Origin of the sequence: Streptomyces sp. NBC_01190 (assembly GCF_045039895.1) — a bacterium.
GTDB lineage: Bacteria > Actinomycetota > Actinomycetes > Streptomycetales > Streptomycetaceae > Actinacidiphila.
In genome coordinates this window covers 5,532,852-5,589,093 of record NZ_CP108580.1, presented here as the reverse complement: position 1 = coordinate 5,589,093, position 56,242 = coordinate 5,532,852, and the positions used below count along the sequence as shown (strand labels likewise).

Annotated in this window: 51 protein-coding genes, 2 tRNA genes and 1 riboswitch (2 of these 54 only partly in view); of the genes, 27 read left to right on the top strand and 26 right to left on the bottom strand. The window is 71.3% G+C overall.

All coding sequences use genetic code 11. The annotated features are described in order from the left end of the window. Positions 1–382 carry the beginning of an NADP-dependent malic enzyme gene (locus OG519_RS23600; RefSeq protein ID WP_405587392.1) on the bottom strand. It extends 875 nt beyond the left edge of the window, so 382 of the gene's 1,257 nt are visible here — the first part of the coding sequence; its start codon is at positions 380–382; the stop codon falls past the left edge of the window. A gap of 460 nt (positions 383–842) precedes the next feature. Between OG519_RS23600 and OG519_RS23595 the strand changes: the two genes are divergently transcribed. From OG519_RS23595 to OG519_RS23580, 4 genes are all read left to right on the top strand, one after another. Then, positions 843–1,823: an ABC transporter substrate-binding protein gene (locus OG519_RS23595; protein ID WP_405587389.1), complete on the top strand. Its 981-nt coding sequence runs from the start codon at positions 843–845 to the stop codon at positions 1,821–1,823. A gap of 67 nt (positions 1,824–1,890) precedes the next feature. Further along, entirely contained in the window at positions 1,891–2,874 is a 984-nt protein-coding gene (locus tag OG519_RS23590) for an amino acid ABC transporter permease (RefSeq protein WP_405592939.1), read from the top strand. After that, on the top strand, positions 2,871–3,677 hold the full coding sequence (locus tag OG519_RS23585; protein WP_405587386.1) for an amino acid ABC transporter ATP-binding protein: 807 nt from the start codon (positions 2,871–2,873) through the stop codon (positions 3,675–3,677). The genes OG519_RS23590 and OG519_RS23585 overlap by 4 nt, the downstream gene beginning before the upstream one ends. A gap of 135 nt (positions 3,678–3,812) precedes the next feature. Next, entirely contained in the window at positions 3,813–4,454 is a 642-nt protein-coding gene (locus OG519_RS23580) for a CGNR zinc finger domain-containing protein (RefSeq protein WP_405587384.1), read from the top strand. On the opposite strand, the gene sodX is transcribed toward OG519_RS23580, so the two are convergent. Then, a complete protein-coding gene (gene sodX / locus OG519_RS23575; RefSeq protein ID WP_405587381.1) occupies positions 4,349–4,783 on the bottom strand; it encodes a nickel-type superoxide dismutase maturation protease in 435 nt (144 codons plus the stop codon). The two genes, OG519_RS23580 and sodX, sit on opposite strands and share 106 nt — an antisense overlap. Positions 4,784–4,922: 139 nt before the next feature. On the opposite strand from sodX, the gene sodN reads away from it, so the two are divergent. Together sodN and OG519_RS23565 are read left to right on the top strand one after the other, a co-directional pair. Continuing rightward, positions 4,923–5,318, top strand: a complete 396-nt coding sequence (gene sodN, locus OG519_RS23570) for a superoxide dismutase, Ni (RefSeq protein WP_405587378.1) — start codon at positions 4,923–4,925, stop codon at positions 5,316–5,318. A 289-nt stretch (positions 5,319–5,607) separates the two neighbouring features. Beyond that, the gene (locus OG519_RS23565) at positions 5,608–7,620 is read left to right on the top strand and encodes an N-acetylmuramoyl-L-alanine amidase (RefSeq protein WP_405587375.1); all 2,013 of its coding nucleotides are present in this window, start codon (positions 5,608–5,610) and stop codon (positions 7,618–7,620) included. Between the two features lie 166 nt (positions 7,621–7,786). Here the strand turns inward: OG519_RS23565 and OG519_RS23560 are convergent, their stop codons facing one another. After that, complete coding sequence (locus OG519_RS23560; RefSeq protein ID WP_405587372.1) at positions 7,787–8,707, bottom strand: MurR/RpiR family transcriptional regulator; 921 nt, start codon at positions 8,705–8,707, stop codon at positions 7,787–7,789. A gap of 141 nt (positions 8,708–8,848) precedes the next feature. Here OG519_RS23560 and OG519_RS23555 point away from each other — a divergent pair, with 141 nt between their 5' ends. The 3 genes from OG519_RS23555 (at position 8,849) to OG519_RS23545 (ending at position 11,757) form a co-directional block, all read left to right on the top strand. Continuing rightward, positions 8,849–9,799: a 1-aminocyclopropane-1-carboxylate deaminase/D-cysteine desulfhydrase gene (locus tag OG519_RS23555; RefSeq protein WP_405587369.1), complete on the top strand. Its 951-nt coding sequence runs from the start codon at positions 8,849–8,851 to the stop codon at positions 9,797–9,799. 253 nt (positions 9,800–10,052) lie between these two features. Further along, positions 10,053–10,466, top strand: a complete 414-nt coding sequence (locus OG519_RS23550) for an anti-sigma regulatory factor (protein ID WP_405587368.1) — start codon at positions 10,053–10,055, stop codon at positions 10,464–10,466. A 238-nt stretch (positions 10,467–10,704) separates the two neighbouring features. Next, on the top strand, positions 10,705–11,757 hold the full coding sequence (locus OG519_RS23545) for an RNA polymerase sigma factor SigF (protein WP_405587366.1): 1,053 nt from the start codon (positions 10,705–10,707) through the stop codon (positions 11,755–11,757). A 126-nt stretch (positions 11,758–11,883) separates the two neighbouring features. Here the strand turns inward: OG519_RS23545 and OG519_RS23540 are convergent, their stop codons facing one another. Continuing rightward, entirely contained in the window at positions 11,884–12,366 is a 483-nt protein-coding gene (locus OG519_RS23540) for a hypothetical protein (protein ID WP_405587363.1), read from the bottom strand. A gap of 48 nt (positions 12,367–12,414) precedes the next feature. On the opposite strand from OG519_RS23540, the gene OG519_RS23535 reads away from it, so the two are divergent. Further along, positions 12,415–13,383, top strand: coding sequence for a diacylglycerol/lipid kinase family protein (locus tag OG519_RS23535; RefSeq protein ID WP_405587360.1), 969 nt, complete (start codon positions 12,415–12,417; stop codon positions 13,381–13,383). 319 nt (positions 13,384–13,702) lie between these two features. Beyond that, a complete protein-coding gene (locus tag OG519_RS23530) occupies positions 13,703–13,960 on the top strand; it encodes a WhiB family transcriptional regulator (protein WP_093742218.1) in 258 nt (85 codons plus the stop codon). A 181-nt stretch (positions 13,961–14,141) separates the two neighbouring features. Here the strand turns inward: OG519_RS23530 and OG519_RS23525 are convergent, their stop codons facing one another. Continuing rightward, the gene (locus tag OG519_RS23525) at positions 14,142–15,590 is read right to left on the bottom strand and encodes a sensor histidine kinase (protein WP_405592937.1); all 1,449 of its coding nucleotides are present in this window, start codon (positions 15,588–15,590) and stop codon (positions 14,142–14,144) included. A 476-nt stretch (positions 15,591–16,066) separates the two neighbouring features. After that, the gene (locus OG519_RS23520) at positions 16,067–17,125 is read right to left on the bottom strand and encodes an SIS domain-containing protein (protein WP_405587357.1); all 1,059 of its coding nucleotides are present in this window, start codon (positions 17,123–17,125) and stop codon (positions 16,067–16,069) included. A 152-nt stretch (positions 17,126–17,277) separates the two neighbouring features. On the opposite strand from OG519_RS23520, the gene nagB reads away from it, so the two are divergent. Both nagB and OG519_RS23510 read left to right on the top strand, forming a co-directional pair. Next, positions 17,278–18,063: a glucosamine-6-phosphate deaminase gene (gene nagB, locus OG519_RS23515; RefSeq protein ID WP_405587355.1), complete on the top strand. Its 786-nt coding sequence runs from the start codon at positions 17,278–17,280 to the stop codon at positions 18,061–18,063. A gap of 247 nt (positions 18,064–18,310) precedes the next feature. After that, positions 18,311–19,861: a Rieske 2Fe-2S domain-containing protein gene (locus OG519_RS23510; protein ID WP_405587352.1), complete on the top strand. Its 1,551-nt coding sequence runs from the start codon at positions 18,311–18,313 to the stop codon at positions 19,859–19,861. Positions 19,862–19,910: 49 nt separating this feature from the next. Here the strand turns inward: OG519_RS23510 and OG519_RS23505 are convergent, their stop codons facing one another. Genes OG519_RS23505 through OG519_RS23490 form a run of 4 tightly spaced genes read right to left on the bottom strand, consistent with a single transcriptional unit; the run spans position 19,911 to position 24,641 of the window. After that, positions 19,911–21,434 (bottom strand): glycoside hydrolase family 3 protein, encoded by a 1,524-nt coding sequence (locus OG519_RS23505; protein WP_405587349.1) that lies wholly within the window; start codon positions 21,432–21,434, stop codon positions 19,911–19,913. Further along, the gene (locus OG519_RS23500; protein WP_405587347.1) at positions 21,431–22,303 is read right to left on the bottom strand and encodes a carbohydrate ABC transporter permease; all 873 of its coding nucleotides are present in this window, start codon (positions 22,301–22,303) and stop codon (positions 21,431–21,433) included. The genes OG519_RS23505 and OG519_RS23500 overlap by 4 nt, the downstream gene beginning before the upstream one ends. After that, positions 22,300–23,295 (bottom strand): carbohydrate ABC transporter permease, encoded by a 996-nt coding sequence (locus OG519_RS23495; protein ID WP_405587345.1) that lies wholly within the window; start codon positions 23,293–23,295, stop codon positions 22,300–22,302. The genes OG519_RS23500 and OG519_RS23495 overlap by 4 nt, the downstream gene beginning before the upstream one ends. Before the next feature lie 41 nt (positions 23,296–23,336). Further along, positions 23,337–24,641: an extracellular solute-binding protein gene (locus tag OG519_RS23490; RefSeq protein ID WP_405587342.1), complete on the bottom strand. Its 1,305-nt coding sequence runs from the start codon at positions 24,639–24,641 to the stop codon at positions 23,337–23,339. 320 nt (positions 24,642–24,961) lie between these two features. On the opposite strand from OG519_RS23490, the gene OG519_RS23485 reads away from it, so the two are divergent. From OG519_RS23485 to mctP, 3 genes are all read left to right on the top strand, one after another. Next, entirely contained in the window at positions 24,962–25,732 is a 771-nt protein-coding gene (locus tag OG519_RS23485; RefSeq protein WP_405592935.1) for a GntR family transcriptional regulator, read from the top strand. 203 nt (positions 25,733–25,935) lie between these two features. Further along, on the top strand, positions 25,936–26,193 hold the full coding sequence (locus tag OG519_RS23480) for a DUF3311 domain-containing protein (RefSeq protein WP_405587339.1): 258 nt from the start codon (positions 25,936–25,938) through the stop codon (positions 26,191–26,193). Continuing rightward, a complete protein-coding gene (gene mctP / locus OG519_RS23475; RefSeq protein WP_405587338.1) occupies positions 26,190–27,872 on the top strand; it encodes a monocarboxylate uptake permease MctP in 1,683 nt (560 codons plus the stop codon). Before OG519_RS23480 ends, mctP begins: the two co-directional genes overlap by 4 nt. A gap of 72 nt (positions 27,873–27,944) precedes the next feature. On the opposite strand, the gene OG519_RS23470 is transcribed toward mctP, so the two are convergent. Further along, the gene (locus OG519_RS23470) at positions 27,945–28,919 is read right to left on the bottom strand and encodes a GlxA family transcriptional regulator (RefSeq protein WP_405587335.1); all 975 of its coding nucleotides are present in this window, start codon (positions 28,917–28,919) and stop codon (positions 27,945–27,947) included. Between the two features lie 89 nt (positions 28,920–29,008). Between OG519_RS23470 and OG519_RS23465 the strand changes: the two genes are divergently transcribed. The 3 genes from OG519_RS23465 to OG519_RS23455 all read left to right on the top strand — a co-directional run bounded on the left by OG519_RS23465 (position 29,009) and on the right by OG519_RS23455 (position 33,262). After that, positions 29,009–29,227, top strand: coding sequence for a hypothetical protein (locus OG519_RS23465; RefSeq protein ID WP_405587332.1), 219 nt, complete (start codon positions 29,009–29,011; stop codon positions 29,225–29,227). Positions 29,228–29,292: 65 nt separating this feature from the next. Next, positions 29,293–29,448: riboswitch (cobalamin riboswitch) on the top strand. Between the two features lie 185 nt (positions 29,449–29,633). After that, entirely contained in the window at positions 29,634–32,171 is a 2,538-nt protein-coding gene (locus tag OG519_RS23460; protein WP_405592933.1) for a ribonucleoside-diphosphate reductase subunit alpha, read from the top strand. A gap of 134 nt (positions 32,172–32,305) precedes the next feature. Next, positions 32,306–33,262: a ribonucleotide-diphosphate reductase subunit beta gene (locus tag OG519_RS23455; RefSeq protein ID WP_405592931.1), complete on the top strand. Its 957-nt coding sequence runs from the start codon at positions 32,306–32,308 to the stop codon at positions 33,260–33,262. 63 nt (positions 33,263–33,325) lie between these two features. Here the strand turns inward: OG519_RS23455 and def are convergent, their stop codons facing one another. The 6 genes from def to OG519_RS23425 all read right to left on the bottom strand — a co-directional run bounded on the left by def (position 33,326) and on the right by OG519_RS23425 (position 38,382). Beyond that, complete coding sequence (gene def / locus OG519_RS23450) at positions 33,326–33,949, bottom strand: peptide deformylase (RefSeq protein ID WP_405587329.1); 624 nt, start codon at positions 33,947–33,949, stop codon at positions 33,326–33,328. A gap of 163 nt (positions 33,950–34,112) precedes the next feature. Then, positions 34,113–35,117 carry a tetratricopeptide repeat protein gene (locus OG519_RS23445; protein WP_405587328.1) on the bottom strand — a complete coding sequence of 335 codons (1,005 nt, stop codon included), beginning with the start codon at positions 35,115–35,117 and terminating at the stop codon, positions 34,113–34,115. 334 nt (positions 35,118–35,451) lie between these two features. Further along, positions 35,452–35,880, bottom strand: a complete 429-nt coding sequence (gene rsrA / locus OG519_RS23440) for a mycothiol system anti-sigma-R factor (RefSeq protein WP_405587325.1) — start codon at positions 35,878–35,880, stop codon at positions 35,452–35,454. After that, positions 35,877–36,542: a sigma-70 family RNA polymerase sigma factor gene (locus OG519_RS23435; RefSeq protein WP_405587322.1), complete on the bottom strand. Its 666-nt coding sequence runs from the start codon at positions 36,540–36,542 to the stop codon at positions 35,877–35,879. Before OG519_RS23435 ends, rsrA begins: the two co-directional genes overlap by 4 nt. A gap of 317 nt (positions 36,543–36,859) precedes the next feature. Next, on the bottom strand, positions 36,860–37,567 hold the full coding sequence (locus tag OG519_RS23430) for an alpha/beta family hydrolase (RefSeq protein ID WP_405587319.1): 708 nt from the start codon (positions 37,565–37,567) through the stop codon (positions 36,860–36,862). After that, positions 37,567–38,382 (bottom strand): SOS response-associated peptidase, encoded by an 816-nt coding sequence (locus tag OG519_RS23425; protein WP_405587316.1) that lies wholly within the window; start codon positions 38,380–38,382, stop codon positions 37,567–37,569. Before OG519_RS23425 ends, OG519_RS23430 begins: the two co-directional genes overlap by 1 nt. Positions 38,383–38,500: 118 nt before the next feature. Between OG519_RS23425 and OG519_RS23420 the strand changes: the two genes are divergently transcribed. The 4 genes from OG519_RS23420 (at position 38,501) to OG519_RS23405 (ending at position 42,300) form a co-directional block, all read left to right on the top strand. Next, positions 38,501–39,214, top strand: coding sequence for a M50 family metallopeptidase (locus tag OG519_RS23420; protein ID WP_405587313.1), 714 nt, complete (start codon positions 38,501–38,503; stop codon positions 39,212–39,214). A 178-nt stretch (positions 39,215–39,392) separates the two neighbouring features. Continuing rightward, positions 39,393–40,775 (top strand): 3-phosphoshikimate 1-carboxyvinyltransferase, encoded by a 1,383-nt coding sequence (aroA, locus tag OG519_RS23415; RefSeq protein ID WP_405587310.1) that lies wholly within the window; start codon positions 39,393–39,395, stop codon positions 40,773–40,775. 9 nt (positions 40,776–40,784) lie between these two features. After that, a complete protein-coding gene (gene rsgA / locus OG519_RS23410; RefSeq protein WP_405587307.1) occupies positions 40,785–41,786 on the top strand; it encodes a ribosome small subunit-dependent GTPase A in 1,002 nt (333 codons plus the stop codon). 190 nt (positions 41,787–41,976) lie between these two features. Further along, positions 41,977–42,300 carry a DMT family transporter gene (locus OG519_RS23405; protein WP_405587304.1) on the top strand — a complete coding sequence of 108 codons (324 nt, stop codon included), beginning with the start codon at positions 41,977–41,979 and terminating at the stop codon, positions 42,298–42,300. Between the two features lie 126 nt (positions 42,301–42,426). On the opposite strand, the gene OG519_RS23400 is transcribed toward OG519_RS23405, so the two are convergent. Further along, positions 42,427–42,981, bottom strand: a complete 555-nt coding sequence (locus OG519_RS23400; RefSeq protein WP_405592929.1) for a TetR/AcrR family transcriptional regulator — start codon at positions 42,979–42,981, stop codon at positions 42,427–42,429. A 190-nt stretch (positions 42,982–43,171) separates the two neighbouring features. Here OG519_RS23400 and OG519_RS23395 point away from each other — a divergent pair, with 190 nt between their 5' ends. Both OG519_RS23395 and OG519_RS23390 read left to right on the top strand, forming a co-directional pair. Next, entirely contained in the window at positions 43,172–44,011 is an 840-nt protein-coding gene (locus OG519_RS23395; protein ID WP_405587302.1) for an inositol monophosphatase family protein, read from the top strand. A 210-nt stretch (positions 44,012–44,221) separates the two neighbouring features. Further along, complete coding sequence (locus OG519_RS23390) at positions 44,222–44,614, top strand: cyclic nucleotide-binding/CBS domain-containing protein (RefSeq protein WP_405587298.1); 393 nt, start codon at positions 44,222–44,224, stop codon at positions 44,612–44,614. Between the two features lie 123 nt (positions 44,615–44,737). Here the strand turns inward: OG519_RS23390 and OG519_RS23385 are convergent, their stop codons facing one another. Further along, positions 44,738–46,198 carry a catalase gene (locus OG519_RS23385; protein WP_405587295.1) on the bottom strand — a complete coding sequence of 487 codons (1,461 nt, stop codon included), beginning with the start codon at positions 46,196–46,198 and terminating at the stop codon, positions 44,738–44,740. A gap of 133 nt (positions 46,199–46,331) precedes the next feature. Here OG519_RS23385 and OG519_RS23380 point away from each other — a divergent pair, with 133 nt between their 5' ends. After that, entirely contained in the window at positions 46,332–46,742 is a 411-nt protein-coding gene (locus OG519_RS23380) for a Fur family transcriptional regulator (RefSeq protein WP_405587292.1), read from the top strand. On the opposite strand, the gene OG519_RS23375 is transcribed toward OG519_RS23380, so the two are convergent. From OG519_RS23375 to OG519_RS23355, 5 genes are all read right to left on the bottom strand, one after another. After that, entirely contained in the window at positions 46,712–48,151 is a 1,440-nt protein-coding gene (locus OG519_RS23375) for a HEAT repeat domain-containing protein (RefSeq protein WP_405587289.1), read from the bottom strand. The genes OG519_RS23380 and OG519_RS23375 overlap by 31 nt on opposite strands. 173 nt (positions 48,152–48,324) lie before the next feature. Continuing rightward, positions 48,325–48,401, bottom strand: a tRNA-Met gene (locus OG519_RS23370). Between the two features lie 469 nt (positions 48,402–48,870). Further along, positions 48,871–50,745: a tetratricopeptide repeat protein gene (locus OG519_RS23365; RefSeq protein WP_405587286.1), complete on the bottom strand. Its 1,875-nt coding sequence runs from the start codon at positions 50,743–50,745 to the stop codon at positions 48,871–48,873. Positions 50,746–50,913: 168 nt separating this feature from the next. After that, a tRNA-Met gene (locus OG519_RS23360) sits at positions 50,914–50,987 on the bottom strand. A gap of 59 nt (positions 50,988–51,046) precedes the next feature. Beyond that, the gene (locus OG519_RS23355; protein ID WP_405587283.1) at positions 51,047–54,142 is read right to left on the bottom strand and encodes a UPF0182 family protein; all 3,096 of its coding nucleotides are present in this window, start codon (positions 54,140–54,142) and stop codon (positions 51,047–51,049) included. Positions 54,143–54,271: 129 nt separating this feature from the next. On the opposite strand from OG519_RS23355, the gene OG519_RS23350 reads away from it, so the two are divergent. Next, positions 54,272–54,832 (top strand): PPA1309 family protein, encoded by a 561-nt coding sequence (locus OG519_RS23350; RefSeq protein WP_405587281.1) that lies wholly within the window; start codon positions 54,272–54,274, stop codon positions 54,830–54,832. Between the two features lies 1 nt (position 54,833). Here OG519_RS23350 and OG519_RS23345 read toward each other — a convergent pair whose 3' ends face one another. Together OG519_RS23345 and OG519_RS23340 are read right to left on the bottom strand one after the other, a co-directional pair. Continuing rightward, the gene (locus OG519_RS23345; protein ID WP_405587278.1) at positions 54,834–55,910 is read right to left on the bottom strand and encodes a PDZ domain-containing protein; all 1,077 of its coding nucleotides are present in this window, start codon (positions 55,908–55,910) and stop codon (positions 54,834–54,836) included. A gap of 9 nt (positions 55,911–55,919) precedes the next feature. Then, positions 55,920–56,242, bottom strand: partial view of a hypothetical protein gene (locus OG519_RS23340; RefSeq protein WP_405587276.1) — the 3' portion only. Its footprint extends 121 nt past the window's final position; only the last 323 of its 444 coding nucleotides appear in the window; its start codon lies beyond the right edge, outside the window; its stop codon occupies positions 55,920–55,922.

Genomic DNA, 56,242 nt, shown 5'->3' with positions numbered 1-56,242 from the left:
GCTTGAAGAGGATCGCCTTTCCCTCCATCACCGGCAGCGACGCCTCGGGCCCGATGTCGCCGAGGCCGAGCACCGCGGTGCCGTCGGTGACGACCGCGACCACTTGTGACTTCCAGGTGTACTCGTGCACGAGTTCGGGATGCTCGGCGATGGCCGTGCACACCTCGGCGACCCCGGGTGTGTAGGCGAGCGACAGATCGCCGGCGTCGCGGACCGGGACGGTGGAGGCGATCTCCATCTTCCCGCCGAGGTGCAGGGCGAAGACGGGTTCGGCGGAACGTCCGTCAGGACCTTCGACCGAACCTTCGACCGGAGGTACCCCGCTGTCCGTACCGGTGTCCGCATCCGCACCGGTATGCGGATTGACGATCTCCGTAGCCACAGTTGACCCCTTTGTCGAGCTTTGTCGGAATGTTGAGGGTGATGACTCCTCCCGGTCAACGAGAGGAGGTGGGCTCGGTATCCATACCGCCAAAAAGGAGTGTGCATGGCGAATCGGACACCAGACGCGCCGCACGCGCGCCGTGCCCCGGATGAGGGGAGGGAAAAGGCCTGACCGGGCGCTGATCTGACGCTGCCCGGACGCCGACCGGACGCTGCCCGGAAAGCTGTTTCCGCTGAGGCCTGCCCAGCGGATCGGCATGGCCCCATCGCGGTCCGGCCTTGGTGTGCCGACCCGATGAGCGCCAGGGGATCGCCCGTTATCCGATTTTGACACAACGGGCACCCTGCCTGGGGCTGTCCAGATGGCAAGATGCACGGATCACACAGGGTTGCGGTACTCGATGGCGTGTGCCCCCACCGCCCTGGACGAAGAACCCGTCTCGCAGGAGGACACAGCGATGACCGCACCTACCACCAGGCACCCGGCCGCCTTGTCACGTCTCACCGCGGTCGCCGCCATCGCGGTCGCCGGCACGCTGGTGCTCACCGGGTGTGGCGATCAGACGAAGAAAGATGATTCGTCCACTGCCGCCTCCCCGTCCGGCACCGCGGGCACGTCGGCCCCGGCCGGCACCGGCGGCGCGCCGCTCTTCGCCAAGCTGCCGAAGAAGTACCAGGACGCCGGGGTGATCAAGGTCGGCACCGACGCCTCGTACGCCCCGATGGAGCAGACCGAGAACGGCAAGATCGTCGGTATCGACCCCGACCTCGGCGACGCGCTCTCCCAGCAGCTCGGGGTGAAGTTCCAGTTCGGCAACGGAACCTTCGACGGCCTGATCACCTCGCTCTACACCGGCCGGGTCGACATCGTGATGTCCGCGATGAGCGACACCAGGGCCCGGCAGCAGGGCCTGAACGACAGCGGCAAGAAGACCGGCAAGGGCGTCGACTTCGTCGACTACTACACCTCCGGCTCGTCGCTGCTGGTCAAGAAGGGCAACCCGAAGGGCATCAAGACACTCGCGGACGTCTGCGGCCAGACCGTCGCGGTCCAGCGCGGCACCATCTACGAGGACGCGTTCAAGAAGCAGAAGACCGCGTGCGGCTCCAAGGGCCTGAAGGTCCAGTCCTTCGACACCGACTCGGAGGCGCAGACCCGGGTCAAGGCCGGCGGCGCGGTCGCCGACCTCAATGACACGCCGGTGGCCGCGTACATCGCGCAGAAGTCCGGCAACGGCAACGACTTCGAGGTGGCCGGGCCGCCGGCCGACGCGGGACCGTTCGGTATCGCCCTGGACAAGGACAACGCCCAGTTGCGGGACGCGCTGAAGGCGGCGCTCGACGCGATCATCGCCGACGGCAGCTACGCCAAGGTGCTCCAGAAGTGGAACGCCTCCAGCGGCGCCATCCAGCAGGCCGCGATCAACGGCGGCTCGTGACGTGACCGACGCCGAATCCGGGCCGGAGCCGACCGGCACACCGGCCGGTCCGCCGGCCGACACGACCGTGGCGGACAGCGCGCCGGCCGACGCGCCCCACGGCGGGCCGGCCGACCCGCCGACCCCGCCCGTACCGGCCCCGTCGATCCCGCCGGCGGCCAGTCCGTACGAGGCCATCCGCGCCGTCCCGGTCCGCCACTACGGCCGCTGGGTGGCGGCCGTGGTGGTGGTCGCCGTGCTGGTGTGGCTGGTCTACGCCTTCTCGCAGGGCGACGTCATCTGGAACACGGTCGGCAACGAGCTCTTCGCCCACACCGTGCTCACCGGTGTCTGGCACACGGTGCTGATCTCGGTGGTGTCGATGGCGCTCGGGCTGGTGCTCGGGGTGCTCTTCGCGGTCATGCGGCTGTCGAAGAACCCGGTCACCGGCGCCGTCGCCTGGCTCTACATCTGGTTCTTCCGCGGCACCCCGGTGTACGTACAGCTCCTGATGTGGTTCAACCTCTCGTTGATCTTCCCGGTGATCAACCTGATGCCGCTGTACAAGAACAACACCGTCGACCTCATGACGCCCTTCCTCGTCGCGCTGCTCGGCCTCGGTCTCAACGAGGGCGCGTACATGGCGGAGATCGTCCGGGCCGGCATCCAGTCGGTGGACGAGGGGCAGACCGAGGCGGCGCACGCGCTCGGCATGACGGGTGCCAGGACCATGCGCCGGATCGTCCTGCCGCAGGCGATGCGGGTGATCATCCCGCCGACCGGCAACGAGTTCATCAACATGCTCAAGACGTCCTCGCTGGTCTCCGCCGTGCAGTACGCGGAGCTGCTGCGGGCCGCCTCCGACATCGGCAGCTCCACCACCGCGATCATGGAGATGTTCTTCGTCGCGGCGATCTGGTACCTGGTGCTGACCAGCGTCTTCAGCGTCGGCCAGTTCTACCTGGAGCGGCGTTACGCCCGGGGTTCGCTGCGCACCCTGCCGCTGACCCCCTGGCAGAAGGTCACGGCGAACCTCTCCAGCCTGCGCCGACCGAAGGTGGCGGTCCGATGACCAGTCCGACGAGCAGCCCGCTGAGCAGCGCCAGGGACGACGGCCGGCCGATGGTGAAGGCGGAGGGCGTGCACAAGTCCTTCGGGGCCGCGCACATCCTCAAGGGCATCGATCTGGAGGTGGCCCCCCGGGAGGTGTTCTGCCTCATCGGCCCGTCCGGTTCCGGCAAGTCGACCTTCCTGCGGTGCGTCAACCATCTGGAGCAGATCAACGCCGGCCGGCTGTGGGTGGACGGCGAGCTGATCGGCTACCGGCAGCGCGGCGACCGGCTGCACGAGCTGAAGGACCGCGAGGTCGCCGCCAAGCGCCGTGACATCGGCATGGTCTTCCAGCGCTTCAACCTCTTCCCGCACATGACCGCGGTGGAGAACGTGATGGAGGGCCCGGTCCAGGTCAAGCGGGAGAGCAAGGCGGTGGCGCGGGAGCGCGCCACCCGGCTGCTCGACCGGGTCGGCCTGGCCGACAAGGCCGGCAGCTACCCGGCGCAGCTCTCCGGCGGCCAGCAGCAGCGGGTGGCGATCGCCCGGGCGCTGGCCATGGAGCCCAAGCTGATGCTCTTCGACGAGCCGACCTCGGCGCTCGACCCCGAGCTGGTCGGCGAGGTGCTCGACGTGATGCGCGGGCTCGCCGAGGAGGGCATGACCATGATCGTGGTGACCCACGAGATGGGCTTCGCCCGTGAGGTGGGCGACGCGCTGGTCTTCATGGACGACGGTGTGGTGATCGAGTCCGGCCATCCGCGTGATGTGCTGACCAACCCGCGGCACGAGCGCACCAAGTCCTTCCTGTCGAAGGTGCTGTGACCGACCGCGCCGGCATGGGGGGTACGGGCCCGGCCGCGGCCGGGCCCGTACCCCCCGTCCGGCTCTCTCACGTAATACGCTGGCAGCACGGTCGGTCATTACCGAGACCGGACCGCATCCGATAAGGACCCCACGTTGGAACTGGCCTATTACGCGGACTACGCCGTGCGCCTCGTCAACACCGAGGAGCCGCTGCGCGGGACCGACACGCTGACCTCGGTCGACGCGGTACGGGAACTGTTCCAGACCGGCAGTCCGGCCGGCGGCCGGGCGGTGGACGCCGACGTACCGCGGCTGCGCGGGGTGCGGACCCGGCTGCGCGGGATCTTCGAGTCGGCCGACGAGGGGGACGAGGTCCGGGCGGTCGACCTGCTCAACCAACTGCTGCTCGAATACCCGGTCAGCCCGCAGATCTCCGGGCACAACTTCCTCGACGAGGACACCGGCCGGCCCAACTGGCACCTGCACCTCGCCGAGCAGGCGGCGAACGCCGGGGCGAACTTCGCGGCGAGCGCCTGCATGGGCCTGGCCGTACAGCTCACCGCGCTGGGCGTGGACCGGCTCGGCATCTGCGAGGCCACCCCGTGCCGGAACGCCTATGTCGACACATCGACAAACCGGTCACGGCGTTACTGTTCCGACCGCTGCGCCACCCGAGCCAACGTGGCGGCCTACCGGGCCCGCAAGCGCTTGGAGAACGAGCGGTCGGCGCGCAGCGGCCGCACACAGGAGGCCGCCCACGCGGCCCAGGAGCCGGCGCCGGCCACCGAGCGCTGAATCTCCCGGGGCGGCCGGAACCTGGCCCGCGCCCGGGCCAGCACCAGCTCGTCGGGCACCGTGCCGAACTCCCGGCTGTCGTTCTCCACGAACGCGTTGTCACCCATCACCCACCAGCCGCCCGCCCGCCGCTCCACGGCGCGCTTGACGATCAGCAGGTCCTGTTGCAGCGGATGCCGGAGCACCACCACATCCCCTTCGCGTACCAGCTCGGCGCCGCTGCTGACCTTCTGGATCAGCAGCCAGTCCCCGTTCAGCAGCGTGGGCGCCATCGATGGACCAGTGACCTCGACCAGTTGCCATGACAGCTTGGCCCCCTGCTCCCGCATCCTCCGCCTCCTGGTTCGTTCCTCCACCGCCCCAAGGGTGACACCAGACTTTTGCCCTGAGCCACCTGGGGCACCCGAGAAAACGAGTCCTCCAGGGAGTAATGTCCCACCTGAAAGACGATCACGAGGAAGGACGGCCATGTTCACTCGCCTGTTCGCGCCCAAGGTCAAGGTCAGTGCCCACTGCGACCTCCCCTGCGGCGTCTACGACCCGGCCCAGGCCCGCATCGAGGCCGAGTCCGTCAAGGCGGTCCAGGAGAAGTACCAGGCCAACGAAGACGCTGACTTCCGCACGCGCGCCATCATCATCAAGGAGCAGCGTGCCGAGCTCGCCAAGCACCACGTCTCGGTGCTCTGGAGCGACTACTTCAAGGCCCCGCACTTCGAGAAGTACCCCGAGCTCCACCAGCTCGTGAACGACACGCTGAAGGCCCTCAGCGCCGCCAAGGCCTCCAACGACCCGGCGACCGGCCAGAAGGCGCTCGACCTGATCGCCCAGATCGACAAGATCTTCTGGGAGACCAAGAAGGCCTGACCCGGTCTGAAACCACCAGGCTCACCGTGCGCCCGGCCCGTCCTCCCGACGGGCCGGGCGCACGTGTGTTCGATACCCTTTTCGGATGACCCCCGGCCGATAACCCCCGCAAGCGCCGCTGAGTGCGCTATGGCCCGTCGTGTGGATCTCCGCGGCGAATTTCCGGCTCCCCCGACGCCGATGGCAAAAAGTTCCAGGATTTACGTCCCAGAGGTTGCTTACTGCCATGCCCGCTCGCAAAGCTGCCGGACAGCACTTCCGCCCCACATCAGCAACGCGAGGAGCCTGGATGCACCGCCCCCTCAGACAGCCCACCCGTCGCAGGGCGTTGACGCTGGCCGCCGCCCTCTCCCTGCTCGCCGGACTCTCCGTCAGCGCCGTGTCCACGACGGCCGGCGCCGCCGACCCGCTCACCGGCCGGCAGGGTGAATTCATCGCGGCGGCCAAGGAGTTCGGCGTACCGCTGCCGGTGCTCGAAGCGGTGTCGTACAACGAGTCGCGCTGGGAGGCGCACGCCGGGCAGGAGAACGCCCAGGCGGGCTACGGCCCGATGAACCTCACCGACCTGACGACCAAGGAGCTGGACGCGGACGGACTGACCACCCAGTCTCCGCGCTACGCCGACCTCCTCGTCGCCCCCGCCGAGCACACCGCGGCCGCCGCCGCCCGGTTGCTCGGCGCCGACACCGCGAGCGTGACCTCCGACGAGACCCAGAACATCCGCGGCGGCGCGGCCCTCCTCGCCTCGTACGCCAAGGGTTACAGCCACGGCCGGCTGCCGAGGACCGTCGACGGCTGGTACGCGGCGGCGGCCCGCTACAGCCAGGCCACCGAGGACAAGGTGGCGCAGGTCTTCGCCGACGAGGTGTGGCAGACCATCGGCGCCGGCGCCGCCCGCACCACCCAGGACGGCCAGCGGATCACCCTGGCGCCCGTGCCGCATCTGCGCCCCCGGCGCGGCGATGTCCGCAAGCTGGGCCTGAAGGAGGTCACCCCGCCCAAGAGCAGTACACCGGCGGAGTGCCCCAGGTCGCTGGCCTGTGACGTCATCCCGGCCGCCTACACCCTGCTCGACCCGGCCAACCTGGCGGACTACGGCAGCCACGACCTCGCCGACCGCCCCAACGACCTGAAGATCCGCTACATCACGCTGCACAGCACCGACGAGACCTACGACGGCACCCTCGACCTCTTCCGCGACCCGACCTACGCGGCCGGCGCGCACTACGTCGTCCGCTCGCAGGACGGCCAGGTCACCCAGATGATCCCGACCAAGGACATCGCCTGGGACAGCGCCAACCGCTCCTTCTACCAGCACTCCATCGGCATCGAGCAGGAGGCGTGGGCCACCCACGGCGCCACCTGGTTCAGCGAGCCGCTCTACCGCTCGACCGCCGCGCTGGTGAAGTACCTGGCCGCCGAGTACGGGATCCCGCTGGACCGCGCGCACATCCTCGGCCACGACAACGTGCCGGGCAGCAGCGAGAGCGGCGTCGCCACCCAGCACTGGGACCCGGGACCCGGCTGGGACTGGGAGCACTTCTTCGACCTGCTGGGCGCCCCGATCCACGCGACCGCAGCCAAGGGCGGCGACGTCGTCGCGATCAAGCCGGGCTTCGCGCGGAACGAGCAGACCACCACCTACTGCGACGACGTCCAGGGCTACAAGCGGTTCCCCGGCCCTTATCAGAGCTTCGACTGCCCGGTGACCTCCACCGACGCCCCGTCGAGCTTCGTCCCGCTCCGCACCGCCCCCAGCGCCGACGCGCCGCTGCTCGCCGACCCGTATCTGCATCCGACCGGGCCCGGCACCAGCGCCATGAACGACTGGGGCGACAAGGCGCCGACCGGTGAGCAGTACGTGGTCGCGGACCGCGTACCCGGCTGGACCGCGATCTGGTTCGGCGGCCAGGAAGCCTGGCTCCAGGACTCGCCCCGGCACCCGGCGACCGTCCCGGTGAAGGCGTCCCGGATCGTTCCGAAGCCGGGCCGCACCTCGGTCCCGATCTACACCACGGCCTACCCGGAGGCCTCCGTCTACCCGGCGGACTTCATCGCCTTCGAGGGCACCGTCCCCCGCCCCCAACTGGCCCGCGCCAAATACACCCTCCCGGCCGGCCAGTCCTACGTCGCCGACGGCCCCGCGGTGAACACCGACTCCTACTTCGCCATCTACTACGACGGCTCCGCCCCTTACGACCAGCACGACTTCGTCGGCCAGACCAAGGTGTACGAGATCACCTACAACCACCGCATGGCCTTCGTCAACGCGGCGGACGTGGACGTGATCCCAGCCCCCTAGGCCGTGTCTCAGCTCAGGCCCGCTGTGGCTGAGCGCGCCGTTCCTCGCGCCCCCTTGGGCGCGGCCCAGACCTCCCTTGGCGGTAGGCGGTGCCCTCTAGGGGCGCGAGGAACGGCGCGGCAAGGCACGGCGCACCGGCACGAACCACCGCACCGCAGCAACAACCTCACCCCGCCCGGTCACCCTCAAGTGCGGAGTGGGTGACCCGCAGCGCCCGGCTCGACCGCTCATACGTCCGCTGCGCCACACACACGAACAGACAGTCCACCACCACCAACTGACTGATCCGACTCGCCATCGCCCCCGGCCGGAACGTCGTCTCCCGCCCCGCCGACACCAGCACGAAATCCGCCAGCCGCGCCGCCGTCGACTGCGGATGATTGGTGATCACCACCGTCGTCGTCCCCTGCGCCGACGCCCGCCGCAGCGGTTCGAGCACATCGCGGCTCTCCCCCGAATGCGACACCGCGAGGAACACGTCACCGGGCCCCAGCAGCACCGCACTGGTCAGCGCCGACTGCGAGTCGCCGTGCGCGTGGCACGGCCGTCCGATCCTGGCCAGCTTCTGCTGAAGGTCCTGGGCGACCAGCCCGGACGCGCCGACCCCGGCGATGTGGAGCTGCCCGCCGCCGCAGACCGCGGCCACCGCCCCGGTCAACTGGGCCGGATCGAGCTGCGTCGCGGTCTCCCGGACCGCCTGCGACTCCGTGTGCACCAGCTTGGCGATCACCTCGGCCGCGGAGTCCTCCGGGGTGATGCCGGAGGTGAGGGTGGACCGCGGTGCCTGCCGCGCGGCCGACGCGGCCAGCGCGAGACGCAGCTCCGGATAGCCGGCGAAACCCAGCGCCCGCGCGGTCCGCACGATGGACGACTCACTCGTGCCGGCCAGCGCGCTCAGCTCGGTGATGGTGCTGCGGGCCACCCTTGCCGGGTCCTCCACGATCAGCGAGGCGATCCGGGCGGCGGCCGGTGTGAGCGACGGCAGCAGTCCGCGCACGGTCGCGATGAGCGCGTCACCGTCACCGGCCGGGCCCGCACCCGCACTCCCTGGTCCGGGCCCTTCGGGCACCGGGATGTTTTCCTGCACGGAAGCAGGATGCACCGTACGTCCGAGGGTTGCGACCGCGATCACCGCGGCGCCTCTTCCCCCGTCGGCCGCCTCGGAACCAGCACCGCCGTCACACGTCCGGGTGACGTTCAGCGAGCCGTCCGGGGCGAGAATGGCGGGGTGAGCACGACCCGGCCCTCCGCCGACCCACCGCCCGCCGCCTCGCCACCAACCGCCCCACCGCCCGCCCCCGACGCGCCCCGGCTCGATCTGCGGCTGCCCTCCCCCTTGGAGTCCGTGGTCGACGAGCGGCTGGCCCGGCACGGCGTGCGGCTGCTGCTGAAGCGGGACGACCTGATCCACCCCGAGCTGACCGGGAACAAGTACCGCAAGCTGCGGCTGAACCTGGCGGCGGCCGCGGCGGGCGGCCACGGCACGCTGCTGACCTTCGGCGGCGCGTGGTCGAACCATCTGCGCGCGACGGCCGCGGCCGGCCGGCTCTTCGGTTTCCGTACCGTCGGGGTGGTGCGCGGCGAGGAGTTGGCGGCCCGGCCGCTCAACGCCTCGCTGGCCCGGGCCGCCGCCGACGGGATGCGGCTGGATTTCGTCGACCGGGCGACGTACCGGCGCTCGGCGGAACCCGCGGTCGTGGCCGGGCTGCTGGCGCGGCACGGGCCCGCCTACGTCCTGCCGGAGGGCGGCTCCAACGCGCTGGCGGCGACCGGCTGCGCCGATCTGGGCCGGGAGATCGGGGACGCGGCCGATGTGGTCGCGGTGGCCTGCGGTACCGGCGGCACCCTCGCCGGACTGGCGGCCGGACTGCCCGACGCCGCCGAGGCGATCGGCTTCGCGGTGCTGCGCGGCGACTTCCTCACCGAGGAGGTAGGGCGGCTCCAGCGGGCGGCCTTCGGCCGGCCGCTGGGACGCTGGCGGGTCGAGACCCGCTTCCACCACGGCGGCTACGCCCGCCGGACGCCCGCCCTCGACGCCTTCGCCGCCGACTTCACCGCACGCCACGGCCTCGCCCCCGACCTCGTCTACGTGGCCAAGATGCTGCACGGCGTCGTCACCCTCGCCGAGGAGGGCGCCTTCCCGCCCGGCACCCGCGTGGCGGCCGTCGTCACGGGCTGAGCGGGCGCCGGGCGCCGCTGTCACACACCGCGCCGAACACCCGTAACCTGGGGGTGTGATCCGTAACCGGGCGGATGTGGCTGCCACTTGGAGCCGGGAACCCGGGATCAGCGCCCACGTTCCGTGGTCGTTTCTTTACCTTGCGTGACAAGACCGGCGACGTAGGTGCTCCGTCCGGGCGACATCGGCGGACGGATCGCGATAGCGTCACTGCGAACCAGAGCAATCACTGTGTGCCACCTTGGAGGTGAGGGTGTCCCAGATCGCAGGCGAGCCCGGGTCGAAGGACTTCGTCGAGGTCCGGCTGCCCGCTGCGGGGGCGTATCTGTCGGTGCTGCGGACGGCCACGGCCGGACTCGCGGCCCGGCTGGACTTCACCCTCGACGAGATCGAGGATCTGCGGATCGCGGTGGACGAGGCGTGCGCGATCCTGTTGCAGCAGGCCGTCCCCGGTTCCGTGCTGAGCTGTGTGTTCCGGCTGGTCGGTGACTCCCTGTGGGTGACCGTCTCGGCGCCGACCACCGACGGCCGGGCGCCGGAGCGCGACACCTTCGCGTGGACGGTGCTCTCGGCGCTGGCCGGCGAGGTGGACTCCACCGTCGCCGAGGACCGGACGGTGAGCATCAGCCTGCACAAGAAGCGCGGCGCCGGGCCAGGGCTGTCGTGAGGCCCCGGTGGTGACGCCGGCGGAGACCCCCGGCCCACCCGCCGAGCACGGTGGGCCCGCGGTACGCGGACGGGCCGGCGTGCCCGCCCAGCAGCCGGACCCGACCGGGCGGGGACCGGCCGGCGGACGGTACGCGGCCAGGCCGCACCCCGAAGCCGGGGATGCCGCCGGGAGCGGTGCACAGGCCCGTGGCGGGGCCCGGACGGAAGCGATGGACGCGGCGGAGCAGGCGGACCCGATGGATCAGCACGAGGACCTGGCGCGGGCGGCGGGACACGAGCACGCCGCGGCGCCGGAGGCCCGGGAGGACCGGGAGACCCGGGAAACCCCGGCGGCGGACACACCGGCCGGGCGGTCGGCGACCGGCGGGAGCACCCGGCCGGCGGAACCGGTCCGGAGCGCCGAGGGCGCCGAGGAGTCAGAGACCGCGGCGGCGGCCCTGACGGCCAAGGAGGCCGCCGAGGCGCTCGAGGCGGCGGGGGCCGCCGGGGGTGCCGAGGCCGCGGCGGAGTTCGACACCCTGGAGCGGCCGGATCCGCATGACCGGTCCGGCGCCCGCGCGCTCTTCGTGGAGCTGGGCAAGCTGCCCGACGGCTCGCCGGAGCGGGCCGAACTGCGCAACCAGTTGGTGCGGATGCACCTGCCACTGGTCGAGCACCTGGCCCGCCGGTTCCGCAACCGCGGCGAGCCGCTCGACGACCTCACCCAGGTCGCCACCATCGGTCTGATCAAGTCCGTGGACCGCTTCGACGTCGAGCGCGGGGTGGAGTTCTCCACGTACGCGACTCCGACGGTGGTCGGTGAGATCAAACGTCACTTCAGGGACAAGGGCTGGGCGGTACGGGTGCCGCGCCGCCTCCAGGAGCTGCGGCTGGCGCTCACCACGGCCACCGGGGAGCTGTCCCAGCGGCACGGCCGCGCCCCGACCGTGCACGAGCTGGCCGAGCATCTGAAGATCTCGGAGGAGGAGGTGCTGGAGGGCCTGGAGTCCGCCAACGCCTACAGCACGCTCTCCCTGGACGTCCCGGACAACGACGACGAGTCGCCGGCCGTGGCGGACACCCTGGGCTCGGAGGACGAGGCCCTGGAGGGCGTCGAGTACCGGGAGTCGCTCAAACCGCTGCTCGAACAGCTGCCGCCCCGTGAGAAGACGATTCTGCTGCTGCGGTTCTTCGGCAACATGACCCAGTCGCAGATCGCCCAGGAGGTCGGCATCTCGCAGATGCACGTCTCCCGGCTGCTGGCCCGCACGCTGGCGCAGCTACGGGACAAGCTGCTCATCGAGGAGTAGCGGGGAGTAGCCGAGCGACCGGGCAGCGACCGGCAGCGACCGGAACTGAGCGGCAGCACCAGCAGGGGCCGGCAGCGACCGGCAAGAGGCGCGGGAGGGGCACCCCACGAGGCTCGTGGGGTGCCCTTACGGGTTCGCGGTGCGGTTGATGCCGAGCGCGTCGGTGGTGGCGGGGTGCACCAGAAGGACCAGGCCGGCCAGGGCGAGCACCCCGAGCACCCCGCCGGCCGCGACCGCCGCGCCGTCGCTGTGCAGCATCGTCCAGGCGACCGGCAGCGACAGGAGCTGCATGATCAGGGCGGGCCCCCGGCTCCAGCGGCGCGCCCGGCGCAGCCCGTAGGCGGCGGTGAGCGGCAGCGCGGCGAGCACCAGGACCAGCAGCCCGGCGAGCACCGCGTGGTCGTCGCCGGTGAAGAACATGGTGACCCCCCAGACGACCACCGCGAGCCCTTCGAGCGCCGCCACGGCGGCGGCCAGCGTCAACCGCAGCGGCGGCGGCCCGGCGGGCGCCACGGGCGGCCCGGCGGGGCTCCCGGCGGTCGTCCGGGCGGCGGGCGCGCGGGTCGGTCCGCCGGGGGCGGCGGGGCGGCGTTCAGGGGTCTGGCTCACACCGCTCAGCGTAGCCGGGTGCGAAAACACGTAGGTAGGCTGTCGACCATGCGTGCACTCCTCGTGGTCAATCCCGCCGCCACCACCACAAGCGCGCGCGTCCGCGATGTGATCGGCACCGCGCTCGCCAGCGATCTCAAGCTGGAGGTGGCGACCACCGAGTACCGCGGACACGCCCGTGACCTGGCCCGACGGGCGGCGGAGGGCGGCGAGATCGAGCTGGTGGTGTCGCTCGGCGGCGACGGCACGGTCAACGAGATCGTCAACGGCCTGCTGCACCACGGCCCGGACCCGGCGGCGCTGCCGAAACTGGCCGTGGTGCCCGGCGGTTCCACCAATGTCTTCGCCCGGGCCCTCGGGCTGCCCAACGACGCCGTGGAGGCCACCGGCGCCCTGCTGGACGCGCTGCGGGCCGGCTCGTCGAAGACGGTGGGCCTGGGCCTGGTCAGCGGCACTCCGGGAACCGAGGACGAGGGCGTGCCGGCCCGCTGGTTCACCTTCTGCGCGGGTCTGGGGTTCGACGCCGGCGTCATCGGACGGGTCGAGCAGCAGCGGGAGTTGGGCAAACGCTCGACACCGGCGCTCTATTTCCGCCAGGTGGCCCGGCAGTTCGTCGCCGACCCGCACCGCAGACACGGCACGATCACGGTCCGACAGCCCGGCGAGGAGCCTTTGTCGGAGGTCATGACGGCGATAGTGTGCAATACATCGCCATGGACGTATATCGGCAATCGGCCGGTGTACGCCTCTCCCGAGGCGTCCTTCGACACCGCGCTCGACCTGCTGGGTATCACCAGGATGTCCCCGTTGTCCGGGGCGCGTTACGCGGCGCAGTTGCTCCGTTCCACGCCGGAGCGGGGACCGCGTGGAAAGTACGCCGTCTCGCTGCACGATCTGACGGACTTCACCTTGCAATCGCAGGCACCGCTGCCCTTCCAGGTGGACGGTGACCACCTGGGACTGCGAACGAGTGCGACCTTCACAGGCGTACGCCATGCACTGCGTGTGATTGTGTAAGTGGAAGAGCCTAAAGTCCTTTTACTCGAACGTTTAGACTGCCCTGCACCCCATGGAAGTACGGCTGTGACCGATGCGACACCGAGGAATCAAAAAAAACTTTCCGGAAGGGGTTGTATCTCCAGCCGAGGTTTGCGAGTCTCTAGGTGGCGATCGGGACGGCCGGACAAACGGCCCCATGAGAGCCCGGATCTTCTTCCACACTCCAGCGGGACAGCACCAGCAAAGGCTGGGTGGCGTCCCGTTCGCTGTGCGGGGATTCGTGAAAGCGTTCACATTCACAAGCAACGTGCTTGTCACACTAGGAGTTGGAGCAGCCATGGACTGGCGTCACCGCGCCGTTTGCCGCGAGGAAGACCCCGAGCTCTTCTTCCCCATCGGCAACACCGGTCCTGCGCTGCTGCAGATCGAGGAAGCCAAGGCCGTCTGCCGCCGCTGCCCCGTCATGGACCAGTGCCTTCAGTGGGCGCTGGAGAGCGGCCAGGACGCCGGTGTCTGGGGTGGCCTCAGCGAGGACGAGCGCCGCGCAATGAAGCGCCGCGCCGCTCGCAACCGGGCCCGCAACGCCACAGCCTGATCAACAGTCTTCCCCCCGAGCCGCAGCGCGCAGCACCTGCCACATACGCGCAGCATCGAGAAGAGCCCCCCGTATCGGACACGGTACGGGGGGCTCTTCCCTGTTCATGCGACTTTATGGCCGGCGACCACCGGGCGGCCCGGCCGTAGGGTGACCGCTGGGCTGACCGCAGGCGCAACGGTCAAGCATCCAGCGGGAGTTCGAGGATCACCCGGGTGCCGGTGCCGGGCGCCGGCAGCATGTCGAAGGTGCCGCCGAGTTCGCCCACCACCAGGGTGCGGACGATCTGGAGGCCGAGATTGCCGGCCTGTTGGGCGTCGAAGCCGGCCGGCAGCCCGCGGCCGTCGTCCTGCACGGCGATGGTGATCCGATCGCGGCCGCGGCTGACCGCGACCTCCACCGTGCCGCTGTCGGTGGGACCGAAGCCGTGCTCCAGCGCGTTCTGCAGGAGTTCGGTGAGCACCATGGCGAGCGGGGTGGCGATCTCCGCGGTGAGGATGCCGAACTTGCCGGTGCGCCGCGGACTCACCCGGCCGGGTGAGATCTCCGCGATCATCGCCAGCACCCGGTCGGCGATCTCGTCGAACTCCACCCGTTCGTCGAGGGTTTGCGAGAGCGTCTCGTGCACGATGGCGATCGAGCCGACCCGGCGAACGGCCTCGTCCAGCGCCTCCCTGGCCGCCTCCGAGTCCATCCGCCGGGCCTGGAGCCGCAGCAGCGCCGCCACCGTCTGGAGGTTGTTCTTCACCCGGTGGTGGATCTCCCGGATGGTGGCGTCCTTGGTGATCAGTTCCCGCTCGCGCCGCCGCAGTTCGGTGACGTCACGGAGCAGCACCAGTGAACCGACGTGGACGCCCTTGGGTTTCAGCGGGATCGACCGGAGCTGGATGACGCCGTCGCCGCCCTCGACCTCGAACTCCCGCGGCGCCCAGCCGCTGGCCAGCTTGACCATGGCCTCGTCCACCGGGCCGCGCTCCGGGGCGAGTTCGGCGGTGGCCCGGCCGAGGTGGTGGCCGACCAGGTCGGCGGCGAGCCCGAGGCGGTGGTAGGCGGACAGCGCGTTGGGGCTCGCGTACTGGACCAGTCCCTCGGCGTCCAGCCGGATCAGCCCGTCGCCGGCCCGCGGCGAGGCGTCCATGTCCACCTGTTCGGCCGGAAAGGGGAAGGAACCGGCCGCGATCATCTGGGCCAGGTCGGATGCGCTCTGGAGGTACGTCAGTTCGAGCCGGCTGGGGGTGCGGACGGTGAGCAGGTTGGTGTTGCGGGCGATCACCCCGAGCACCCGGCCGTCGCGGCGGACCGGGATGGACTCGACCCGGACCGGCACCTCCTCGCGCCATTCGGGGTCGCCCTCGCGGACGATCCGGCCCTCGTCGAGCGCCGCGTCGAGCAGCGGACGCCGGCCGCGGGGCACGAGGTGGCCCACCATGTCGTCCTGGTAGGAGGTGGGGCCGGTGTTGGGCCGCATCTGGGCCACCGAGACGTAGCGGGAGCCGTCGCGGGTCGGCACCCACAGCACCAGGTCGGCGAAGGACAGGTCGGAGAGCAGCTGCCACTCCGAGACGAGCAGATGCAGCCATTCGAGGTCGGAGTCGTCGAGGGCCGTGTGCTCGCGGACGAGGTCGTTCATGGAGGGCACACCTGGGAGCGTACCGTCCGGGCCGAGCCGGGCCGGTTCGGGCCGGTCGGCGTTCGGCCGCGCACCGCAGCGGGAATCCACCGTCGGAATCGACGGCCGCACCATGGACAAGCCTCAGTGGTCTAGTCCACAATGACTGCGGTGGACCTCCGCACTCCCCGCACAGGAGGGCGGATCGAGGCCCAGGCGTTCTCTGCCCTGACTACGCCGACGGCCTCTTCCGGTCGGCCCTATCGGACCCGTGGGGAACCGCACACCCCATCGGTCACGGCGCCGACGGCAGCTCCGGGCTGCGGTGCTGGAGAGGCTGAGGGTCCTCTCCCGGCACCGCGGCCCGAAGTGTTTTCCGGGCCCGTCTTTCCGGCCCGATTCTTCCGCGCCGGTTTGCGGCGCCAGTTTTCCGCGCCACTCTTCCGGGCCTATTTCTCCGGGCCACCGCACAGGTATCCCGTGGTGTCCCGGCCGGATCACTTGGCCAGCAGCCGGGGGGCGTCCGGGTCCTGGCCGCGGGCGATGGAGACCTCGAAGGCGAGCTGCTGGAGCGGCAGGATCTGGAGGACCGGCTGGAGCGACTCCGGCACCCCGTGGGTGGGCAGGGCGAAGCCGTTGGCCGCCGCGGCGACCTGCTTGTCCGGGCCGATCACCACCAGGTCCGCGCCGCGCCCGCGCAGCCGGTCGAGCACCGGCTGGAGCGCGTGCCCGCCGGTACCGTCGCTGACGATCGCGATGACCGGCGAGATGTTGTCGACCATGGCCAGCGGCCCGTGCAGCAGATCCGCCCCCGAGTAGGCCAGCGCCGGGATGTAGCTGGTCTCCATCAGCTTCAGCGCGCCTTCCTTCGCGGTCGGGTAGCCGTAGCCGCGTGAGGTGATCACCATCCGTTCGGCGAACCGGTACCGGCCGGCCAGCACCCGTACCTCCTCGGCGCGGCCGAGCACCTGGTCGGCGAGGTCCGGCAGTACGAGGGCGGCCGACACGTCGGCGTCGTGCATCCCCCGTACCAGCAGATAGAGCGCGAGCAGCTCGGCGGTGTACGTCTTGGTGGCCGGCAGCGCCTTCTCCGGCCCGGCCAGCAGATCGACATGGAACTCCGAGACCTCGGCCAGCGGCGAGTCCGGGTTGTTGGTGATGGCCACGGTGATCGCGCCGGACTCGGCGGCGGCCTCGGTGGCGGCCACCATGTCGGGGGAACCGCCCGACTGGCTGACGGTGATCACCAGGACATCGGTGAGGTCCTGCTCGGCGCCGTAAGCGGTGATGGTGGCCAGTGAGGACAGGCCGCACGGCAGCCCCAGCTCGACCTCGATCAGATATTTGGCGTAGAGCGCGGCGTGGTCGGAGCTGCCGCGGGCGCTGAGCACGCAGAAGCGCGGCCGCCGGGCCGCGATCCGGCGGGCGGTCTCCTGGATCGCCGGCGCGCCCTGGCCGACCAGCCGGCGCAGCACCCCGGGCTGCTCGGCCATCTCGGCGCGGATGATCCGTCCGGGCTCGCGCTGCGGAATCGGGGACGCCGTGATACCCGCCATCTCCACCGCCTCCCTGCCGCCGTCCGACCGGCCAACGGTCCTCGCACACCAGTCCAACACAGGAACGCAACCCCCGCACCACCAGCGGGTTGACCAGCTCTGCTAGATTGGTCTATACCACACCCATCCTCTTCCAGAACGGCAGGACCAGCGTGGAAGTTGTCATCGTCCCGGACGCGGCGGCGGGCGGCGAGCTCATCGCGGAGACCGTGGCCGCCCTGCTCCGCCGCAAGCCCGACGCCCTGCTGGGCGTGGCGACCGGCTCCACCCCGCTGCCGGTCTACGAGGCACTGGCGGCCAAGGTGCGGGCCGGCGCGGTCGACGCCTCCCGGGCCCGGGTCTGCCAGCTCGACGAGTACGTGGGGCTGCCGGCCGGGCACCCCGAGTCGTACCGCTCGGTGGTCCTGCGCGAGGTCGTCGAGCCGCTCGGGCTCTCCGCCGACAGCTTCATCGGCCCGGACGGCTCGGCCGAGGACGTCCAGGCGGCCTGCCAGGCGTACGACGCGGCGCTCACCGCGGCGGGCGGGGTGGACCTCCAGCTCCTGGGCATCGGCACCGACGGGCACATCGGCTTCAACGAGCCCGCCTCGTCACTGGCCTCACGGACCCGGATCAAGACGCTCACCGAGCAGACCCGGGTGGACAACGCGCGCTTCTTCGGCGGCGCCATCGACCAGGTGCCGCACCACGTGATCACTCAGGGCATAGGCACGATCCTGGAGGCCAGGCACCTGGTCCTGCTCGCCACGGGCGAGGGGAAGGCCGAGGCGATCGCCCAGACCGTCGAGGGGCCGGTCGCCGCGATCGTCCCGGCGTCGGCGCTCCAGCTCCACCCGCATGCCACGGTGGTGGTCGACGAGGCCGCGGCCGGCAAGCTGAAGCTGGCGCCCTACTTCCGCGCGACCTTCGCGGCGAAGCCGGCCTGGCAGGGGCTGTAGGCCCGGCACCCCCGGCGGCCCCCAGGCACCCCCAGCCCTCCCGGGCATTCCGACGCCCCCGGCCCCGGCTCCTTCGACGCGGGGCCGGGGCCCGGGCGCGGGCCGCCCGAGGCACATCCGGACCCGCCCCGGCCGGCCAGGTCATCCACCCAGCGCACTTGAGCGTGCGCGGTGCAGCGAACCCGGACAGAGTTTGTATGTCCGACGAACCTGACATATCCGATACCTCGGGTTGGGGTGCTGCACCATGCGCGTGACCGGACTTGGGCATGCGGGACTTTTCATCGAGACAGCCGCGGGCACCGTCCTGTGTGATCCCTGGGTCAACCCCGCCTTCTTCGGCTCCTGGTTCCCCTTCCCCGACAACACGGACCTGGACTGGGCGCACTACGGCCACGCGGCGGACTACCTCTATGTCTCCCATCTCCACCGGGACCACTTCGACCCGGAGAACCTGCGCCGGAACGTCCGCAAGGACATCACCGTGCTGCTGCCGGACTTCGCCACCCATGAACTCGAACGCGAACTCGCCGCGCTCGGCTTCACCGACTTCCTGCGCACCCAGAACGGCACCGCGGTCGAGCGCGACGGCCTGCGCATGATGATCACCGCCCTCACCGGCCCCGGCGACGGGCCCATCGGGGACTCCGCGCTGTCGCTCGACGACGGTGAGACGGTGCTGCTCAACCAGAACGACGCGCACCCGCTGTCCATCCCGGCGATCCGGGAGTTCGGCGAGGTGGACGCCTACTTCGTGCAGTTCTCCGGCGCGATCTGGTACCCCATGGTCTACCGGCTGCCGCACACCGCCAAGCAGGAGTTCGCCGCCCGCAAGCGGCAGGGCCAGTTCGACCGGGCGCTCACCTATATCGACGCGGTCCAGGCCACCCATGTGTTCCCCAACGCGGGGCCGCCCTGCTTCCTCGACGAGGAGCTCTTCGACGTCAACGGCACCGGGCTCGACGGCGAGAGCATCTTCGTCGACCAGCAGCAGTTCCTGGCCCAACTCGCGCAGGCCCGGCCGGCGGTGTCCGCGCACCTGCTGCTGCCCGGCACGGTGGTGGAGCCGAAGGACACCAGCTGCGATCCGCACCACCGCTACTCCGACAAGGAGATCGAGCGGATCTTCGTCAACAAGACCGAGTATCTGCGGGACTTCTCCCGCCGGCAGCAGCCCACGCTGGCCGCCGAGCGCGCCTCCCGGGTGCCCGCGATGGCGCCCGAGCGGCTCCTCTCCGAGCTGAAGGACTGGTGGGAGCCGCTGATGGCGCGCGCCGACCGGATCTGCGACGGGGTCGGCGGCCCGGTCCGGCTGAACGTGGACGACACCGCGATCGTGATCGACTTCCCGGCCCGGGAGGTCAGGCGGTGGGACGACGAGCGGTGCCGCTACACCCTCTCCACCGCGGGCGACCTGGTGGCGACCAACGTCACCCGGCGGGAGGTCGACTGGTCCAACAGCCTGCTGCTCTCGCTGCGGTTCACCGCCAGCCGGGTCGGCCCCTACAACGAGTTCCTCTATGTGTTCTTCAAGTGTCTGTCGATGGAGCGCATCGAGTACGTGGAGAACTACTACGACTCGTGCGGGGACGAGGGCGAGGACATCGAACTCGACGGCTGGCGGATCCAGCGGCGCTGCCCCCATCTGCGGGCCGATCTCAGCCGGTTCGGCCAGATCGAGGGCGACGAGCTCACCTGCACCCTGCACGGCTGGCGCTACGACCTGACCGACGGCCGCTGTCTGACCGCGGACGGCTTCGACATCCGCGCCGCCCCCATCACCGGCGGCACCGACTGAGACCGGCTCCCCCGGCCTCCCGGCTCCCGGCTCCCGGCTCCCGGCTCCCCTAGCGTGCCGTGGCGATCGCCTCGGCCGCCGCCTCGCCGCAGACGCGGGCCGCGCCGTGCGTGGCGATGTGCAGCGCGCCGGTCGGCGGCGCCTGCGGGACGCCCATCTCGACCACCACGGTGTCCGGTCGGGCGGCCAGCACGGTGGCGAGCGCGTCGGCCATCCAGGGGTGCCGGTGCAGATCCCGGACGACCGCGACGACACGGCGGCCGCCGGCCGCGGCCAGCACACCGTCGGTGGCGCCCGAGCGGTACGTCGCCGTCTCGGTGCCGGGCAGCAGCCGGCCCAGCTCGGCCGCCACCCCCCAGGGCGTGACATCGCCGACGGCGATGTTCGCCATCGGGGTGAAGGCCGCGACGAAGGGCGCCGGCTCCCCCGGGGAGAACGGGGTGAAGGCGTCGGTGCGGGTGATCCGCAGCGCCCGGCGGGCGGCCTCCAGGCCCACCTCGGGGCCCGGCGCGATGGCGTCGGCCGCGCCGGCCCGTACCTGGTCCGCGGTCCACTCGGCCAGCCGCCGTACCCGGTCGGCCGCGTCGGCGAGCCGCTCGGCCGGCAGCGAACCGTCCCGCACCGCGCCGACGATCGCGTCGCGCAGCGCCAGCACCGTCAGCTCGTCGCAGAGGCCGCCGCCCACACAGATCGCGTCGGCGCCGGCGGCCAGCGCCATCACCGTGCCGCGCTCGATGCCGTACGTACCGGCGATCGCCTTCATCTCGATGCCGTCGGTGATGATCACCCCGTCGTAGCCGAGGCCGCCTTCGGCGACCGGGGCCCGCAGCAGTCCGCCCAGCACCACCGGGCTGAGGGTGCCGGGCAGCTCGGCGTCGAGCGCGGGCACCAGGATGTGCGCGCTCATCACCACCTTGGTGCCGGCCGCCACCGCGGCCCGGAAGGGCACGAGTTCCCGGCTCCGCAGCGTGGCGAGGTCGACGTCGATCCGCGGCATCGCGTGGTGTGAGTCGATGGCGGTGTCGCCGTGCCCGGGGAAGTGCTTGACCGAGGCGGCCACGCCGGCCGACTGGAGCCCTTCCACATAGGCGGCGGTGTGCCGGGCGACCAGCTCGGGGTCGGCGCCGAAGGACCGTACGCCGATCACCGGGTTGCCCGGGTCGGAGTTGACGTCGGCGGAGGGCGCCCAGTCGAGGTTGACGCCGCAGCCGGCCAGCCGGCGGCCGAGTTCCGCGGCCACCGCCCGCGTCAGCTTGATGTCGTCGACCGCGCCGAGCGCGAGGTTGCCGGGAAAGGAGGAGCCGCCGCGGGCTTCGAGGCGGGTGACGTCGCCGCCCTCCTCGTCGGCGGCGACCAGCACATCGGGCCGTACCGCCCGCAGCCGGGCGGTGAGCGCGGCCACCTGTTCGGGCGATTCGATGTTCCGGGAGAACAGGGCGACCGCGCCGAGGCCCTCGTCGAGCCGCCGCAGCACCCAGTCGGGCGCGGTGGTGCCGACGAAGCCCGGCTGAAGAACGGTGAACGCGTCGCGGGCGAGGGTGCCCACGGCTGTGTCGACGGAGATGACGGTCATCCCTTCACCGCCCCGGCGGTCAGCCCGGCGGCCATTTTGCGCTGAACGAAGAGGAACAGGATCACGACCGGAACGCCCATCATGGTGGAGCCGGCCATCATGGGCGCGTACTCGGTGCCGTGCTGGGTGGTGAACGTGCCCAGCCAGACGGTAGCCGTCTCGTGTTGCTGGCTCATCACCAGCAGGGCGTAGAGGAACTCGTTCCACGCCTGGATGAAGCCGTAGATCGAGGTGGCCACCAGGCCCGGGGCGAGCAGCGGGAAGACCACCCGGATGAACGCGCCGGTGCGGCTGCACCCGTCCACCATCGCCGCCTCCTCCAGCTCCTTGGGGATGTTCACGATGAAGCCGCGCAGCGTCCAGACCGTGAACGGGAGGATGAAGGTGAGGTAGGTGAGGATCAGGCCGGAGAGCTTGTCGATCTGGTGGATCTGGTTGAGCAGCAGGAAGACCGGGATGATCATCGCCACCAGGGGGACCATCTGCACGGTCAGGATGCCGACGATGACGATCTTGCGGCCGCGGAAGGCGAATCGGGAGATGGCGAGCGCGGCGAGCAGGCCGACCGCGGCGCCGATCACCACGGTGCCCGCGCTGACGATCAGGCTGCGCTCGACCGGGCCCCAGAAGTCGCTGATGTTCAGCGCCCGGCGGAAGTTCTCCAGCGAGACCGGCCAGGGGAAGAAGTGCGGGTTGGGGTCGATCGCGTACTTCGCCGGTTTGAAGGCGGTGTTGAGCATCCAGTAGACCGGGAAGACCATCACCGCGAAGACCAGCAGGCCCAGCAGGTTCCAGCCGGCCTTGCCCCGGCGCCGGCCGGTGGCCCTGGCGCGCGGCGCGGCGGCCGCCCGCGGGGTCAGAACGCTCATTCGACCTCTCCGATCTTCAGCATCTGCCGCATGTACACCGCGACCACGCCGAGCAGCAGCACCACGGTGACCAGCGCGATGGCGGATCCGGTGGCGTAGTCGTTGACCCCGAACGCCTTCTCGTACGAGTAGGTGGTGAGGAGTTGGAACTGCGGCTCCGGGTGGCCGCCGCGCATCAGCCAGACCTGCGGGAAGACGCCCATGTCCCAGATCACCGACAGGGTGGTCATCATGACGACCAGCGGTTTGAGGATCGGCAGCGTCACGTAGCGGAACACCCCGAAGGCGCCGGCCCCGTCGAGGCGGGCCGCCTCCTCCAGCTCAGCCGGGACCTGGGTGAGTCCGGCGCTGAGGGTGATGACGACGAAGGGGATCGCCCCCCACACCACCAGCAGCATGATCACGCTGAGGCCCTGCACGCCGGAGGCGAACCAGTTGTGGCCGTCGTAGTCCACACCGGGCAGTTTGCCGAGCACCCAGTTGACGACGCCGTAGTCGCTGTCGAACATCCACTTGAAGACGGTGACGGCGACCACCACCGGCATCGCCCAACTGGCCACCAGCGCGATGTTGACCAGGGTCTTCACCCAGCCGGAGACCCGCTGGAGCAGCAGGGCTATCAGCATGCCGAGCACCATGGTGAGGATGACCGCGCCGCCGGCGAACCAGATGGTCCGCCAGACGACCGACCAGAACTCGCTGTCGCCGAGGATCGCCCGGTAGTTGTCGAAGCCGACCCAGGTGGCCGGCTTGAACCCCCAGAGCTGCGGCTTCTTGTACTCCTCGAAGGAGAGGGTGACCAGCCGCACCAGCGGATAGCCGAGCACCAGGACCAGGACCAGAATGCAGGGGGCGAGCAGCAGCCAGGGGGTGGCCCGGCCGCCGCTCGTGCTTCTGCGCCGCCCGGTCGGCTGGGCTCTCCCGGCCGGCTCGGGAGGTGATGAGTGCCGCGTCGGCGGCACTTTCGAAGTGGTTGTCTCGGCGGCACTCATCACGTGCTCCTCAGCGATCCCGGTCTACGGTGCGCGACTGGTCAGTTCTGGACGTTGATGACCTTGTCGATCGCGGCGTCCGCGTCCTTGGTCGCCTGCTCGACGGTCTTCTTGCCGGTGGCGATGGACTGGAGCATGTCCTGGAGGGTGTTGGCCTTCTCCACGGTGCCCCAGCCGGGCGCGGTCGGCACGAACCAGCTGCTCTTGGCCGCCTCGGCGGTGACCGCGGACGCCGGGTCGGACTCCAGGGTGGCGAGCTGGGTGGTGTTGTTGGGCAGGTTGCCCTTGCCCATCAGACCGGTCTGCGCCTTGCTGTCGGTGAAGTCGTTGATCCACTCGGCGCCCAGGTCCTGCGCCTTGGACTTGGACGGGATCGCCAGGTCGGAGCCGCCGAGGAAGACCGGGAGGTTCTTGCCGGACGGGCCGGGCATCACGAAGTTGACCAGGTTGGCCTTGAGCTTGCCGCCGGTCTTGTCGTACTTCGGGTCGGCGGCGGAGGGCGCCTCCCAGCCCGGGGCGTACATCAGGGCGGACTTGCCCTGGCCGTAGACGATGTAGCGGTCGGACTCGTCCTTGGTCAGGTCGCCGTGCATGTACTTGCCGAGGGCGTCCTTCCACTCGCCCAGGCCCTTGGTCGCCTCGGGGCTCTCCAGCGACGCCTTCCACTGGTCGCCGTCCTGCTTGGCGATGGCGCCGCCGGCGTCGTAGACGAAGGACATCGCGGCGTACCAGTCACGGGACGGCTGGTACCAGGCGTTGAACTTCGGGCCCTCCTTGGCCTGGATCTTGTCCAGGTCGGCGGTGAGCTCGGTCCAGGTCTTCGGGGTGGCGGAGACGCCGGACGCGGTGGCGATGTCCTTGCGCCAGGTGGCGATACGGGCGGCCGCGTAGTAGGGGACGCCGTAGGTCTTGCCGTCGTAGGTGACCGACTGCTTCAGACCGTCGAGCCACGCGCCGGAGTTCTCGAACTTCGAGGCGTCGAGGGAGGCGAAGGCGCCCTCCGCCATGTAGGGCACCATCTCGGTGTTGCCCATCTCGACCACGTCGGGCACCTTGTCGGTGGCGAGGACGGCGTCGAGCTTGGCGTTCTTGTCCGGCCACGCGTAGTACTCGTGGTTGATCTTGACACCGGGGTGCTTGGCGACGAGGGCGTCGTCGGCGGCCTTGACCAGTTCAGGCCAGTTGTGCTGAGCGTCCACCGTGAGCCATACGGTGAGCGACTTCGCCCCCGACGCCTTGGCGCCGCCGGCCTGGGCACTGTCGTCCTTCTTGTCGCTCGACCCGCAGGCCGCCACAGCAGCGAACATGGTCGCGACGCCGATCGCCGCAATGAGCTTGCGCTTCACGCCACCCTCCTCAAGGATGATGCCCGAAACTCCCCCCACCGCCCGAATTGCCGGCCGCAGCGAGACACGTACCGCCGCGTCCTGCTCGTGGGTCTGGGATTGGCCTTTAATGGTTTAGACCAGTACCCGGAGCTTGGCCTAGACCTTTAGGGGTGTCAAGGGTGTATAAGAACACCCGTCAGGTCTGTTATCGGACCGACACCTGAGGGGGATCAGCCACCCACCGCCTCCCTCCGACAGATCAACCCGTGCCACGATGTGAGCCGCAATTGACGGAGGAACCGGTGACGGCAGCACGACAGCAGTCGGGAGTACACGGCATGGAGAACGACGCGGTCACCGCCGCCGAGCCCACGGGGGGCGCCACCGCGGGCCGCACCGCCCGCGTGCCGAAGTACTACCGCCTCAAGCGCCACCTGCTGGACATCACCCGGACCATGCCCCCCGGCACTCCGGTCCCCCCCGAACGCACGCTGGCCACGGAGTTCGACACCTCCCGCACCACCGTCCGGCAGGCGCTCCAGGAGCTGGTGGTCGAAGGCCGGCTGGAGCGGATCCAGGGCAAGGGCACCTTCGTCGCCAAGCCCAAGGTCTCCCAGGCGCTGCAACTGACCTCCTACACCGAGGACATGCGGGCCCAGGGCCTCGAACCCACCTCGCAACTGCTGGACATCGGCTACATCACCGCCGACGACCGGCTCGCCGGACTGCTCGACATGAAGGCCGGCGGCAGGGTGCTGCGCATCGAGCGGCTGCGGCTGGCCAACAGCGAGCCGATGGCGATCGAGACCACCCATCTGTCCGCCAAGCGCTTCCCGGCGCTGCGCCGCAGCCTGGCCAAGTACACCTCGCTCTACACCGCGTTGGCGGAGGTCTACGACGTGCGGCTGGCCGAGGCCGAGGAGACCATCGAGACGTCGCTGGCCACCCCGCGCGAGGCCGGCCTGCTCGGCACCGACGTCGGCCTGCCGATGCTGATGCTCTCCCGGCACTCGATCGACACCACGGGCGAACCGGTGGAGTGGGTACGGTCGGTGTACCGCGGCGACCGCTACAAGTTCGTGGCGCGGCTGAGCCGCCCCCTTGACTGAACTGCCTGAACTGCCTGAGCCGCCAGCCGCCAGCCGCCTGAACTGCCCGAGCCGCTAAGCCGCCTGAGCGTGACCGAGCCCCCCGACCTGGTTTTTCGCCGCTCGGCCGGGTGAGATCCCGGCACACCTGATGACGCGCGCTCCTCCCGTCCCCTAGATTCCCGCGAGTCACACTCGTTGCGTCAGGGACGGGAGCCGCACGTATGCCACAAGAGACCTCCGCACACCGACCACCGATCCTCACCGGCCCGCGGATCGTCGCCGGGCTCTGCCTGCTCGTGCCCCTCGTCGCCCTGCTGTGGGTCGGCTCCTACTCCCGGACGACGCCGCGGTTCATCGGCATCCCCTTCTTCTACTGGTACCAGATGCTCTGGGTGCCGCTCTCGGCCGCGCTGACCTGGACCGCCTACGTGCTGGTGCGGCGCGAGGAGCGGGCGCGCAAGGCGGGTGAGGTCCGATGAACCACAGCGGCAACGGTGTGGACGGCGTCGCGCTCGGCGTCTGCGTCTTCTTCTTCGTCGTGGTCACCGTGCTCGGCTTCCTCGCGGCCCGCTGGCGCCGCGCGGAGAACGCCCTGCACCTGGACGAATGGGGCCTCGGCGGCCGGAGTTTCGGCACCTGGATCACCTGGTTCCTGCTCGGCGGCGACCTCTACACCGCGTACACCTTCGTGGCGGTGCCGGCCGCGATCTACGGGGCCGGCGCGTCCGGCTTCTTCGCGGTGCCGTACACGATCATCACCTACCCGCTGGTCTTCCTCTTCCTGCCGCGGCTCTGGTCGGTCTCCCACAAGCACGGCTACGTGACCTCCTCGGACTTCATCCGCGGCCGGTTCGGCTCCAAGAGCCTGTCGGTGGCGATGGCGGTCACCGGGATCGTCGCGACCATGCCGTACATCGCGCTGCAACTGGTCGGCATGCAGGCGGTCCTCGACGTGCTGGGGGTGGGCGGCGGCGACTCGGCCAACTGGTTCGTCAAGGACCTGCCGCTGCTGATCGCCTTCGGGGTGCTGGCCGCCTACACCTACTCCTCGGGGCTGCGGGCGCCGGCGCTGATCGCCTTCGTCAAGGACGCGCTGATCTACATCGTCATCGCGGTGGCGATCATCTACATCCCGTACAAGCTGGGCGGCTTCCACGCCGTCTTCGACAAGGCCGACGCCGCGTACAAGGTGCCGAACCCGGTGACCGGCAAGCCGCGCGGTTCGCTGGTGGCCGCCCCCCAGGCGCAATGGGCCTACGCCACGCTGGCGTTGGGCTCGGCGATGGCCCTCTTCCTCTATCCGCACTCGGTCACCGCGGTGCTCTCCGGCCGCAGCCGCAACACCATCCGCCGCAACACCACGATCCTGCCGCTGTACTCGCTGATGCTGGGCCTGCTGGCGATGCTCGGCTTCATGGCGCTCGCGGACGGCGTCGGCAAGGGCGTCAAGGGCTACAACGCCCAACTGGCCATCCCCCAGCTCTTCGAGAACATGTTCCCCTCCTGGTTCACCGGGGTGGCCTTCGCCGCGATCGCGATCGGCGCGCTGGTGCCGGCCGCGATCATGTCCATCGCGGCGGCGAACCTCTTCACCCGCAACATCTACAAGGACCTCTTCAAGCCGGACGCCACTCCGGCGCAGGAGACCCAGGTGTCCAAGCTGGTGTCGCTGGTGGTGAAGATCGGCGCCCTGGTGTTCGTCCTCACCATGGACCGGACGGTCGCCATCAACTTCCAGTTGCTGGGTGGCATCTGGATCCTCCAGACGGTGCCGGCCGTGGTCGGCGGCCTGTTCACCCGCTGGTTCCACCGCTGGGGGCTGCTGGCCGGCTGGGCGGCGGGCATGGCGTACGGCACCTGGAAGGCGTACCAGCAGTCCAGCGCCACCCAGGCGCACTTCGGCGGCAGTTCGGCGAACATCCCGGGCATCGGCGAGCTGGGCTACATCGGACTCAGCGCCTTCGTGCTCAATCTCGCGATCGCGGTGGTGCTCACCCTGGTGCTGCGGGCGCTCAAGGCGCCGGAGGGCGTCGACGAGACCACTCGGGCGGACTACCTGACGGAGCCGGACGAGGCGCCGGTCGTGAAGCCGGCCGGGCCCGGCGAACCGGGTGAGCCGGGCGCGGCGCCGGGGCAGCGCGAACCAGCGGGCGTTTAGAGGGGCAGCAGGGGCAGTAGGGAACCTTCCGCGACCCGGAACACAACGGGACCTTCCGCGACCCGGAGCCGGTCAGCCCGCGCTCAGCGCCCGCCGCGGGTCGCGGAAGGTCCGCCGGTACGCCTGCGGGGTGGTGCCGGTCCAGCGGGCGAAGTGGTGCCGCATGGTGGCCGCGTTGCCGAAGCCGGCCCGGACCGCGATCGTGTCCACCGTGCTGTCGGTGCCCTCCAGCAACTCCCTCGCCAGCAGCACCCGCTGCCCCAGCAGCCAGCGGTAGGGCGTGGTCCCGGTCTCCTGCTGGAAGCGGCGGGCGAAGGTCCGCGGCGACATATGGGCGCGGGCGGCCAACTCCTCGACGGTCAGCTCGCGGTCGAGGTGCCGCTCCATCCAGGAGAGCACCCCGATCACCGTGTCGCTGGTGCCCCGCGGCAGCGGCCGGTCCACGTACTGCGCCTGGCCGCCCTCGCGGTGCGGCGGCACCACCATCCGGCGGGCGATCCCGTTGGCCACCTCCGTGCCCTGCTCCCGGCGCACCAGGTGCAGGCACGCGTCGATCCCGGCGGCCGATCCCGCGGACGTGATCACCCCGCGGTCCTCGACGTAGAGCACGTCGGGCTCCACCAGGGCCAGCGGGTGGCGCGCGGAGAGGAGTTCGGTGTGCCGCCAGTGGGCCGCGCAGCGCCGCCCGTCCAGCAGCCCGGCCGCCCCCAGCACGAACACGCCGGAGCAGACGCTCAGCACCCACGCCCCGCGCTCCGCCGCCCGGCTCAGGGCCTTCAGCGCCTCGGGCGGGAACGGGCGGTCGACGCGGGTGTCGGCGGCCGGCACCGCGACCAGATCGGCCTCCGCCAGCCGGTCGAGGTCCTCGGCCGCGGCCACCCCGAAGCCGGCGTGCGTCGTCAGCAGCGGTCCTTCGGCCGAGACCGCGGCGAAGTCGTAGACCGGCAGCCCCTGCTCGCTCCGGTCCAGGCCGAACACCTCGCAGAGCAGGCCGAGTTCGAACGGGTGGACACCTTCGAGCAGCAGGACGGCGACGTTCTTCAGCATGCTGTCGAGGATGCCAGTTGGCAGGATATTAAGGTAGTACGACAGTCCTGCCACTGGTCCGGCGTCATCAGCGTGGCGACACTTGACTCATGACCATCCTCCTCGACATCGCGGCCCTCGCCTTCCTCCTCCTCGTCCTCACCTTCGTCCCCGTCCTCGGCCTGCGCCATGAGGCGAAGATCACCCGCCAGCTCCGCGAGGCGGCGGCCGAGCCGGCCTGGGAGCCGGCCGGGCGCCTCGCGCCGCCGTCCGCGCGGACCGCGCAGGCCCGCCAAACCCCCGCCGAGGCCGGGTTTCCCGGCTTCTGAGGGCCCGCCGGCCCACCTGTCGGCACCGGCTGAGCCGGTCCACAAAAGGACGACACGACACAACATGTAGGTCCAGCAAGTTCGGCGGCCACAACATGTATGCTCAGCACCGCTGCCCGCAGGGGAAGCCGGTGTGAATCCGGCGCTGCCCCGCAACGGTGAGCGGCCGCGCCCCGCGCCCCCGCACAGCCCGATCGCCTGCCGGCAACCACCTGCCGCGTGCCGACGCACGCGGCAGGGGTACACCGCCCGGACCGCCCAGGTCCGGGAGGAGTGTCCGGGCCTCGCGGTGTGGGCCGGCGGACGCGGTACGGCATGCCCGCCTGCCTCCCGCAGGCGCGCGGCCGGTCGCCCTGCCACCTGCCCTCCCCGTATGGCCGCCGCCGCGTTCGAGGAGAGCACCACCGTGACCATCGCGCCTGTAGAGCCCGCAGCAGCCGACGTCGACCGCACCCCGCCACCGCGGCCGGAACCGGACGACAAGCCCGGCGGCGAACTGCTGCGCCATCTGGTGGCGCTCACCGCGGACCTCCCCGACACCGACCCCGGCCGGGTGGCCGCGGCGGCGCTGCGCGGCCGCAACGCCGCCTCGGACGCCGCCGAGTTGTGGACGCTGGCCACCGAGGCCGCCGCCGGTCTCATCTCCGAGGACCCGGCCTACTCACGGCTCGCCGCCCGGCTGCTCACCCGGACCATCGCGGCGGAGGCCGCCGGCCAGGGCGCGGTGTCCTTCTCCGCCTCGATCGCGGTCGGCCACCGCGAGGGCCTGATCGCCGACCGCACCGCCGGCTTCGCCGCCCGCCACGCCGCCGAACTGGACGCGCTGGTCGACCGGGCGGCGGCCGACGGCGCCGACGACCGCTTCGGCTACTTCGGGCTGCGCACCCTGCACAGCCGCTATCTGCTGCGGCACCCGATCACCCGGCAGGTCGTCGAGACCCCGCAGCACTTCATGCTGCGGGTGGCGGCCGGGCTCGCCTCGGACGACGCCACGGACGCGGTGGCCGAAGTGACCGCGCTCTACCGCCTGATGAGCGCGCTGGAGTACCTGCCCAGCTCCCCCACCCTCTTCAACTCCGGCACCCGGCACCCGCAGATGTCCTCCTGCTACCTGCTGGACTCCCCGCTGGACGAGCTGGACTCGATCTACGACCGCTACCACCAGGTGGCCCGGCTCTCCAAGCACGCGGGCGGCATCGGCCTGCCCTACTCCCGGGTGCGGGCCCGCGGTTCGCTGATCCGCGGCACCAACGGGCACTCCAACGGCATCGTGCCGTTCCTGAAGACCCTCGACGCCTCGGTGGCGGCGGTCAACCAGGGCGGCCGGCGCAAAGGCGCCGCGGCGGTCTATCTGGAGACCTGGCACTCCGACATCGAGGAGTTCCTCGAACTGCGGGACAACACCGGTGAGGACGCCCGCCGCACCCACAACCTCAACCTCGCCCACTGGGTGCCGGACGAGTTCATGCGGCGGGTCGAGGCGGACGCCGACTGGTCGCTCTTCTCGCCCGCCGACGTGCCGGAGCTGGTGGACCTGTGGGGCGCCGACTTCGACGCGGCCTACCACCGGGCCGAGGCGGCCGGGCTCGCCCAGCGCACGATCCCGGCACGGGAGCTCTACGGACGGATGATGCGCACCCTGGCGCAGACCGGCCAGGGCTGGATGACCTTCAAGGACGCCGCCAACCGCACCGCCAACCAGACCGCGCTGCCCGGCCACACCGTGCACTCCTCCAACCTCTGCACGGAGATCCTCGAAGTCACCGACGACAGCGAGACCGCGGTGTGCAACCTCGGTTCGGTGAACCTGGGCGCCTTCGTGCTGCCGCGGGACGCGGCGGGCACGCCGGACACCGAGTTCGGCGCCTTCGGCCACGCCGGGTTCGGCGGCTTCGCGGACCTGGCCGACCTGGCCGAACGCATCGACTGGGAGCGGCTGGACGAGACCGTCCGCACCGCCGTGACCTTCCTCGACCGGGTGGTCGACATCAACTACTACCCGACCGAGCAGGCCGGCCGCTCCAACGCCAAGTGGCGCCCGGTGGGCCTGGGCGTGATGGGCCTCCAGGACGTCTTCTTCAAGCTGCGGCTGCCGTTCGACTCCGCCGAGGCGAAGGCGCTGTCCACCAGGATCGCCGAGCGGGTCATGCTCGCCGCCTATGAGGCGTCCTGCGAGCTGGCCGAGCGCGATGGGCCGCTCCCCGCGTGGGACAAGACCCGTACCGCCGCCGGGGTGCTGCACCCCGACCACTTCGGCGTGGCGTTCCACTGGCCCGAGCGATGGGCCGCGCTGCGCGAGCGGATCGCGGCGGTCGGCATGCGCAACGCGCTGCTGCTGGCCATCGCCCCGACCGCCACCATCGCCTCCATCGCGGGCGCCTACGAGTGCATCGAGCCCCAGGTCTCCAACCTCTTCAAGCGCGAGACGCTCTCCGGGGAGTTCCTCCAGGTCAACTCCTACCTGGTGGCCGACCTCAAGCGGCTCGGGGTGTGGGACGGCCAGTCCCGGGAGGCGCTGCGCGACGCGAACGGCAGTGTGCAGGGCTTCAGCTGGATCCCGGCCGAGGTCAGGGCGCTGTACCGGACGGCGTGGGAGATCCCGCAGCGCGGCCTGATCGACATGGCGGCGGCGCGTACGCCGTTCCTCGACCAGAGCCAGTCGCTGAACCTGTTCCTGGAGACGCCGACCATCGGCAAGCTCAGCTCGATGTACGCCTACGCCTGGAAGCAGGGCCTGAAGACCACCTACTACCTGCGGTCCCGGCCGGCGACCCGGATCGCCCGCGCGGCCCAGGGGCAGAACACCGCCGCCCAGGCGACCCCGAATGCCCAGCCCGCCCCGGACGCACAGCCCGCCCTGATCCCGGCGCCCGCCCCGGCACCCGACGCGGACGCGATCGCCTGCTCCCTGGAGAACCCCGAGTCCTGCGAGGCATGCCAGTAATGACCAGCACCACCGAGACCACCGCCGAGACCACTACCGAGACCGCCACCGGAACGACCGCCGGGGCCCCCGTGACCGGACCGGCCGGCCAGAAGAACCTGCTCGACCCGGGCTTCGAACTGACCCTGCGTCCGATGCGCTACCCCGACTTCTACGAGCGCTACCGCGACGCCATCAAGAACACCTGGACGGTGGAGGAGGTCGACCTCCACTCGGACGTCACCGACCTGGCCAAGCTCTCCGCCGCCGAGCAGCACCTGATCGGCCGGCTGGTGGCCTTCTTCGCCACCGGCGACTCCATCGTGGCCAACAACCTGGTGCTCACCCTCTACAAGCACATCAACTCCCCGGAGGCGCGGCTCTACCTGTCGCGGCAGCTCTTCGAGGAGGCGGTGCACGTCCAGTTCTATCTGACGCTGCTCGACACCTATCTGCCCGATCCGCAGGACCGCACGGCGGCGTTCGCGGCGGTGGAGAACATCCCGTCCATCCGGGAGAAGGCCCAGTTCTGCTTCCGCTGGATGGACTCGGTGGAGACCGTCGACCGGCTCGACTCGGCCGCGGACCGGCGCCGCTTCCTGCTCAATCTGATCTGCTTCGCCGCCTGCATCGAGGGCCTGTTCTTCTACGGCGCTTTCGCGTACGTCTACTGGTTCCGGTCGCGGGGGCTGCTGCACGGGCTGGCGACCGGCACCAACTGGGTGTTCCGCGACGAGACGATGCACATGAGCTTCGCCTTCGAGGTGGTGGACACCGTACGCAAGGAGGAACCGGAGCTCTTCGACGCCGAGTTGGAGCGGCAGGTCATCGACATGCTGCGGGAGGCCGTCGAGGCGGAGTTGCAGTTCGGCCGGGATCTGTGCGGTGACGGGATGCCGGGGATGAACACCGAGTCGATGCGCGCGTATCTGGAGTGCGTGGCCGACCAGCGGCTGGTCCGGCTCGGCTACCGGCCGGTGTACGGCTCGCAGAACCCCTTCTCCTTCATGGAGTTGCAGGGCGTCCAGGAGCTGACCAACTTCTTCGAGCGGCGTCCCTCGGCCTACCAGGTGGCCGTCGAGGGCACCGTGGCCCTCGACGAGGACTTCTAGACAACGCTTCTGGACAGCGCGGTCGGCCGCCCGGTACCCCCGGGCGGCCACCGCCGGGCCGGCTCAGTCGTTCGGCACCGTGGCGAACTTCGGGGTGGCCTCGGCCATCTGCCGCAGCACGTCCTTGCGTTCCCGCTTGGAGAGCCGGTCGATGTAGAGCCGCCCGAAAAGGTGGTCGGTCTCGTGCTGGAGGCAGCGGGCGAAGTAGCCGCGGCCGTGCACCCGGATCGGGTTGCCCCGCGCGTCCTGGCCGCGCACCACCGCGTAGTCGGGGCGGGCCAGCTCCATGTACGCGCCGGGCACCGACAGACAGCCCTCGTTGGAGTCGTCCAAGTGCCGCTGGTCGGCGGGCAGTTCCTCAAGCACCGGGTTGCAGATCGCGCCGACGTGCCGGACGTCCTCGTCGTCGGGGCAGTCGTAGACGAAGACCTTGAGGTCCACCCCGATCTGGTTGGCGGCCAGCCCCACGCCCTCGGCGGCCCGCTGCGAGGCGAACATGTCGTCGATCAGCGCCGCCAACTCGTCGTCGAAGACGGTGACGTCCTTGCTCTCCCGGTGCAGCACCGGGTTGCCGACCACGGTGATCGGGCGCGCGGTCCCCCGCTCACGGTGGGCCCGCTCGCGCGCCTCGGCGTCGGTGACGTCGTCGAGGAACTCCTGGTCGTGCTCAGTCTGCTGCTGGGACATCTCCGCCGTACGCCTTCCGGGAACCATTAACGATCCTCCCAAGGGTACGGGGCCGGGCAAGAGGGCATCACCTCTGAGCCGGCGCGGTGCGCGCCGGGGGACGGGCCGCACGGGCACCCACCCGGTGGGTCAGCCCACCCGGTAGGTCAGCCCACCCGGTAGGTCAGCAGACTTCTTCCAGATCCCGCCAGTCTCGGGTGTCCGGGCTGTCGGCGACCCAGCCGTCGAGCAGGCCGTGCACCAGGGGCGCGGGCGCCGCGATGCCGCACTCGCGCTCCGGCGACCACGGCACGTCCTCACTGCTGTGGCTGAGATGGCTGAGATGGCCCGGGTGGCCGGGTTCGCCCTGGTCATGGGGGTCGCGGGTGGTCGCGGAGCCGTTGTCGGTGGGCATCCGGCTCTCCGAACAGGTGCGGCAGAGCAGCCGCACCGAGGAGGACCAGTCCTCCGCGGCGTATCCGGCCTCGGCGGCCAGCCGCTCCAGGGCGTTGCGGTCCGCCTCGGTGGCGGCCTCCAGCAGGACCAGCCAGGTCGGCACCGGGGACGGCGCCCACAGCTCGATCTCGTCGAAGACGGGATAGACCGCCCCGTCGCCGGCCGTCTCGGTGGTGCGCTCGCCGTGCGGCACCCCGTCGTGCAGCACGACCTCGCCCCAGCGGCGGCCGGAGGACGGCAGCGGAATGGAGAGCACCTCGACCCGCGCCGGGTCGAGCCTGCGGCCCCACACCACCTCCGCCTCCCCCTCCGGGGACAGCCGCACCGCGGCGCTGCCCAGCGGCAGCCGTACCGACTCCGCACCACCGCGGTCCGCGGTGCCGGCCGGCATCGGCAGCCCGTACGCCTGCCAGGAGCGGCGGGCCAGCGGCCAGTCCTGGAGGGCGGTCGCGGCGATGCCGAGATTCCACCAGTCGGGAGCGCCGACCGGCCGGTCCAGCAGCGCGACGGCCCGCAGCCCGGCGATCCTGGCCTGGGTCCAGTCGTGCCGGAACTTGTGCAGCAGCGCCAGGTTGTACCAGGACTCCGAGAGCCACGGCTCGAGATCGGCGGCCCGGGTCAACAGCGCGCCGGCGTCCTCGTAACGGCCGTCGTCGATCAGCGAGAACGCCCGGTCGGTGGCCTGGCGCCAGGTGGGCGAGGGCCGGTGCCGCACTCTTCCGAAGATCTTCAACGTCGTTTCCCGCCTGCCCGCTCAGCCGATCACTGCCAGGACGTCGCCTTCCCGCGCCACGCTCTCGCCGTCGTACGGCCTCCGCACACCCCGTACGACACCAACCTTGCACACTTTGGCCGTCGTCTCAGCCCGACCTGGTGCGGTCCCCCGCCTGCCACCCGGCGCCCGGTTCCCACCGGTCTCCTTGCCATCCCACCGGGCATCCAACCATGCCCAGGTGGGGCGCCGTGCCGGTACCCACCCGGACAAACGGGCGGGTGGACACCGGCACAGCACTCACCCGCACGGGTGACGTGCGGGTGAGGGGACAAACACGGTCACAAGCGTCGGATCAGCCGGCGGAGGGCGCCTCGGCCTCGGTGCGGGAGGCGCGACCGGAAACGCCGCCGGAAACACCAGAAACACCAGAAACGCTACTGGCGGCCCGGTCGACCGCGGTGTCGCCGGCCCGCTCAGCGACCAGGCCCGCGCTCGGCCCGGTGAGGTCGGCGCCGGGCACCGCCTCGCCGGAGCGGATCAGCTCGATCCGCATCATCACCTTCGACCGCAGGTCGCTCGGCACGTCGTCGGAGCCGCAGCACCGCTTGACGAGCTTCTTCACGGCCTGTTCGAGGCCGTACTTCTCCAGGCACGGGTGGCACTCCTCGAAGTGCTCCTTGAACTTGGCGCAGGAGTCCTCGGACATCTCGTCGTCCAGGTACTCGTAGAGGTGGTCGAGCACCTCCGAGCAGTCCGTCTCATGTGCGTTGCCGCAGCTCATGACTCAGCGCCCTTCTGGTCTCCCGCGCCGGCCTGGACGAGCCCGCGGTCCCGCGCGTAGTCCTCGAGCAGCTCGCGGAGCTGGCGACGCCCGCGGTGCAGCCGGGACATCACCGTGCCGATGGGTGTTCCCATGATGTCCGCGATCTCCTTGTAGGCAAAGCCCTCGACATCGGCGAGATAGACCGCGATGCGGAATTCCTCGGGGATCGCCTGGAGCGCCGACTTCACATCGGAGTCGGGCAGGTGGTCGAGCGCCTGGGATTCCGCCGACCGCAGACCTGTGGACATGTGCGACTCGGCCCGCGCCAGCTGCCAGTCCTCGATCTCCTCCGAACCGCTGCGCAGCGGCTCACGCTGCTTCTTGCGGTAGGAGTTGATGAAGCTGTTGGTCAGGATGCGGTAGAGCCACGCCTTCAGGTTGGTGCCCTCGCGGAACTGGTGGAAGGAGGCGTACGCCTTCGCGTAGGTCTCCTGGACCAGGTCTTCCGCGTCAGCCGGGTTGCGGGTCATCCGAAGCGCGGCCGAGTACATCTGGTCGAGGAAGCCCAGGGCGTCCCGTTCGAAGCGCTCGCTGCGCTCCGACTCGCTCTCCCGTGCCGTCTGACCGGACGCACCCGCGGTTTCCGCCGTGCTGTCGTCGGTGCCGGTGACCGGACCCACCTCCTCAGAAACGCCAGCGAGCCCCAAAGTGGACACGCTCGTCTGGGAGGATATTGCACCGGGGATGGGCATGCCCGATGCGGCCTTGCCGCCACCCTTGGGTGACCACTCGGTCCAGTTCAGATACGGCGCTACCGCGTCGGACCGCGCGTTGCCCTGCGCGTTCGGGGGACAAACGGCTGAAACCATGCGGCTGCCTCTCCTCACACCCGGCTCGAAGCCAGTGGCGGCCGTCGTGGCCACCGTCGATTCACATAACACAAGGGGTGCGGCCGTCATTCCCGGGTGATTCGGGACCTGAATCCGGCTTACCCGGCCTACCCGGCATGAGTGTCGGCGGCCAGGCCCAGCCCGGTGAGCCATTCGGTGACGGCGCCGGTCAGGCCCGCCAGTGCCGCCTCCTGGGTGACGGGGGCGCGCTTCGGGACGGCGAAGCCGTGGTCGGCGTACGGCACCTCGGCCGGCCGGTGGGCCGCGGGGAACTCCGCGGGTCCCCCGAAGGGATCGTTGCCGCCCTGGACGATCAGCAGCGGGCCGGCCGCCCCGGCCAGGTCCAGCTCCTCGGCCCGGGACTTCTCCGGCCGGCCCGGCGGATGCAGCGGGAAGGCGAGCGCGAGGACGGCTGCGGCGCCCAGCGGCCCGGCGGTCCGGCAGGCGACCCGGGCCCCGGCGCTGCGCCCACCCGCGATCACCGGCAGCCCGCGCGCGGCGAGGGCGGGCCAGAGCCCGGTCCAGCCCGCGTCGAGGGTCTTCGGGGCGGGTGCGAGCTTCTTCCCCGCGGCCCGCCACGGCTGCTCGACCAGCGCCACCGTCACTCCGTGTGCGGGCAGCGTCACGGCGAGGGCCGCCAGGTCCCGGGCCTCGATGCCGCCTCCGGCGCCATGGCCGAGTGCCAGTAGGGCGCGGGCGGACTCGGCCGGCGCCTCGTGCCAGGTGATCGCGGCGGCGCCGGCCGGGGTGTCGACGGTCTCGGTGCACGCTGTGGCGCGTGCTGTGCCTGCTGGGGGTCGGGTGGGCCGCGGCATCAGAAGAGGGTCTCCTCCTCGGGGGCCGGCAGGGCGTCGACCAGCTCGGGCCCGTTGTTCCGCACACTGCTGACCGCCGTCCCGACCGGGAAGGCCCGCAGCAGCCCCGGCGGCGGGGGCGCCAGCAGCTCGTCGAGCGCGTCGGGGTCGGTGGTGGCCGGATCCAGCCACGCGTCCCAGCGGTCGGCCGGCAGCATCAGCGGCATCCGGGGGTGGATTTCGGCCAGCGAGCGCGGGCCCTGGCCGGCGTATCCGGCGAGGTCGGCGGTCTCGGCGGCGGTGGTGAGCACCGTACAGGTGGACCACCAGGCGCGCGGGTGGTCGTCGGGGAGGGTGGAGTCGCGCCAGAACTCGTAGAGCCCGGCCATCGCGAACACCGAACCGTCGGCGGGGGTCACGAAGTACGGCTGCTTGCGGGACCGCTTCTTCCTGCCCTCTTCCTCCAACTGCCGCTCCTGGGCCCCGGTGACCCACTCGTAGTAGCCGTCGGCCGGCACCAGGCAGCGGCGGGCGGTCAGCGCCCGGCGGAAGGAGGGCTTCTCCCGTACGGTCTCGGCGCGCGCGTTGATCAGCCGGGGACCGACCTCGGGGGTCTTCGCCCAGGACGGGACGAGGCCCCAGCGCAGCACCCGGAGCTGCCGGACCGGTTCAGGGGAACCGGAGTCCCGCAGCGGACGGTCCAGTACGGCGTAGACGTCCTTGGTCGGGGCCACGTTCCAATCGGGGGCGAGGGCCTCGGTGGGCTCCCACTTGCGGACCTCGAAGAGTCCTACGAGATCCTCGGGTTTCCGGCTCGCCGCGTATCGACCGCACATGGCTGCCAGACTGCCACGACCGCGGCCCGGTGGGCGAAAATCCCCGGCCACCGGGCCCGACCGCCGACCCGTCCCCAGGACCCGGACCGCACACAGGAAGCAGAGGAACGATCGCCGTATGAACGTCGCGAGCATCACCGAGATGTGGCACCGGCTGACGGGTTCCCAGCCCGACCCCTCACGCTGGCTGGTCGGCGCGACCGCCCTGCTCGCGCTCGCCGCGGTGCTGACCCGGCGCGTCTGGCGGATCGTGCGCAACGCGGTGACCATCGCGCACGAGGGCGGCCACGGTCTGGTGGCCCTGCTCAGCGGACGCCGGCTCGACGGCATACGACTGCACTCGGACACCTCGGGGCTGACCGTCTCGCGGGGCAGGCCGACCGGCCCCGGCATGGTGCTGACCGCGGCGGCCGGCTACACCGCGCCGCCGCTGCTCGGCCTGGCGGGCGCCGGGCTGCTGGCCACCGGGCACATAACGGCGCTGCTGTGGGGGGCCACCGCGCTGCTGCTCGTCATGCTGGTGATGATCCGCAACGCGTACGGGGCGCTGACCGTGGTGATCACCGGGGCGCTGTTCCTGCTGGTGTCGTGGCTGACCAAGGCGCAGGTGCAGGCCGCCTTCGCCTATCTCGTGGTGTGGTTCCTGCTGGTCGGCGGCTCCCGCCCGGTCGCCGAGCTGCAAAGGACCCGGCGGCGCGACCGCAGCGGCTCCTCGGACGCGGACCAACTGGCCCGGCTCACCGGCACCCCGGCGGCGCTGTGGATGCTCCTCTTCTACGCGGTCGCGCTCTTCTCCCTCGTCGGCGGCGCCCGCTGGCTGCTGCTCCAGTGAGCACGGTTCCACCGCGGTCGGCGGACACCCGCGCTGCCGCCGATCGGGTCGCCCGCGGGTCCGGGGTGGCGGCTGGCGGGTCTGGAGTGGCGGAGAGTGTTCCGGATCCGGTTTCCATCAGGTTTCGCCGGATTCGCCGACTTATCTCCCCGTACCGCAGCCACTACGCTTGGGCCTCATGACCGACCGCACCGAGCAAGCCCCCTTTTGGCCTGCCCCGACCGCGCCCGGTGCCGTGGACGCGACCGTCATGGTGCCCGGCTCTAAGTCGGTGACCAACCGCGCCCTGGTGCTGGCCGCCCACTCCACCGAACCCGGCTGGGTGCGCCGCCCGTTGCGCAGCCGCGACACCGTACTGATGGCGGACGCCCTGCGCGCCATGGGCGTGCAGATCGACGAAGTGGTGAATCCGGCCGGCGGCGAGGCCTGGCGGATCATCCCGGCCGGGATGCACGGCCCGGCCACCGTGGACGTCGGCAACGCCGGCACCGTGATGCGCTTCCTGCCACCGGTGGCCGCGCTCGCCGACGGCCCGGTGCGCTTCGAGGGGGACGCGCGGGCCAGCGAGCGCCCGCTGCACGGGGTGATCGACGCGCTGCGGGAGCTGGGCGCCCGGGTCGACGACGAGGGCCGCGGCGCGCTGCCGCTCACCGTGCACGGCGCCGGTTCGCTGGCCGGCGGCGCGGTGGAGGTGGACGCCTCGGCCTCGTCGCAGTTCATCAGCGCGCTGCTGCTCTCCGGACCGCGCTTCAACAAGGGCCTGGAACTGCGGCACACCGGCCGAACCCTGCCGTCGCTGCCGCACATCCGGATGACCGTCGACATGCTGCGGATAGCGGGCGCGAAGGTGGACGCCCCGCAGGACGGCGGCACCCGCGACGTCTGGCGGGTCGCGCCCAGCGCCCTGCTCGGCCGCGACCTGACCGTGGACCCCGATCTGTCCAGCGCGGCGCCCTTCCTGGCGGCGGCGCTGGTCACCGGCGGCCGGGTCACCATCCCCGGCTGGCCGCGCCGCACCACCCAGCCCGGCGACCGGCTGCGCCGGCTCTTCACCGAGATGGGCGGTTTCTGCGAGGTCACCGACCGCGGACTGACCCTGACCGGTTCCGGCCGGGTGCACGCGATCACGGCGGATCTGCGGGAGGTCGGCGAGCTGACCCCGGTGGTCGCCGCGGTCGCCGCGCTGGCCGACGGGGAGTCGGTGCTCTCCGGGATCGCCCATCTGCGGCTGCACGAGACGGACCGCTTGTCGGCGCTCGCCAAGGAGATCAACGGTCTCGGCGGCGATGTCACCGAGACCGAGGACGGCCTCCGGATCCGCCCGACACCGCTGCACGGCGGGGTCTTCCACACCTACGAGGACCACCGGCTGGCCACCGCCGCCGCGGTGCTCGGTCTGGCGGTCGACGGCGTCGAGGTGGAGAACGTGGCGACGACCGGCAAGACGCTGCCCGACTTCCCCCGGCTGTGGACCGGCATGCTGGCCGGCGCGGACACCCGGCCCTTCACCGGCGCGGCCAGACCCTGGGGCGACCCCGAAACCAACGAGACGCGGGGCTGACGGCACGTCATGCGGCGCTATGGCAAGAATCCCGACGAGGACGACGTACGTGTCCGGCCCAACGCCAAGGGCACCCGGCCGCGGACCAGCATCCGGCCCAAGCACGAGGACGCCTCGGAGGGCATGGTGCTCACCGTGGACCGGGGGCGGCTGCACGTCCTGGTCGACGACCGCGAGGTGGTCGCGATGAAGGCCCGCGAGCTGGGCCGCAAGTCCGCGGTGGTCGGCGACCGGGTGGCGGTGGTCGGCGACATGTCGGGCGCCAAGGACACGCTGGCCCGGGTGGTCCGGGTCGAGAAGCGCACCTCGGTGCTGCGCCGTACCGCCGACGACACCGATCCGTTCGAGCGGGTGGTGGTCGCCAACGCCGACCAGTTGGCGATCGTCACCGCGCTGGCCGACCCCGAGCCCCGGCCGCGGATGATCGACCGGTGTCTGGTCGCCGCTTATGACGCCGGGCTGCGGCCGCTGCTGGTGCTCACCAAGTCGGATCTGGCCCCGCCGGAGCCGCTGCTGGAGACGTACGGCGAGCTGGACCTGGCGTATGTGGTGACCAACCGGGACGATTTCCTGACCGGTGGCGTCGACCGGATCAGGGAGTTGCTGGCGGGCCATGTCACCGCCTTCGTCGGACACAGCGGTGTCGGCAAGACCACGCTGGTGAACGCGCTGGTGGAACGACAGCGCAGCACCGGCCATGTCAACGCGGTGACCGGTCGTGGCCGGCACACCACCACCTCGGCGCTGGCGCTGCCGCTGCCGGGGGACCTGGGCTGGGTGATCGACACCCCGGGCGTACGGTCCTTCGGGCTGCACCACATCGATCCTTCCCGGGTCATCCAGGCGTTCCCGGACCTGGAGCCGGGCACCGAGGAATGTCCGCGGGGCTGTTCCCACGACGAACCGGAGTGCGCGCTGGACGCCTGGGTGGCGGCGGGGCACGCCGAGCCGGCCCGGCTGGACTCGCTGCGGCGGCTGCTGTCCACCCGGGAGCGGCGCGAGGGGGACTGACGTCCGGCGACGGATCCAAGGGGATCCGGGGGGAGGGGTTGGTGGCTCCTTTCCCGGGGAGCGGCGGAAGCCCGTCGAAAGCGCGACGGACGGCCTCCTCCCGTATCCCCACCGTTTGCGGGAATGCTGTGTGATGATCAGCAGCGCACAGTGCGTGGCACGAGAGAACAAGGCGGAACGGAGGCACCCGATGGCCTGGCTCCTGGTGGTGGTCGCGGGCATCTTCGAAACCGGTTTCGCGGTCTGCCTGAAGCTTTCCCATGGCTTCACCCGGATATGGCCGACGGTCGCCTTCTGCCTCTTCGCCCTCGGCTCCTTCGGCCTGCTCACCCTGTCGCTGAAGAAGCTCGACGTCGGCCCGGCGTACGCGGTCTGGACCGGCATCGGCGCGGCCGGCACCGCGATCTACGGCATGGCGTTCCTGGGCGATGTGGTCTCCACCCTGAAGCTGGTGTCGATCTCGCTGGTCATCGTCGGCGTCATCGGCCTCCAGATCTCCGGCTCATCACACTGACGGCTCCTCACACTGATGGCTGCGCGCACCGACGGCTTCGTGCACCGACGGCTTCGCGCACCGACGACGAGCGTCCCGGCCGGCCGGTGGTCAACCGGCGGTCGGCCGTTCGGAGCCGGCGGCCCGTCAACTCTTCGGCCATGGCAGCAGACCGCGGACGAGTCGCGCCACCCGCAGGCAGGCGACTTCGTCGGTGGGAGCCGGCGCGATCAGATAGGAGAGCGTGAGCCGGATCGCCGCCTCGCAGGCCCAGGCGACATCGGCCGCGCGTAAGCCGGGAAACCCGCTCATCAGGGCGTCGGCGGTGTGGGTGTGCAGCGGTGTGACCAGGTCGGGCAGCGGCGATCCCTCGATGCGGCGGCCGGTGAGGGCGGCCCGGACCAGCGGGCTGCGGCGGGCGCCGCGCAGCGTCCAGCCGGCCGCGGCGGCGAAGCACTCGCCGGGATCGCCGCCGTCGCGGGCGGCGAGGGCCAGCGCCCGGTCCAGGCCCGCAAGGTAGTGCTCGGCCTCCCGCCGGATGAGCGCCTTGACCAGGCCGTCCTTGCTGTGGAACTCGTTGTAGAGGGTCTGCCGCGACACCCCGGCCGCGGCGGCGACCTCGACCATCCTGACCTCGGCCCACGGCCGGTCGCCGAGCGCGTCGAAGGCCGCGGCCAGCAGCGATTCCCTGGCGGTAGGCATCATGATCGCCTTTGCCTCCAAACCACCGCGAAGTGTCTTGTGGACGTGCGGCCGTCCGGAAAGAATTGATCCGGCGGGTGGTGCTGTCAAGGCTTCGCGCGCGTCCTCGCGGCGCCGGGCGCGCCGGCCCCTCGTGGTCCTCCCCCGCGTTCCCGGCGGGCCCGCGCACGCTGTTCGCTAGGGTTCGTCCATGCCCGACTACCACGACGATCTGCGGCTCGCCCAGGCGCTCGCCGACGCCGCAGACGCTGCGACGATGGCCCGTTTCAAGGCGCTTGACCTCAAGGTGGAGACCAAGCCGGACCTGACCCCGGTCACCGAGGCGGACAAGGCGGCCGAGGAGCTGATCCGGAGCGGGCTCGAACGGGCCCGGCCGCGGGACGCGGTGCTGGGCGAGGAGTACGGCGAGGACGGCGGCGGGCCGCGCCGCTGGATCATCGACCCGATCGACGGCACCAAGAACTACGTACGCGGGGTGCCGGTGTGGGCGACCCTGATCGCGCTTGCGGTGCGGGGGGATCAGGCCGGTACCGGTGGCGAGGGCGGCTCGGGCAGCGCGGGCGGCGCCGACGAGGTGGTGGTCGGCGTGGTGTCCGCGCCCGCGCTCGGCCGCCGCTGGTGGGCGGTGAAGGGCGGTGGCGCGTACACCGGGCGCAGCCTGGCGGCGGCGACGCCGCTGCGGGTCTCGCGGGTGGGCCGGCTGGCGGACGCGTCGTTCGCGTACTCCTCGCTGGGCGGCTGGGAGGAGCAGGGCCGGCTGCCCGGCTTTCTCGATCTGACCCGGGCCGTCTGGCGGACCCGCGGCTACGGCGACTTCTGGCCGTACATGATGGTCGCCGAGGGCTCGGTGGACCTCTGCGCCGAGCCCGAGCTGAGCCTGTGGGACATGGCGGCGGGCGAGGTGATCGTCCGGGAGGCGGGCGGGAGGTTCACCTCGCTCGACGGGGTGCCGGGGCCCTTCGGCCCCAACGCGGCGGCGTCCAACGGGCTGTTGCACGAGGAGATGCTGGGGTATCTGGGCCGGGCGTGAACCCGCGGGCGCGCGGCACGCCACGTTCGATCGCCGGGGGCGCGCTGCGGGCCTCACACGCCGTCGGCGCACTCTGTCCGCCCCCTTGCCGGGGCCGTGACGTGCATGTGAACATGAGAAAACCCTCGCTTGTGAACTTGTGAAGTCGTTCACGCGGAAAACCGCCCACGGCAGGGCCGCCCGGCGGCCCACCCAGGAGGTAGCCCAACCATGCTGGTCCGCGACGCCATGAGCACGGTGGTTCTCACCATCGGCCCCGCCCACACCCTCCGCCAGGCAGCCCATCTGATGTCCGCCCGCCGCGTCGGCGCGGCGGTCGTCCTCGATCCCGAGACGTGCGGTGTCGGGATCCTCACCGAGCGCGACGTCCTCGACGCCGTCGGATCCGGCCTCGACCCCGACCACGAACACGCGCACGCCCACACCACGGGTGACGTCGTCTTCGCCGCCCCGCAGTGGACCCTCGACGAGGCGGCCGCCGCCATGCTCCGCGGCAACTTCCGCCATCTCGTGGTCCTTGAGGGCCGCGACCTGGTGGGCGTGGTCTCGGTCCGCGACATCGTCCGCTGCTGGTCGCCGGAGCGGACGGCGGTGCCCGCGTAACGGCATGGCGGTGGGGCCGAAGCCCAACGGCGTTCGGCCCCACCGGTTCCGGGGGCGGCCGGCGGGCCCGCGCGCTGTGCGAGCGCGGATCGGCCGGCCGGCCCCGACGGTCAAGCGGTCGGATCAGGCGCGGAGGGCCTGGACCGCGGCGTCCAGCCGCTTGCCGTAGTCGGCGTCCGCCTGGCGGAAGTTGTTGATCGCGCGCTCCACGATGTCGTCGCGCGACACCTTGGCGATGAAGCCGGCCAGGTTGTCGATCAGGCGGATCTTCTCGTCCTCGGACATCAGCCGGTAGAGGTTGCCGGCCTGCACGAAGTCGTTGTCCTCGGCGTGCGAGGGCGCCTCGGTGTAACCGGTGGCGCCGGTCACCGGGGTGGACTGCCACAGCGGACGGCCGGTCTCGTTGGGGCCGCCGAAGCTGTTCGGCTCGTAGTTCTTGGCGCCGCCGTGCCGCCCGTCGTACAGATAACCGTCCCGGCTGTGGGTACGCGCCTCGGCGGCGTGCGGCCGGTTCACCGGCAGGTGGTCGGCGTTGGCGCCGACCCGGTAGCGGTGGGCGTCACCGTAGGCGAAGAGCCGGCCCTGGAGCATCTTGTCCGGGGACGGGCCGATGCCGGGCACCAGGTGGGCCGGCGAGAAGATCGACTGCTCGACCTCGGCGAAGACGTTCTCCGGGTTGCGGTTGAGCTCCAGCGTGCCGATCTCGATCGGCGGGTAGTCCTCGTGCGGCCACACCTTGGTCAAGTCGAACGGGTTGAAGCGGTACGTGGCCGCGTCGGCCGCCGGCATCACCTGGATCTGCACGGTCCAGGACGGGAAGTCGCCGCGCTCGATGGCCCGGCGCAGGTCGCGCTGGTGGCTGTCGGTGTCCTCACCGGAGAGCTTGACCGCCTCGTCCTGGGTGAGGTTCCTGATCCCCTGGTCGGTCTTGAAGTGGTACTTGACCCAGAAGACCTCGCCGGCCTCGTTGTTCCACTGGTAGGTGTGCGAGCCGTAGCCGTTGAGGTGGCGGTAGGTCGCCGGAATGCCGCGGTCGCCGAAGAGCCAGGTGACCTGGTGCGTCGACTCCGGGCTGAGCCCCCAGAAGTCCCAGACGTTGTCCGCCTCCTGCGAGCCGGTGTACGGGTCGCGCTTCTGGGTGTGGATGAAGTCGGGGAACTTGATGGCGTCCTTGATGAAGAACACCGGGGTGTTGTTGCCGACGAGGTCGTAGTTGCCCTCTTCGGTGTAGAACTTCAGCGCGAAGCCGCGGGGGTCGCGGACCGCGTCGGCCGAGCCGAGGTTGCCGGCGACGGTGGAGAAGCGCAGGAAGGTCTCCGTCTGCTTGCCGACCTCGGAGAGGAACTTCGCCCGGGTCCACTGCGACACGTCGCGGGTGAGGGTGAAGGTGCCGTAGGCGCCGGCGCCGCGGGCGTGCACCACGCGCTCCGGGATCCGCTCCCGGTTGAAGTGCGCGAGCTTCTCCAGCAGGTGCTGGCTCTGGACCAGAACGGGACCGCCGAGGCCGGCCGTCTCGCTGTTCTGGTTGTCCGCAACGGGTGCGCCGGACTCCGTGGTCAGCGGACCCGTCTCCTGAGCAGTCACGTGTGTCTCCCTGATTCGACCTGTCCCTTGGCTGTCGCCAGAACCGATCCTACGATAGACACTGTCTAAGTCAAGATAGGTCCTAGTAAAGGACCTGGTCTCCTTACGACCTCCCACTGTTAGGCTGGTGCGCATGAGTGACCTGCTGGAACGCCTGCGAACCCGCGGCTGGCGGCTGACCGCCCAGCGCCGGGTCGTGGCCGAGGTCCTCGACGGCGATCATGTGCACCTCACCGCCGACGAGGTGCACGCGCGCGCCAGCCGGCGGCTGCCGGAGATCTCCCGCGCCACCGTCTACAACACCCTCGGCGAGATGGTGAGCATCGGCGAGATCATCGAGGTCGCCACCGACGGGCGGGCCAAGCGGTACGACCCGAACGCCCACCGGCCGCACCAGCATCTGGTCTGCTCCAACTGCGGCACCATCCGGGACGTTCATCCGCACGGGGATCCGCTCGCCTCGCTGCCGGCCGGTGAGCGCTTCGGCTTCACCGTCTGCGACGTCGAGGTCACCTACCGCGGTCTGTGCCCCGACTGCTCGTAGCCGGCCGCCTGTTGTGCGGCCGGCTGCTGCTTGACCGCCTGCTGCTTGAGGGCCGGGTGCTTCGCCGCCGGGGCCGGTGCCGCGGCGGTGGTCGTTGCCCGCGCCTGCCGGCTGATCCGCTCGGCCAGCGCCCGTACCGCGGGTTCGGTACGGGTCCGGCCGATCCACAGCGTCTCGGCCGGTACGTCGTCCGGCACCCTGGTCAGCGCCTCGAACACCTCACGGGCCACCCCGGAGTCCGGGTCGGTGGCCAATCCGCCCAGCAACCTGACGAGTTCGTCCGGCTTGGCGAGCCGCCCCAGCGCGCGGGCCGCCGCCCGGCGGACGATCGCGTGCGGGTCGCCGAGGAGCCGGGCCAACTGCGGCGCGTCCGCCGCGTCCCCGCACTCCCCCAGCCCCGCGGCGAGTCCGGCCAGCAGCCGGGCGGGCGCCGGGGGACGTCCGGCCCGCCGCAACTGCTTGCGGTAGACCTCGGCGGGCGGCTCCCCCCGCTGGTAGAGCTGCCAGCGGGCCTGCGCCCTGACCATCCGCGCCCGGTCGGCGAGCAGCACCACCAGCCGGGTGGCCGGCACATCGGCGGGCAGCGCGGCCACCGCGAGCTCCCGCACACCGGCGCCGCGGGCCCGCAGCAGCCGGCCCGCCTGCTCCGGGTCGATCTCCAGCAGCCGCTGCGCGCACAGCTTCCGGCACACCTGGTCATGGTCGTAGAGGGCGGCCCGCAGCAGGTCCCCCTTGACGTACTCCCCCAGGTCCAGCGCGAGTTCGACGCCGAAACGGCGGGCGGCGGGATCGGCGTCGACGGCCAGCGCCCGCACCGCCCGCCGGTGCGGGGGGTCGGCGAGGGCGGCCCGGTAGGCGGTCAGCAGGCCGCCGGCCCGGCTGCGGCCGTGGAGTCTGAGCAGGATCCGTACGGCGGCGGCGACCTCGTCGGGCGCGGAGCGCAGCAGCAGGGCGGCGGCGGCGCGGTTGCGTACCTCGGGCACCCAGTCGACGGTGCGCAGCGCGAGCGCGGCGGCGGCCAGCGGTCCGCCGCAGCCGGCCAGGCCCGCCACGGCGGCCTCCCTGATCCGGCCGTCGGCGTCGAAGGAGGCGAGCAGCAGGCCGGGGTCGGGGCGGGCCGGAATGGGCGGGGTGCGGGGGACTTGTCGGACGGTGATCCGGCGGGGCTGCGGGCTGCGGCGGGCCTGGCGGTCCAGCAGGACGAGGAGTTGCGCGGGCGCGCGGCCCAGGGCGTCGAGCGCGGCGGCGCGGTCGTGCGGGGGGCCGGTGTCCAGTACCTCGCGCAACGTGGTGAGCAGCGCGGGCACTTCCTCGCGCCACCGCGGGCCGGCCGCCCGCGCGCACCAGACGTCCCAGCGGCCCGCGTCCAGCACCGCCAGGTCGGATCGCCCCCGCCGTCTGCGCAGCAACCCCGCCTCCTGGCCTCGCGCCGCCACTCCGCACCAGGATCGCGCGGCGGGGGGCGGTGACCAAGGTGGATCGGCTGGTCTTTGCCCGAATAAGAGGAACATAGGAGAAACGGATCGTCGCCGCGGAAAGATTCAGGGCCCGGAGGCTGCGCCTCCGGGCCCTGAATCTTCATTGGTAGCGGGGACAGGATTTGAACCTGCGACCTCTGGGTTATGAGCCCAGCGAGCTACCGAGCTGCTCCACCCCGCGTCGTTGTGCTTTTAGCTTAGCCCACCCCGCTCCCCCCACCAAATCCATTCCCCCACCCCCAACTCCCCCTACGGGCAGCAGGTGGACACGGGGGGCGCGCCCCCTAGGCCGCCGCAGCGGCGGAACGCGAGACCGCGCGGGCCGGCGGTGCCAAACCGGGCCGCCCCGGGGCCGGGGGGTGGAGGCTGCCGCCGCCCCCCAAGACCGCCGCAGCGGCGGGACGCGGGACGGTGCGGGACGGCGGTGCCGAACCGGGCGCAACCAAGCGACCTCAGCGCTCCGGGCCCCGCAGACGCCGGCCTGGGCCCGGGGGCCTTGGGGGGCCGAGCCCGCACCGCCCCCCAAAAAAACCGCCGCAGCGGCGGGACGCGGGACGGTGCGGGACGGCGGTGCCGAACCGGGGGCGCCCCGGGGGCGGCCCCGGCGGGTGGGGCCGCCGCGGCGGGGTGCCGCGTTCTTACCGGTGCGCTCACGCAGTGAGTTCGTGGGCCACCGCGTCGGTGAGGCGGGCCGCGCGTTCGGCCACTTCGGCGGGGCCGTAGGTGATCGCGCGGGCGCACCAGGACTGCGCCTCGGCGAGGCTGCCGCGGCGGGCGGAGAGCAGGGCCATCCGCAGGGCCGCCCGGCCATGGCCCGCGTTGGCCGCGCGGGTCCACCACAGTGCCGCCTCCGGCTCACTGCCCTCGCGGGCCAGCAGCAGCCCGAGGTTGAAGGCCCCGTTGCGCGACCCCGCCTCGGCGGCCAGCCGATACCACCGCGCCGCCGCCACCACATCCCCCCGCTTCGCCGCGCACATCCCGAGCCGTACCTGCGCCCGGCGGTGCCCCTGCCCGGCGGCCCGCTCGTACCACTCCTCCGCCTCGACCGAGCCGGACCCGGCGACCTCCGCGCCGTCCTCCCGCTCCCTGCGGTCGAGCAGCGCGCCGAGCCGGAACGCCGCCTCGGGGCTGCCGCCCCCGGCCGCGCACCGCAGGTGCCGCTCGGCGGCGTGGTGGTCACCCTCCTGCTGGAGCGCTATGGCCACCTGGAGCGCCGCCTCGGCGTGCCCGGACGCGGCGGCCCGCTCGTACCAGCGGCGCGCGCTCCTCTCGTCGCCGCGCCCCGCGTGCAGGATGCCCAGGTTGAAGGCCGCGTCGATGCTGCCCGCCTCGGCCGCCTTGGACAGCCACGGCTCGGCGCCCGCCGCGTCCCCGCGCTGGAGCAGCAGCACGGCCAGCGCGTTGGCCGCCTCACGGTGCCCCGCGTACGCCGCCTTGCGGTACCACTGCTCGGCCTGCTGGCTGCGCCCCTGCCCGGCGCACAGCAGCCCCAGGTTGTAGGCGCCGTTGACATCACCGGCCTCCATCGCGGTGCGATACCACCGCTCGGCGGTCTGCGTCTCGCCCTCCTCGGCGTGCAGCGCGCCGAGCGCGTTCGCGGCGTTGCCGTCGCCCGCCTGGGCGGCGCGCCGCCACCAGGTGGCGGCCTGGTCGATGTCGCCGGCGTCCCGCAGCAGGAAGGCGAGCGCGCAGGCGGCCCGCGCCTCGCCGTCCCGCGCCGCGGTGAGGTACCAGTGGCCGGCCTCCTTGACCTCGCCGCGCTCCTCCAGCAGCGTGCCGAGGCACAGCGCGGCCCGCCGGTGGCGGCGCGCGGCGGCCTGCCGGTACCACTGCTCGGCCTCGTGGTCCTGGCCGCGCTCGGCGCAGATCCTCGCCAGCCGGTACGCCGCCTCCCGGTGCCCGTGCTCCGCGGCGGCCCGGAACCACCGCTCCGCCCCGACGTCCCTGCGGTGGTCGAGCAGGTCGGCCAGCGCGTAAGCACCCAGCGTGTGGCCGGACTCGGCGGCCTGCCGCAGCCAGTACTCGGCGCCGGGCTCGTCCCCGCGCTCCCGGTAGTGCCGGCCGAGCGCGTGCGCGGCGGCGGCGGAACCGGCGACCGCGGCGATCCGCCACCAGTCGGCCGCCTCGTCGGCGTGCCCGTGCTGGTGCAGCAGCAGCCCCAGGTTGTTGGCGGCGGCCCGGTCCCCGTGCTGGACCGCGGCCCGCAGGAACGGCTCGGCGCCGTCCAGGTCGCCGCGGCGCAGCAGCAGGGTGCCGAGCGCGCTCATCGCCCCGGGATCGCCCTGTTCCGCCGCCCTGCGGTGGCGCGCCTCGATCTCGGCCTCCTCGCGCAGCGCGAGGCTCTCCTCGTCGGGCAGTTCGGTCAGCAGCGCCGGTACGGCCTGCGGCTCCCCGGCCGCGGCCACCGCGCTGATCGCGTAGTCCTCGGAGCGCGGCGCGGGCAGCGGCGAACCGCCCGTCGACCCACGCTGACCATGGATCTGACGAGCGTTCAGCAGCCTCGCACTCTCCCCCATAAGCCCCATCGTTGCACCACCCGGTACCGGCGTACACCTGGTATACCGCAACCCGCGCGGTCACTTCAGCGTTTTGTCGACTTCCCGATAAGGCGCCACATCAAACGTTTGACGTGCGATGTCCCCCATACAAGTGAAGAGGCCTGAAGTCTATTGACTTCAGGCCTCTTCGTGCAGTAGCGGGGACAGGATTTGAACCTGCGACCTCTGGGTTATGAGCCCAGCGAGCTACCGAGCTGCTCCACCCCGCGTCGTTGTGTCCTCACCGTATCACGACCTGGGATCTTGCCCGTTCGGTCCCGCCCGCCGCCTACTGCGGCGGCTTGGCCGCGCCCTTCCCCGCGTCCTCGGCGGCCCGCGCGTCCTTCAGCGCGGCCGCCAACCTCTTCTGTGCCTCGCCGTACTTCTGCCAGTCGCCGTCCCGCAGCGCCTGCTGCCCGTCGTCGTACGCCTGTTGGGCCTGATTCAGCGCATCCCGAAGGGTGGCGCCGTCCCCGCCGGTTGACGGCGGCCCGGCCGACGGGGATGACGGCGGCGCTGACGAAGGCGTCGACGGGGAGGGCGACGACGGCGACGACGGCGATGACGGTGCGGCAGGCGTACCGGCCCCGACCGTCCCGGTGGTCGGTACACCGGCCCCTTCCCCCGTGCCGAAGACGGAACTCAGCGCCTCGTCCAGGGTGTCCGCCAGCTCGATCTTCGTGCCGAAGCTGACGAACACCTTCTTCATCAGCGGATAGTCGACATTGGCGCCGCGTACGTAGACCGGCTCGACATTGAGCAGTCCGCCGTCCACCGGCAGTGTCAGCAGGTTGCCGTACTCGATCGTCGAGTCCCTGCCCCTGAGCTGGGTGATCTGCGTGGCGAAGGTGGAGTTGAACTTGCTCTGCACCAGCTCAGGGCCGTCCACGGGCGCCTCAGTGGGCAGTTCGAGCAGCCGCATCGTGCCGTAGTCGGGGCTGGTGGCGTCGGCGTCCACCGCCATGAAGGCCGCCAGATTGCCGCGCCGGTTGGGGGTGAAGGTCGAGGTGAGCGAGAACGCCTGACCGCTCTGGTCCGGCATCTTCAGACTCAGGTAGTAGGGCGGGACCGTCTTGCCCGACTTGGACGCGGGATCGTCCGGCACCTGCCACACCTGGCTGCCGCTGTAGAACTGGGCGGCCGTGGTGACGTGGTATTTCGTGAGCAGCTGCCGCTGCACCTTGAAGAGGTCCTGCGGGTAGCGGAGATGGGCCAGCAGGCCCGCCGGGATGTCGGCCTTGGGCCGCACCGTGTGCGGGAACGCCTTCATCCACGTCTTGAGCACCGGGTCCTGGGTGTCCCACTGGTAGAGCGTCACCGTGCCGTCGTAGGCGTCCACGGTGGCCTTGACCGAGTTGCGGATGTAGTTGACCTGGTTCTGCTGCGCGACGACCGACCGCTGGTTGTCGGTGAGCGAGTCGGCCGTGGTGTCGCCGAGGGTGGTGCGGGAGGCGTACGGATAGTTGTCGGTGGTGGTGTAGGCGTCCACGATCCACTCCACGTGGCCGCCGACCACCGCCGGATACGGATCGCCGTCGATGGTGAGCCAGGGCGCGACCGCCTCGACCCGCTGCTTGGGCGTGCGGTTGTAGAGGATCTTCGAACCGTGGCCGATGGCGCCGGAGTAGAGGATCCGCGGCTCGCCGAAGGTCACCGCGTAGGCGGCCCGGGTGACCGGGTCGTCCAGGTCGACGCCGCCCTGGCCGTGGTAGGTGGACGACTTCTCACCGGACTTGTCGGCGTAGTCCAACTCCTTGGTGGGGCCGCCGACGATCGAGTACTGAGTGGTCTGCTCCCCGAAGTAGATACGGGGTTCGTACGGGCCGATGTCCCCGGTGGACGGCAGGGCCTGCTCGGTGTAGACGGGCTGTCCCGTGGGGTTGCCGCTGACCGGGTCGTCGCCGGTGACCTGGGTGCCCTTGGCGGTGACGATCCCGTAGCCGTGGGTGTACTTGAAGTGGTCGTTTATCCAGTTCTTCGACGGGATGCCGTTGATGTCCAGCTCCCGCAGGCCCACCACGGTGTCCTCATCCTTGGTGGCCGAGGTGGCCGAGGTGGCCGAGGTGGCCGAGGTGGCCGAGGTGGCCCTGGTACCCCTGGTGGCCGAGGTCGCCTTGGCGGCCTTGGTGGCGTCACCGTCAACCGCCGTCCCCGGGTAGCGGTCGACGTCCAGGGTGGACGGGAAGGAGTAGTAGCTCTGCCCCTGCTGCATCTGCTGGAAGGTCGGCGAGACCACGTTGGGGTCGAGGACCCTTATGGACGCGGTGGAGCCGGTGTCGGCCAGCAGCTTGGCCCCGGTGGTCCTGCTGCTGCTCACGCCGCTGAAGCCGGAGACCTCGCTGTCCGCGACGCCGTACGCGGCCCGGGTGGCGTCGATGTTCTTCTGGAGGTAGGGCGCCTCCTTGGCGGCCTCGTTCGGCTGCACCTGGAACTTCTGCACGATCGCCGGATAGAGCCCGCCGATGAGGATCGCGGAGAGCACCATCAACCCGAAGCCGATCATCGGCAGCGACCACGTACGCCGCCAGAGTGTCGCGAAGAACAGCAGCGCGCAGATCACCGCGATGCAGAACAGGATGGTCTTCGCCGGCAGATACGCGTTGGCGTCGACGTACCGCAGCCCGGTCCAGTCGTCGGTCGAGCGCAGCCCGCTGGACTTCACCGCGAGCCCGTAGCGGTCCAGCCAGTACGCCACCGCCTTGAGCGACACGAACAGGCCGAGCAGCACCGACAGATGCCCGGTGGCGGCCGCGGTGGCCCGGCCGCCGGGCGAGGTGATGCTCAACCCCCCGTACAGGTAGTGCACCAGGGCGGCGGCGATCAGCGACAGCACCACGGCTGCGAAGCCGAAGCTCAGCAGGAAGCGGTACCAGGGCAGGTCGAAGGCGTAGAAGGAGACGTCCTTGTGGAACTGCGGGTCCTTCACGTGGAACGAGGTGGCGTTGGCGGTCAGCAGCCACAACCGCCACTGCCCGGCGGCCGATCCGCCGGCGATGAGCCCGGCCACCGAGCAGATCCCCAGCAGGGCCCACTTCTTGTAGGGCGCGATTCCGGTCCGGTAGCGGTCAAGGCCCTGCTGTTCCGGCGACATGGCGCTCAGCGGGGGCCGCAGCAGGTGTGCCAGATAGATGTTCGCGCCGACCGCGACCGCCATCAGCACGCCGAAGACGCAGAAGAGCCCGGCCTTTGTCGCCAGGGTGGTGGTGAAGACCGAGGAATAGCGCACCGAGCGATACCAGAGCAGGTCGGTCCAGAACCCGGCGAACATCACGAACGCGATCATCAGGGCGGCGATTGCCACGACCGCGATGAGCAGCCACCGTACGCCGCGGGAGGTCCGGACCGTGCCGACCCGGGGGCCGGGCCCTCCGCCGCGGTCGGGCATCTGGAATACCAAGGTGTACCTCGAGATGTCGGTGCTTCGCGGATGTCCCGGGTCGGACCCCACCCGTGCAACTTACCTATGCTTTGGCCGGTTCCCGATTCCGGCCGGGGAAGAGGCAGGATAGTGACCATGCCCAATACCGCCGCCGACGGCGCACCCCTTGCCGCGAACCCGCTGACCCGGGCCGTACTGGAAATCGACGAGTACGCCGCGGGGCTCGGCTGGGACCAGCCCGCACGTTTGTTCGCCCTGGTGGACACCGCCCAATTGCGTACCCAGGAACCGGCGCTGGCCCGGCAGTTGGGGCTCGCCGAGGACGCCGCCACCGCCGGTCTCACCCCGATCGAGCAGGACGAACTGCCCGCGGGGCAGCCGCTCGACGAGTTCCTGGCCACCATCGCCTGGCCGGAGGTGATCGCGGGCTGTGCGCTCACCGTGGAGCGGCTGATGCTGCCGCCGTCCGCCGAGGCGACGCTGCCGGAGGATCTGGACGACACGGCGCTGGCCTCCTGGGTGGCGTCGCACCCGCAGCGGCAGGAGGTACGGATGACGGTCGCGGTGCTGCGGGACGGCGCGCGCGAGTCGGCGGTGCGGCTGCGGGAGAAGGACTCGGCGACCGATGTGCTGACCGGCTCCGCGCTGGTGCCGGGGCTGGCGGAGGCGCTGTCGGCGACCTTCGAGGAGGGCTAGGTCAGCTCTTGGCGCAGCTCGCCAGCGCCTTGTCGTTGCCCGCCTTGATGTTCTTCAGCGCCGTCATCGCGTCGTCCAGCGTCTTGACCTTGACCAGCCGGAGGCCGCTGGGGATGTCCTTGGCGGCCTCCTCGCAGTTGTCGGCCGGGGTGAGGAAGTACCGCGCGCCCTTGTCGCGGGCGCCGATCGTCTTCAGGCCGATGCCGCCGATCGGGCCGACGTTCCCGTTGTCGTCTATGGTCCCGGTGCCGGCCACGAACTTGCCGCCGGTGAGGCTGCCAGGGGTGAGCTCGTCCACGATGCCGAGGGCGAACATCATGCCCGCGCTGGGGCCGCCGACGTCGGCGAGCTTGATGTCGATGCCGAACGGGAAGAGGTGCTCGATCCCGGCCTGGATGCCGACCACCGCGCGGGACGGGCCGTCGTCGTGGGACGCGCGGGTGGTGATCGTGACCTCTTGGGTCGCCGCCGACTTCTTCTTGGCGTCGGCTGCCCTGATCACCGTGAAGGTGACGGGCTGGCCGGCCTTGTGCTTGGTGACCAGCGCGGCCACCTGATCCTGCTTGGTGACCTTGGTGCCGTCCACGGCCTTGATCACGTCACCGGCGTGCAGCGTGCCCTCGGCGGCGCCGCCCTTGACCACGGCGGCCACGATGACCTGGGAGGGCACCGCGATCTTCAGCTCGTCCAGGGCGGCGACCTTGGCGCTGTCCTGGGACTGGCTGAACTCCTCGGCGTTCTCCTGGTCGGCCTGCTGGGCCGTCTGCCCCTGCGGATACAGGGTGTCGTGCTCGACCACCTTGTCGTCGTGCCGCGCCCAGCCGAGCACCGCCTCGACCAGGTTCATCGAATAGTCGGCGCCGGTGACCCGCACGGTGGTCATGTTGAGATGGCCGTCGGCGGGAAACGTCTGGTGCCCCGTGATCGAGATCACCTTGTCCCCGCCGTAGTCCCCCAGGGTGTTGACCGTGGGGCCGGGCGACATCTCGGAATACGGCGTCGGGGCGAGCAGGGCCACGGCCAACAGGACTATGAGCGTCAGGGTCGAGGCGATCAGCGTCGCGGTGCGGCGTGGCATGGAACGACCCTACGGGACCGGACCGACAACCGGCCCGCGGGGGGAATCCTCCCCTTCGGCCCTGGCCCCGCCGGGTGCCGCGGAGCCCTGGAGCCGCCCGCCGCCGGATTCCGGGGTCCGCCGGGGAGCGGCTTCCGCGGCGCCGCGGGCCCGGCGGGCGGGCGGCTCGGTGATCCACTCGGCGGCCCGTTCCGGGCCGCGCGCCTCGGCCGGAGTGGCGAGGGGGCGGCCCCCAGCCGAGGGGGCCGAGGCGACCGAGGCCTCCGAGGGGGCTGAGGTGGCAGCCGCAGCAGCCACATGGAGGGGAGTGGTCTCCATCGCGACGCGGAACC

What these genes read in the sequence shown, in the direction of transcription:
- OG519_RS23380 (WP_405587292.1), top strand. Translation starts at nt 46,332, where the DNA reads ATGAGTGACCTGCTGGAACGCCTGCGAACCCGCGGCTGGCGGCTGACC.
- OG519_RS23525 (WP_405592937.1), bottom strand. Translation starts at nt 15,590, where the DNA reads ATGAACGACCTCGTCCGCGAGCACACGGCCCTCGACGACTCCGACCTC.
- OG519_RS23465 (WP_405587332.1), top strand. Translation starts at nt 29,009, where the DNA reads ATGACCATCCTCCTCGACATCGCGGCCCTCGCCTTCCTCCTCCTCGTC.
- sodX (WP_405587381.1), bottom strand. Translation starts at nt 4,783, where the DNA reads ATGCGGGAGCAGGGGGCCAAGCTGTCATGGCAACTGGTCGAGGTCACT.
- sodN (WP_405587378.1), top strand. Translation starts at nt 4,923, where the DNA reads ATGTTCACTCGCCTGTTCGCGCCCAAGGTCAAGGTCAGTGCCCACTGC.
- OG519_RS23480 (WP_405587339.1), top strand. Translation starts at nt 25,936, where the DNA reads ATGCCACAAGAGACCTCCGCACACCGACCACCGATCCTCACCGGCCCG.
- OG519_RS23495 (WP_405587345.1), bottom strand. Translation starts at nt 23,295, where the DNA reads ATGAGTGCCGCCGAGACAACCACTTCGAAAGTGCCGCCGACGCGGCAC.
- OG519_RS23430 (WP_405587319.1), bottom strand. Translation starts at nt 37,567, where the DNA reads ATGCCGCGGCCCACCCGACCCCCAGCAGGCACAGCACGCGCCACAGCG.
- rsgA (WP_405587307.1), top strand. Translation starts at nt 40,785, where the DNA reads ATGCGGCGCTATGGCAAGAATCCCGACGAGGACGACGTACGTGTCCGG.
- OG519_RS23455 (WP_405592931.1), top strand. Translation starts at nt 32,306, where the DNA reads ATGCGCTACCCCGACTTCTACGAGCGCTACCGCGACGCCATCAAGAAC.
- OG519_RS23470 (WP_405587335.1), bottom strand. Translation starts at nt 28,919, where the DNA reads ATGCTGAAGAACGTCGCCGTCCTGCTGCTCGAAGGTGTCCACCCGTTC.
- OG519_RS23395 (WP_405587302.1), top strand. Translation starts at nt 43,172, where the DNA reads ATGCCCGACTACCACGACGATCTGCGGCTCGCCCAGGCGCTCGCCGAC.
- OG519_RS23400 (WP_405592929.1), bottom strand. Translation starts at nt 42,981, where the DNA reads ATGCCTACCGCCAGGGAATCGCTGCTGGCCGCGGCCTTCGACGCGCTC.
- OG519_RS23520 (WP_405587357.1), bottom strand. Translation starts at nt 17,125, where the DNA reads ATGGCGGGTATCACGGCGTCCCCGATTCCGCAGCGCGAGCCCGGACGG.
- def (WP_405587329.1), bottom strand. Translation starts at nt 33,949, where the DNA reads ATGTCCCAGCAGCAGACTGAGCACGACCAGGAGTTCCTCGACGACGTC.
- OG519_RS23425 (WP_405587316.1), bottom strand. Translation starts at nt 38,382, where the DNA reads ATGTGCGGTCGATACGCGGCGAGCCGGAAACCCGAGGATCTCGTAGGA.
- OG519_RS23535 (WP_405587360.1), top strand. Translation starts at nt 12,415, where the DNA reads ATGCGTGCACTCCTCGTGGTCAATCCCGCCGCCACCACCACAAGCGCG.
- OG519_RS23585 (WP_405587386.1), top strand. Translation starts at nt 2,871, where the DNA reads ATGACCAGTCCGACGAGCAGCCCGCTGAGCAGCGCCAGGGACGACGGC.
- OG519_RS23485 (WP_405592935.1), top strand. Translation starts at nt 24,962, where the DNA reads ATGGAGAACGACGCGGTCACCGCCGCCGAGCCCACGGGGGGCGCCACC.
- OG519_RS23405 (WP_405587304.1), top strand. Translation starts at nt 41,977, where the DNA reads ATGGCCTGGCTCCTGGTGGTGGTCGCGGGCATCTTCGAAACCGGTTTC.
- OG519_RS23530 (WP_093742218.1), top strand. Translation starts at nt 13,703, where the DNA reads ATGGACTGGCGTCACCGCGCCGTTTGCCGCGAGGAAGACCCCGAGCTC.
- OG519_RS23510 (WP_405587352.1), top strand. Translation starts at nt 18,311, where the DNA reads ATGCGCGTGACCGGACTTGGGCATGCGGGACTTTTCATCGAGACAGCC.
- OG519_RS23345 (WP_405587278.1), bottom strand. Translation starts at nt 55,910, where the DNA reads ATGCCACGCCGCACCGCGACGCTGATCGCCTCGACCCTGACGCTCATA.
- OG519_RS23505 (WP_405587349.1), bottom strand. Translation starts at nt 21,434, where the DNA reads ATGACCGTCATCTCCGTCGACACAGCCGTGGGCACCCTCGCCCGCGAC.
- OG519_RS23365 (WP_405587286.1), bottom strand. Translation starts at nt 50,745, where the DNA reads ATGGGGCTTATGGGGGAGAGTGCGAGGCTGCTGAACGCTCGTCAGATC.
- mctP (WP_405587338.1), top strand. Translation starts at nt 26,190, where the DNA reads ATGAACCACAGCGGCAACGGTGTGGACGGCGTCGCGCTCGGCGTCTGC.
- OG519_RS23595 (WP_405587389.1), top strand. Translation starts at nt 843, where the DNA reads ATGACCGCACCTACCACCAGGCACCCGGCCGCCTTGTCACGTCTCACC.
- OG519_RS23420 (WP_405587313.1), top strand. Translation starts at nt 38,501, where the DNA reads ATGAACGTCGCGAGCATCACCGAGATGTGGCACCGGCTGACGGGTTCC.
- OG519_RS23350 (WP_405587281.1), top strand. Translation starts at nt 54,272, where the DNA reads ATGCCCAATACCGCCGCCGACGGCGCACCCCTTGCCGCGAACCCGCTG.
- rsrA (WP_405587325.1), bottom strand. Translation starts at nt 35,880, where the DNA reads ATGAGCTGCGGCAACGCACATGAGACGGACTGCTCGGAGGTGCTCGAC.
- OG519_RS23390 (WP_405587298.1), top strand. Translation starts at nt 44,222, where the DNA reads ATGCTGGTCCGCGACGCCATGAGCACGGTGGTTCTCACCATCGGCCCC.
- OG519_RS23500 (WP_405587347.1), bottom strand. Translation starts at nt 22,303, where the DNA reads ATGAGCGTTCTGACCCCGCGGGCGGCCGCCGCGCCGCGCGCCAGGGCC.
- OG519_RS23545 (WP_405587366.1), top strand. Translation starts at nt 10,705, where the DNA reads ATGGATCAGCACGAGGACCTGGCGCGGGCGGCGGGACACGAGCACGCC.
- OG519_RS23355 (WP_405587283.1), bottom strand. Translation starts at nt 54,142, where the DNA reads ATGCCCGACCGCGGCGGAGGGCCCGGCCCCCGGGTCGGCACGGTCCGG.
- aroA (WP_405587310.1), top strand. Translation starts at nt 39,393, where the DNA reads ATGACCGACCGCACCGAGCAAGCCCCCTTTTGGCCTGCCCCGACCGCG.
- OG519_RS23565 (WP_405587375.1), top strand. Translation starts at nt 5,608, where the DNA reads ATGCACCGCCCCCTCAGACAGCCCACCCGTCGCAGGGCGTTGACGCTG.